At 36.1% G+C, this 57,671-nt stretch carries 62 protein-coding genes (1 of these 62 running past the window's edge); 58 read left to right on the forward strand and 4 right to left on the reverse strand.

Features of this window, described 5'->3' with window-relative positions:
* Window positions 1–41: 41 nt before the first annotated feature.
* Window positions 42–740, reverse strand: a complete 699-nt coding sequence (locus ACQKNZ_RS06445) for a YetF domain-containing protein (protein WP_229654110.1) — start codon at window positions 738–740, stop codon at window positions 42–44.
* Window positions 741–896: 156 nt separating this feature from the next.
* Entirely contained in the window at window positions 897–1,166 is a 270-nt protein-coding gene (locus ACQKNZ_RS06450; protein WP_154311136.1) for a translation initiation factor 2, read from the reverse strand.
* 535 nt (window positions 1,167–1,701) lie between these two features.
* Here ACQKNZ_RS06450 and ACQKNZ_RS06455 point away from each other — a divergent pair.
* Both ACQKNZ_RS06455 and ACQKNZ_RS06460 read left to right on the forward strand, forming a co-directional pair.
* Window positions 1,702–3,144 carry a spore germination protein gene (locus ACQKNZ_RS06455; protein WP_427658925.1) on the forward strand — a complete coding sequence of 481 codons (1,443 nt, stop codon included), beginning with the start codon at window positions 1,702–1,704 and terminating at the stop codon, window positions 3,142–3,144.
* 128 nt (window positions 3,145–3,272) lie between these two features.
* Window positions 3,273–4,007 (forward strand): polysaccharide deacetylase family protein, encoded by a 735-nt coding sequence (locus ACQKNZ_RS06460; protein ID WP_154311135.1) that lies wholly within the window; start codon window positions 3,273–3,275, stop codon window positions 4,005–4,007.
* Window positions 4,008–4,181: 174 nt separating this feature from the next.
* Here ACQKNZ_RS06460 and ACQKNZ_RS06465 read toward each other — a convergent pair whose 3' ends face one another.
* The gene (locus ACQKNZ_RS06465) at window positions 4,182–4,325 is read right to left on the reverse strand and encodes a YjcZ family sporulation protein (protein WP_154311134.1); all 144 of its coding nucleotides are present in this window, start codon (window positions 4,323–4,325) and stop codon (window positions 4,182–4,184) included.
* 650 nt (window positions 4,326–4,975) lie between these two features.
* Between ACQKNZ_RS06465 and ACQKNZ_RS06470 the strand changes: the two genes are divergently transcribed.
* Together ACQKNZ_RS06470 and ACQKNZ_RS06475 are read left to right on the forward strand one after the other, a co-directional pair.
* Complete coding sequence (locus ACQKNZ_RS06470; protein WP_340862884.1) at window positions 4,976–5,176, forward strand: hypothetical protein; 201 nt, start codon at window positions 4,976–4,978, stop codon at window positions 5,174–5,176.
* A gap of 91 nt (window positions 5,177–5,267) precedes the next feature.
* On the forward strand, window positions 5,268–6,392 hold the full coding sequence (locus ACQKNZ_RS06475; protein ID WP_427658654.1) for a CamS family sex pheromone protein: 1,125 nt from the start codon (window positions 5,268–5,270) through the stop codon (window positions 6,390–6,392).
* Between the two features lie 735 nt (window positions 6,393–7,127).
* Here ACQKNZ_RS06475 and ACQKNZ_RS06480 read toward each other — a convergent pair.
* Window positions 7,128–7,526, reverse strand: coding sequence for a VOC family protein (locus ACQKNZ_RS06480; RefSeq protein ID WP_340862886.1), 399 nt, complete (start codon window positions 7,524–7,526; stop codon window positions 7,128–7,130).
* A gap of 653 nt (window positions 7,527–8,179) precedes the next feature.
* Between ACQKNZ_RS06480 and topA the strand changes: the two genes are divergently transcribed.
* From topA to ACQKNZ_RS06750, 54 genes are all read left to right on the forward strand, one after another.
* Window positions 8,180–10,255, forward strand: coding sequence for a type I DNA topoisomerase (topA, locus tag ACQKNZ_RS06485; RefSeq protein WP_154311130.1), 2,076 nt, complete (start codon window positions 8,180–8,182; stop codon window positions 10,253–10,255).
* Window positions 10,256–10,270: 15 nt separating this feature from the next.
* The gene (gene trmFO / locus ACQKNZ_RS06490) at window positions 10,271–11,581 is read left to right on the forward strand and encodes an FADH(2)-oxidizing methylenetetrahydrofolate--tRNA-(uracil(54)-C(5))-methyltransferase TrmFO (RefSeq protein ID WP_154311129.1); all 1,311 of its coding nucleotides are present in this window, start codon (window positions 10,271–10,273) and stop codon (window positions 11,579–11,581) included.
* A 46-nt stretch (window positions 11,582–11,627) separates the two neighbouring features.
* The gene (gene xerC, locus ACQKNZ_RS06495; RefSeq protein WP_427658657.1) at window positions 11,628–12,545 is read left to right on the forward strand and encodes a tyrosine recombinase XerC; all 918 of its coding nucleotides are present in this window, start codon (window positions 11,628–11,630) and stop codon (window positions 12,543–12,545) included.
* An 18-nt stretch (window positions 12,546–12,563) separates the two neighbouring features.
* Complete coding sequence (gene hslV / locus ACQKNZ_RS06500) at window positions 12,564–13,124, forward strand: ATP-dependent protease subunit HslV (RefSeq protein WP_144538044.1); 561 nt, start codon at window positions 12,564–12,566, stop codon at window positions 13,122–13,124.
* Window positions 13,111–14,505 carry an ATP-dependent protease ATPase subunit HslU gene (gene hslU / locus ACQKNZ_RS06505; protein WP_154312326.1) on the forward strand — a complete coding sequence of 465 codons (1,395 nt, stop codon included), beginning with the start codon at window positions 13,111–13,113 and terminating at the stop codon, window positions 14,503–14,505. Before hslV ends, hslU begins: the two co-directional genes overlap by 14 nt.
* Before the next feature lie 86 nt (window positions 14,506–14,591).
* A complete protein-coding gene (gene codY / locus ACQKNZ_RS06510) occupies window positions 14,592–15,371 on the forward strand; it encodes a GTP-sensing pleiotropic transcriptional regulator CodY (protein ID WP_144538045.1) in 780 nt (259 codons plus the stop codon).
* A 279-nt stretch (window positions 15,372–15,650) separates the two neighbouring features.
* Window positions 15,651–16,043 carry a flagellar basal body rod protein FlgB gene (gene flgB, locus ACQKNZ_RS06515; protein WP_154311127.1) on the forward strand — a complete coding sequence of 131 codons (393 nt, stop codon included), beginning with the start codon at window positions 15,651–15,653 and terminating at the stop codon, window positions 16,041–16,043.
* 2 nt (window positions 16,044–16,045) lie between these two features.
* Window positions 16,046–16,507, forward strand: a complete 462-nt coding sequence (flgC, locus tag ACQKNZ_RS06520; protein WP_340862887.1) for a flagellar basal body rod protein FlgC — start codon at window positions 16,046–16,048, stop codon at window positions 16,505–16,507.
* 20 nt (window positions 16,508–16,527) lie between these two features.
* Window positions 16,528–16,833, forward strand: coding sequence for a flagellar hook-basal body complex protein FliE (gene fliE, locus ACQKNZ_RS06525; protein ID WP_154311125.1), 306 nt, complete (start codon window positions 16,528–16,530; stop codon window positions 16,831–16,833).
* Window positions 16,834–16,890: 57 nt separating this feature from the next.
* Complete coding sequence (gene fliF, locus ACQKNZ_RS06530; RefSeq protein ID WP_340862888.1) at window positions 16,891–18,477, forward strand: flagellar basal-body MS-ring/collar protein FliF; 1,587 nt, start codon at window positions 16,891–16,893, stop codon at window positions 18,475–18,477.
* Between the two features lie 12 nt (window positions 18,478–18,489).
* Window positions 18,490–19,503, forward strand: coding sequence for a flagellar motor switch protein FliG (gene fliG / locus ACQKNZ_RS06535; protein ID WP_151110556.1), 1,014 nt, complete (start codon window positions 18,490–18,492; stop codon window positions 19,501–19,503).
* A complete protein-coding gene (gene fliH, locus ACQKNZ_RS06540) occupies window positions 19,487–20,263 on the forward strand; it encodes a flagellar assembly protein FliH (RefSeq protein ID WP_154311123.1) in 777 nt (258 codons plus the stop codon). The genes fliG and fliH overlap by 17 nt, the downstream gene beginning before the upstream one ends.
* Before the next feature lie 6 nt (window positions 20,264–20,269).
* Entirely contained in the window at window positions 20,270–21,592 is a 1,323-nt protein-coding gene (fliI, locus tag ACQKNZ_RS06545; protein WP_154311122.1) for a flagellar protein export ATPase FliI, read from the forward strand.
* A gap of 1 nt (window position 21,593) precedes the next feature.
* Window positions 21,594–22,043 (forward strand): flagellar export protein FliJ, encoded by a 450-nt coding sequence (fliJ, locus tag ACQKNZ_RS06550; protein WP_154311121.1) that lies wholly within the window; start codon window positions 21,594–21,596, stop codon window positions 22,041–22,043.
* Window positions 22,044–22,051: 8 nt separating this feature from the next.
* Window positions 22,052–22,651 (forward strand): MotE family protein, encoded by a 600-nt coding sequence (locus ACQKNZ_RS06555; RefSeq protein ID WP_154311120.1) that lies wholly within the window; start codon window positions 22,052–22,054, stop codon window positions 22,649–22,651.
* Window positions 22,652–22,685: 34 nt separating this feature from the next.
* Entirely contained in the window at window positions 22,686–23,912 is a 1,227-nt protein-coding gene (locus ACQKNZ_RS06560) for a flagellar hook-length control protein FliK (RefSeq protein ID WP_154311119.1), read from the forward strand.
* 2 nt (window positions 23,913–23,914) lie between these two features.
* Window positions 23,915–24,553, forward strand: a complete 639-nt coding sequence (gene flgD, locus ACQKNZ_RS06565) for a flagellar hook assembly protein FlgD (protein WP_154311118.1) — start codon at window positions 23,915–23,917, stop codon at window positions 24,551–24,553.
* Between the two features lie 21 nt (window positions 24,554–24,574).
* Entirely contained in the window at window positions 24,575–24,955 is a 381-nt protein-coding gene (locus ACQKNZ_RS06570; RefSeq protein WP_154311117.1) for a TIGR02530 family flagellar biosynthesis protein, read from the forward strand.
* Window positions 24,956–25,029: 74 nt separating this feature from the next.
* Window positions 25,030–25,956, forward strand: a complete 927-nt coding sequence (gene flgG, locus ACQKNZ_RS06575; protein ID WP_154311116.1) for a flagellar basal body rod protein FlgG — start codon at window positions 25,030–25,032, stop codon at window positions 25,954–25,956.
* 61 nt (window positions 25,957–26,017) lie between these two features.
* On the forward strand, window positions 26,018–26,239 hold the full coding sequence (locus ACQKNZ_RS06580) for a flagellar FlbD family protein (protein WP_154311115.1): 222 nt from the start codon (window positions 26,018–26,020) through the stop codon (window positions 26,237–26,239).
* A complete protein-coding gene (gene fliL / locus ACQKNZ_RS06585; protein ID WP_154311114.1) occupies window positions 26,229–26,660 on the forward strand; it encodes a flagellar basal body-associated protein FliL in 432 nt (143 codons plus the stop codon). The genes ACQKNZ_RS06580 and fliL overlap by 11 nt, the downstream gene beginning before the upstream one ends.
* A gap of 28 nt (window positions 26,661–26,688) precedes the next feature.
* Window positions 26,689–27,687, forward strand: coding sequence for a flagellar motor switch protein FliM (fliM, locus tag ACQKNZ_RS06590; RefSeq protein WP_427658664.1), 999 nt, complete (start codon window positions 26,689–26,691; stop codon window positions 27,685–27,687).
* Complete coding sequence (fliY, locus tag ACQKNZ_RS06595; protein WP_151113725.1) at window positions 27,680–28,846, forward strand: flagellar motor switch phosphatase FliY; 1,167 nt, start codon at window positions 27,680–27,682, stop codon at window positions 28,844–28,846. The genes fliM and fliY overlap by 8 nt, the downstream gene beginning before the upstream one ends.
* 19 nt (window positions 28,847–28,865) lie before the next feature.
* Entirely contained in the window at window positions 28,866–29,228 is a 363-nt protein-coding gene (locus ACQKNZ_RS06600; RefSeq protein WP_144538062.1) for a response regulator, read from the forward strand.
* Window positions 29,229–29,234: 6 nt separating this feature from the next.
* Window positions 29,235–29,939, forward strand: coding sequence for a flagellar biosynthetic protein FliO (locus ACQKNZ_RS06605; RefSeq protein WP_191963874.1), 705 nt, complete (start codon window positions 29,235–29,237; stop codon window positions 29,937–29,939).
* A complete protein-coding gene (fliP, locus tag ACQKNZ_RS06610) occupies window positions 29,932–30,597 on the forward strand; it encodes a flagellar type III secretion system pore protein FliP (RefSeq protein ID WP_144538064.1) in 666 nt (221 codons plus the stop codon). The genes ACQKNZ_RS06605 and fliP overlap by 8 nt, the downstream gene beginning before the upstream one ends.
* 12 nt (window positions 30,598–30,609) lie before the next feature.
* Window positions 30,610–30,879 (forward strand): flagellar biosynthesis protein FliQ, encoded by a 270-nt coding sequence (fliQ, locus tag ACQKNZ_RS06615; RefSeq protein WP_144538065.1) that lies wholly within the window; start codon window positions 30,610–30,612, stop codon window positions 30,877–30,879.
* A gap of 4 nt (window positions 30,880–30,883) precedes the next feature.
* A complete protein-coding gene (gene fliR / locus ACQKNZ_RS06620; protein ID WP_154312325.1) occupies window positions 30,884–31,660 on the forward strand; it encodes a flagellar biosynthetic protein FliR in 777 nt (258 codons plus the stop codon).
* A 1-nt stretch (window position 31,661) separates the two neighbouring features.
* Window positions 31,662–32,747 (forward strand): flagellar biosynthesis protein FlhB, encoded by a 1,086-nt coding sequence (flhB, locus tag ACQKNZ_RS06625; RefSeq protein WP_144538067.1) that lies wholly within the window; start codon window positions 31,662–31,664, stop codon window positions 32,745–32,747.
* 18 nt (window positions 32,748–32,765) lie between these two features.
* Window positions 32,766–34,799 carry a flagellar biosynthesis protein FlhA gene (gene flhA, locus ACQKNZ_RS06630; protein WP_144538068.1) on the forward strand — a complete coding sequence of 678 codons (2,034 nt, stop codon included), beginning with the start codon at window positions 32,766–32,768 and terminating at the stop codon, window positions 34,797–34,799.
* Window positions 34,796–35,908, forward strand: a complete 1,113-nt coding sequence (gene flhF, locus ACQKNZ_RS06635) for a flagellar biosynthesis protein FlhF (RefSeq protein WP_154311111.1) — start codon at window positions 34,796–34,798, stop codon at window positions 35,906–35,908. The genes flhA and flhF overlap by 4 nt, the downstream gene beginning before the upstream one ends.
* Entirely contained in the window at window positions 35,892–36,755 is an 864-nt protein-coding gene (locus ACQKNZ_RS06640; protein ID WP_154311110.1) for a MinD/ParA family protein, read from the forward strand. Before flhF ends, ACQKNZ_RS06640 begins: the two co-directional genes overlap by 17 nt.
* A 9-nt stretch (window positions 36,756–36,764) precedes the next feature.
* On the forward strand, window positions 36,765–37,835 hold the full coding sequence (locus ACQKNZ_RS06645; RefSeq protein WP_151110523.1) for a protein-glutamate methylesterase/protein-glutamine glutaminase: 1,071 nt from the start codon (window positions 36,765–36,767) through the stop codon (window positions 37,833–37,835).
* Window positions 37,836–37,850: 15 nt separating this feature from the next.
* Entirely contained in the window at window positions 37,851–39,893 is a 2,043-nt protein-coding gene (locus ACQKNZ_RS06650) for a chemotaxis protein CheA (RefSeq protein WP_151110521.1), read from the forward strand.
* A gap of 12 nt (window positions 39,894–39,905) precedes the next feature.
* Window positions 39,906–40,361, forward strand: coding sequence for a chemotaxis protein CheW (locus ACQKNZ_RS06655; RefSeq protein WP_144538073.1), 456 nt, complete (start codon window positions 39,906–39,908; stop codon window positions 40,359–40,361).
* Between the two features lie 3 nt (window positions 40,362–40,364).
* Window positions 40,365–40,994 carry a chemotaxis protein CheC gene (locus tag ACQKNZ_RS06660; RefSeq protein ID WP_144538074.1) on the forward strand — a complete coding sequence of 210 codons (630 nt, stop codon included), beginning with the start codon at window positions 40,365–40,367 and terminating at the stop codon, window positions 40,992–40,994.
* A 1-nt stretch (window position 40,995) separates the two neighbouring features.
* On the forward strand, window positions 40,996–41,502 hold the full coding sequence (locus ACQKNZ_RS06665; protein WP_154311109.1) for a chemotaxis protein CheD: 507 nt from the start codon (window positions 40,996–40,998) through the stop codon (window positions 41,500–41,502).
* A complete protein-coding gene (locus tag ACQKNZ_RS06670) occupies window positions 41,502–41,798 on the forward strand; it encodes a hypothetical protein (RefSeq protein WP_144538076.1) in 297 nt (98 codons plus the stop codon). Before ACQKNZ_RS06665 ends, ACQKNZ_RS06670 begins: the two co-directional genes overlap by 1 nt.
* Before the next feature lie 66 nt (window positions 41,799–41,864).
* Entirely contained in the window at window positions 41,865–42,665 is an 801-nt protein-coding gene (locus ACQKNZ_RS06675; protein ID WP_144538077.1) for a FliA/WhiG family RNA polymerase sigma factor, read from the forward strand.
* An 18-nt stretch (window positions 42,666–42,683) separates the two neighbouring features.
* Window positions 42,684–42,983 (forward strand): RNA polymerase subunit sigma, encoded by a 300-nt coding sequence (locus ACQKNZ_RS06680; RefSeq protein WP_144538078.1) that lies wholly within the window; start codon window positions 42,684–42,686, stop codon window positions 42,981–42,983.
* Between the two features lie 8 nt (window positions 42,984–42,991).
* Window positions 42,992–43,489, forward strand: a complete 498-nt coding sequence (locus ACQKNZ_RS06685; protein ID WP_151110517.1) for a hypothetical protein — start codon at window positions 42,992–42,994, stop codon at window positions 43,487–43,489.
* Window positions 43,490–43,639: 150 nt separating this feature from the next.
* Entirely contained in the window at window positions 43,640–44,362 is a 723-nt protein-coding gene (rpsB, locus tag ACQKNZ_RS06690; RefSeq protein WP_144538080.1) for a 30S ribosomal protein S2, read from the forward strand.
* Between the two features lie 91 nt (window positions 44,363–44,453).
* Entirely contained in the window at window positions 44,454–45,338 is an 885-nt protein-coding gene (gene tsf / locus ACQKNZ_RS06695) for a translation elongation factor Ts (RefSeq protein WP_144538081.1), read from the forward strand.
* A gap of 107 nt (window positions 45,339–45,445) precedes the next feature.
* Window positions 45,446–46,171, forward strand: coding sequence for a UMP kinase (gene pyrH, locus ACQKNZ_RS06700; RefSeq protein WP_144538082.1), 726 nt, complete (start codon window positions 45,446–45,448; stop codon window positions 46,169–46,171).
* Window positions 46,171–46,728: a ribosome recycling factor gene (gene frr / locus ACQKNZ_RS06705; RefSeq protein WP_427658672.1), complete on the forward strand. Its 558-nt coding sequence runs from the start codon at window positions 46,171–46,173 to the stop codon at window positions 46,726–46,728. Before pyrH ends, frr begins: the two co-directional genes overlap by 1 nt.
* Window positions 46,729–46,866: 138 nt before the next feature.
* Window positions 46,867–47,661, forward strand: a complete 795-nt coding sequence (locus tag ACQKNZ_RS06710; RefSeq protein WP_151110515.1) for an isoprenyl transferase — start codon at window positions 46,867–46,869, stop codon at window positions 47,659–47,661.
* The gene (locus tag ACQKNZ_RS06715; protein WP_151110513.1) at window positions 47,658–48,449 is read left to right on the forward strand and encodes a phosphatidate cytidylyltransferase; all 792 of its coding nucleotides are present in this window, start codon (window positions 47,658–47,660) and stop codon (window positions 48,447–48,449) included. The genes ACQKNZ_RS06710 and ACQKNZ_RS06715 overlap by 4 nt, the downstream gene beginning before the upstream one ends.
* Before the next feature lie 18 nt (window positions 48,450–48,467).
* Window positions 48,468–49,616: a 1-deoxy-D-xylulose-5-phosphate reductoisomerase gene (gene dxr, locus ACQKNZ_RS06720; protein ID WP_427658675.1), complete on the forward strand. Its 1,149-nt coding sequence runs from the start codon at window positions 48,468–48,470 to the stop codon at window positions 49,614–49,616.
* Window positions 49,617–49,657: 41 nt separating this feature from the next.
* A complete protein-coding gene (gene rseP / locus ACQKNZ_RS06725; protein ID WP_427658677.1) occupies window positions 49,658–50,917 on the forward strand; it encodes an RIP metalloprotease RseP in 1,260 nt (419 codons plus the stop codon).
* Window positions 50,918–51,273: 356 nt separating this feature from the next.
* Window positions 51,274–55,587 carry a PolC-type DNA polymerase III gene (locus ACQKNZ_RS06730; protein ID WP_427658679.1) on the forward strand — a complete coding sequence of 1,438 codons (4,314 nt, stop codon included), beginning with the start codon at window positions 51,274–51,276 and terminating at the stop codon, window positions 55,585–55,587.
* Between the two features lie 135 nt (window positions 55,588–55,722).
* The gene (gene rimP, locus ACQKNZ_RS06735; protein WP_144538089.1) at window positions 55,723–56,202 is read left to right on the forward strand and encodes a ribosome maturation factor RimP; all 480 of its coding nucleotides are present in this window, start codon (window positions 55,723–55,725) and stop codon (window positions 56,200–56,202) included.
* A 22-nt stretch (window positions 56,203–56,224) separates the two neighbouring features.
* Window positions 56,225–57,355, forward strand: a complete 1,131-nt coding sequence (gene nusA / locus ACQKNZ_RS06740) for a transcription termination factor NusA (RefSeq protein ID WP_144538090.1) — start codon at window positions 56,225–56,227, stop codon at window positions 57,353–57,355.
* 20 nt (window positions 57,356–57,375) lie between these two features.
* Window positions 57,376–57,654 (forward strand): RNase P modulator RnpM, encoded by a 279-nt coding sequence (gene rnpM, locus ACQKNZ_RS06745; protein ID WP_144538091.1) that lies wholly within the window; start codon window positions 57,376–57,378, stop codon window positions 57,652–57,654.
* Window positions 57,651–57,671, forward strand: the 5' portion of a protein-coding gene (locus tag ACQKNZ_RS06750; RefSeq protein ID WP_144538092.1) for a YlxQ family RNA-binding protein. Its footprint extends 300 nt past the window's final position; 21 of the gene's 321 nt are visible here — the first part of the coding sequence; the start codon lies at window positions 57,651–57,653; its stop codon lies beyond the right edge, outside the window. Before rnpM ends, ACQKNZ_RS06750 begins: the two co-directional genes overlap by 4 nt.

Below are 57,671 nucleotides of genomic sequence, written 5' to 3' on the forward strand. Positions count from 1 at the left end.
TTTTTTTCAATTTGCAAGCATAGTGCTGTCATAACGAATAGTTATAAACCGTTATCTTTCAGGTTAACCGAAAGCGATCCATTAGTTTGTAATTGTGCAAAGTACACCTCTTCAATCAATTGAACCCCTTGTTTACGTAGCTTTTTCATTACCCATTCTTCGTCTAAATTTAATTCTTTTAAATTTTTAACTAGAAGTTTGCCATCTGATATGATTTCTGTTGGCATAAAGGTAGGTAAAGAAACATCTGCCTTCACATCTTGTTTTGTTGCGTTTTGTTCCGAAGGCTTTTTGAATACACTAAGCTCTCCATTTGTTTCTAATACCGCAAACAGAACGTCATCTATAGAGAAGATGGATTGTTCTCTTAATAACATCATAACTTCGTCCATGTTCATGCGTAAAGATTTCAAGGATTTTAAAGATATTTTTCCATCTTTAATAATAATAGTCGGTTCATCATCTAAAAGTAGACGTATTTTAGGAGAAAGCTGAGAAAGATAAGTCATAAGGATCGTGAGTACAGCCCACCATATTAATGAAATTATTCCGTCAAAATAGGGAGTCTCTTTTTGTGAAGCTATTTCTGAAGCAATTGACCCGATAGTTATACCAGTGATGTAATGAAAGAAAGTGAGCTGACTTATCTGCTTCTTACCTAATATGCGTGCTAAAAATAGCAAAATTAAAAATGAAGAGGTAGTTCTCCATATCATTTCCCAAAAATTTATATCATTCATTATGAACAGTGCTCCTTTAAAAATTACTTCTACATATTGTGACCGATTAGTATAGAACTATTCTCAATAATGGTATTTTAAAGGTTTAATTAAGTTATTTTATGTATACTACTTTATCCAGGATATTAAAAAAATAAAAAAGTAAGAGATAAATTTTTATCCCTTACTGCGCTCAATATTATTTAACTTTCTTGTTAATTCGTTAATTTGTTTTTGCATTTGCTCTAATTGAGCTGTTTGATTTGATTGCTCGGAAGAATTTTGAGCATTTGACTTTTCCAATTCTTGAAGAGCGATTCCTGCAGCTAAGGCTGTTATCCCATCACCTAATGTAGCAAGTGTGCCTCCAAAAAAAGCTAGTTTAGCCACTAAAATATCCGTAGATTCTTCACCTTGACCATTTTTAAAGTTATTATTATTTTTCATTAGCATACTTCCTTGTTTATATTATAAGCAACAACGCCTTAAAACATATTATTCACATAAATTGAATAAGTATGGGCGTTTTTCAAAAGAAACTTAATAAAAATAGGACCCATCAAAAAAAGGTCCTAAAAACAGCTGAGAATTACCCAGAAGGAGGGCAGAATTAAACACACAACTTAGTAGTACTTACAGTCTAAGTTAAGGGAAAATTATTGTATAGGGGGATATTAATTAAAATAGTATTCTTAAACAAATTTTATGAATAGTGACAAAATATTTTAGGACTGTATAAATCCTTTTATAAAGTTAAAAGTAAAAAAGATTATTGATTTGTATTAATAAGTCGATTGTGATGATTAATGAATAAAATGTTCACTTTTTTGGAGTATGCCATACCTCAATGTAATTAGTTCTCAGAATGACTTTCAAACTTTTATATTATCCGTTTTTTGTTTATAGCTTTCTTAAATAAGTAAAGAATATAAAGAAAAAATATACGGAAGGAGGGGATATAGTGAATCCAATAGAGGAACCGATGGATCTTCAAACATATAAAAATCTATTTAAGAAGAATGCAGATGTAATCTTTCAATTGTATACCTATGGAGAATTTAAAGTTCATTTTATAACTTGTGACTCTATAGTAAACATTCAGCTTTTGAATGAAGTGATTGTCCCCCGAGTTCAAGAGACATGCACTCAGATAGAGCAAACATCGGTTGAGGAAACTATACTAGAGAAACTTCATATCCCAGAACTAAAAATACTAAACACAAAAGAAGAAGTTATCACAAAGCTATTTAATGGTTATTTAATTTTATATTTTGAGGATGGAAATCATACTTTTTCAAGCAATATATCAAAGAAGCCCAATAGAAGTCCAGAAGAGTCCAAAATGGAAGTACTTATTAAGGGACCAAGAGATAACTTTATTGAGGATATATCGGTTAATATCGCCATAATAAGAAAAAGATTGCCTACCAATTCTTTAAGTGTTGAAAAAATGGAGATAGGGAAAAGGTCAAAGACAACGGTAGCCATCCTTTATATGGAGGACATTGCCAGTAAGGATATACTCCAGGATATTTTAAATCAAATAAAAAAAGTTGATATAGATATCGTATTTAGTGGAGAGTTGTTTATGGAAAGGGTGAACAAGCGATCACTTATTTTTCCGAAAAATGATTATACAGGAAGACCAGATTTTGCAGTACAAGCGTTGGTACGAGGAAGATTTCTTATACTAGTAGATGGGGTTTCGTATGTTGTGATTACCCCAGTGAATTTATTTTTGCTTTTAAAGGCCGGTGAGGATATAGAATATCCTGTTATATATAGCTCTGCAGAAAGGCTATTAAGAATAATTGGCCTTATGATAGGTGTGGCATTACCAGCTTTTTGGTTAGCGTTAACAACCTTTCATCAGGATCAGCTGCCCTTTCAATTATTGGCCACAGTTGTCCAAAATAATACTGGTCTCCCACTGCCTTCTGTGTTGGAGATGCTCATTATGTTAATCATGTTTGAACTTTTTAGAGAAGCAAGCCTTCGATTACCGAGTGTTATTGGAGGAACTATCAGCGTAATAGGAGGAATAATAGTCGGGGACGCGGCAATTCGGGCAGGGTTGACTAGTCCTGCAATGATTGTAATTATTGCTATATCAACTATTGCTACTTTTACTCTAGTCAATCAATCCCTTGTTACTTCTGTGAGTATTGTTCGAATCATTATGATTCTCATAACATCAATATTTGGCTTATTTGGGTTTTTTATCACCATATATCTATTACTTCTTTATTTATCAAATATGAGAATATTTGGGGTGTCTTACATGAACATTGCAACGGACCTTAGTTGGTCCACTATTAAAAAATCTTTGTTTAGGCCATCTGCTACCGAATATAAGGAACGTCCTCATTCACTTGATCCCCATGATTCCACACGAACTGGAGGAATAGAACCTGAAAAGAAATAACCAATTAGGCATAATCTGTGGAATATTATGCCTGAAGACCAAAAGTTTTATGATTGTATACAACATTTTATTAAGTAAAAAGTAAACAAAGGTTGGTGATTTTTTAAGAGATTGGATTGTGATGATTAATGAAAAAGGTATTCACTTTATTTATATGCTTGCTGTTTTTCGGGTTAATACTTGCACTTGAATCCGATATATGGGCTTCAGCTGAGAAGGACAGATTTTATTATGAGAAAACAGGGGAAATAATGTGGGAAATTGATACGGAAGAAAAAGTAGTGGCTCTTACGTTTGACGATGGACCTCATCCAAAATACACAGCGGAGATATTAGATATTTTAGCAAAACATAACGCGAAAGCAACCTTTTTTGTTATTGGTGAAAATGCTGAAAAAAACCCAGAGTTAATTTTACGACAATACAGCGAGGGACATGAAATAGCAAATCATACCTTTACTCATCCGCTAAAAACAACACTATCCAAATTAGAGATTGAGTTAAAACAAACAGATGATTTAATTTTTAGTATCACTGGGTATCATCCAGAACTTTTCCGACCCGTTGAAGGACAATATACCGACCAAATGATTCAAAGTGTTGTAAAAAAGGGTTATAGAGTGGTGATGTGGTCTTGGCATCAAGATACAGAGGATTGGAAAAGTCCGGGAGTTCATCGTATAGAAAAAACAGTATTAAAGGGAGTAGAGCCTGGAAACATAATTTTATTTCATGATGGTGGAGGCAATCGAAGTCAAACTGTTAAAGCTTTGGATAATATTGTTGAGAAACTTCAAGAACGAGGTTATGAATTTGTAACAGTGTCAGATTTGATTAAGATGAAAAATGTAGTTGAAAAATAGGTTATAAGAAGCAATATCTTAAACTTGTTAACTAGATAAATACTAGAGCCTAGATTTTATTGATCTCCTAGTTTCCGATAACTTCAGAAAAATTATAAATCTGGTATAAGATGTTGGGAAATAAATAAGACAGGTCAAAAATCCTGTCTTATTCTATCGACTATATTGCTGATTTTAGCAATAGTTACCGTGATGTCCGCGGTGATTTATAAAAGTCGCACCAATAATTATTAACAATATAAACAATACAATAAGTAATGCAAATCCTGCACCAGATGGTCTAACATATTCAGGACCACATCCAGTTGAATAACTCATTTTCTACACCTCCGCTAACTAAGATAGTTCATATTATGTACTTTAGTTATGGTTGATTGGTTCATTTGCTTATTTAGTTATTATTTTATTAATAACGCCTGAGTGATGAAGCAAAGGGAGGTGCAAGCATCTCTCAGGGAATTTGTAATGTCTACAGTTACAACATATTCAAGTAAATAATACCGAGATTGGGCTAAGCGATATAATTAGGGACCAATTATGAATTAGGTATAGACTATCTTTATAAATACTGTATTAAAATGAATGAAAATCCGTTTGAGGTATCAGTTGATGATCTGTCATTAGATATTAAGGAGTGAAAGTATGGAAATAATAAAAAATTACGTTGATCTGTGAAGAAATTAATTTACTTAAGTAGTTAATTTAAATGGAACTGTATTTAAATTATTTATAATGATTGTATTCAAATGAAGCATAAAAATCTTTAGTTAAATTCTAAACTAATGAAAATAATGTGACAAAGTCATGACAACAGATGCTAAATAGAATTATAATTGAAACAAAGAGACCACGTGTACGCTTGTGGTGATGTGATAGTAATACTAACTTAATATATTTATATAAGGCGCTCGCAGGTTGTGGGTGCTTTTTTCATGCCTAAAAATAAAGGAGTTTGTAGGTGATGTGACATGGTCAACTGGAATGAGATAAAACAAGAGTGGGAATCCACAAAAGTAACATTAGCTACATTAGCTGAAAAACATGATATCAAACTGGGTACATTAAAGAGCCGAAAGAAAATACGATTTAAAGTAGGTAATCATACGCCTTTAAAAAAGTCTCTTTCCAAGTGTTTTTTAACGTATCTTAAGTTAGACTTATATAACTAATTTGGTTCTCTGTTTTACTTTTTAGTCTAAGTTACCTAAAATGGAAATGTAAGTAATAATTATATGTAAATTGGTAAGGAGGTTCCGGTAAATGGAATTATGGAAGAGGATATTGTTTTTTATAACACCACTATTTTTTTTAGTTTCTTGTAGTAATGATGATCAAATTGTTGTTGAAAATAAAATATCACTTTTTCAAGAAAAGAACATATATGAAATTATGCAACCTGCAAAGTCTAACGTTTCAAGAGGATTGATACTGATTAATATAAACAATATATTAAATGTAACTGAAATTGAGCAAGGACTAATGGAATTATCAGTAAATCACTTTTCTACAAACAAGTTTTATATGCAGGAAGGTCAATATTTAGAAGAAAATATTATTAGTCAATGGTTAGATAGAAAATCAAAAGAAGGTTTTGGTTTAAACCCATCTATAAAAGATAGTACGGGAGATGTTGTAAAAGATCAAAAAAATAATCCTAGGATCTTATCTCATGTATTAGAACAAAATTTTATTAATAAAGAAAATGGAAAATTAGAGGGAATATCTTTAGCAATATCTTTAAATGAATTTTACGACTTTAGAGTAACTGATGATAATGGTTTAGTTCATACAGGTCAAGTTAAGGTCGATAGTAACGATGATAATGTAAATGATGTGGAAAATTATGCTAAGGAAATAGCCGAAGTTATAATTAAAGATATTAGAAACAATAATAAAATACCTAATGTCCCTATTTATTTAACTTTATACCAAGAATCAAATATAAATGGTATACTTCCAGGAATATTTTTAGCTGAAACATTTATTCCAGAAGGAGATAGAATAGATAAATGGACTGATATAGATATAAAAAATTATACTTTCCCTTCAGATTCATTATATAGTTTAGACAAAGGAACGTATGATAAATTATTAATTTTCAAAGAAGATATTCAGAAACTTTTTGGACATTTAAATCCTAAAATAAGTGGCAAACTTCGATATCAAAACGGCGAATTAATTGATTTAAAAATAGATGTTAGTGTGCCTTTAATAAATGATCCTGAATTAATTGGTCTTTTACAACTCACTGGTGATAAAATAAATACTGTTTTAGTTGATTATCTTCCAATACCTATTACTATTACTTTTACAGATCTAAAACAAAATGTTGGAATTATCATTTGGGATCCAATAAAAAAACAGCTTTATGCGAGACCAATATAATTTTAAAGAGGCAACTTAACTAGCTGATATTCAAGAAAAAGAGTGTTTTTTATAAACTATCCTATATGAGCAATGATCATAGCAATTTATATAATCACTTTAAATTTGTTTAAAATTATTCGATTCATCAAATGTTCAAAATGAACGATCGCCTGAGAATCCCATGTTAATTGGTGAAGCAGTATTACCAATAAATAATTTGATTGATCAATGGATAGAGTACTTACAAGATAAAGGGAAATTTTGTTAAAGAATATCCACACAATGAACCTTTGGAACATAATGCGCAAGTTCCTAGTCAAACTAATGGAAATTATAGTTAATATAATATTAATTATTCATAGTTTAAGGGGGTCTTATTTATAAGATTGTTAGTACTTTTATTTGGTTGTAATTCAAAAGAAGATGATAAATATGTTTATAGGACAGAAAAAACAGACAACCAAATTCAACGTTTAGATCAGGCAAATATTCTAACCCATATTTCCCCTTCTTTAATTTCGTGAAGTTTCACAGAACATACAACATGGAACACACTAGGAGACCTATTTGTACAAGCTTATGGTAATCCTATCCTATTAGTTGCTATGCTTTATGCAAGTTATAATTTATTGATTCAACAACTAAAGGTCATTCTGACTCTACACAGGCAATGAATTAAAGCAAACCAAAGGAGGGGGGTAAATGGTATATTTTTATTTTTGAAATCAGCACGACAATACTAAGTTCTTCATATTATTTAGGAAGATTTAGTTGCCACGAAACTCCAAAGCGGTCATTTAGCCAACCGAACTTTTTACTGAAACCATAATCACCTAAAGGCATGAGTGCTTGTCCACCTTCAATGAGTTTATCATAAATATTGTCAAGTTCCTCTTCAGTATCACAAGTCACAAAGATCGAGAATGAAGGAGTGAAAGAAAATTGATGCTTCACATTACTGTCAATACACATAAATTCTTGCCCTTTTAAAGTAAAAGTAGCTTGTATTACAGTTCCTTCTTTCCCAGATTCATTAGGTCCGTATCGAACAATGCTTGTAATTTGAGAATCCTCGATGAGGGATGTGTAATAATTCATTGCCTCTTCTGCATTGTCATCTTGAAACATTAAGAATGATGTTACCTTCTCCATTATAAATCTACTCCTTTCCATACCTATCACTTAAAGTATAAATCAATTCTTATAAAAAAATTCTTTCTTCAACTAAACTAATCATATTCTAACATATCCAATTGTAATTCTTTGTAGAATATTACATTTCAGTTATTCAAAATAAATTAATTCATTTTGCGATGCTTTGGGTAGTAGCATGTATATATTACAAGCATAGATATGAGCTTAATTAAAAGAAGGATTCTTATTGTCGATTAGAAGAGAATAAGATTGTTTGTATGGAGAATTGTTTCGGTGGCAGGAGTATAATATTTCAAGTTTCGACATATTTAATAGAAGAAAGACCACTTTTTTAAAAGTGGCCTAGTATGTCGATAAATATTTTCTAATACAGATTGTAACAGATTGAGAATTAATTTATAATACAGGTTAATTAGTAGTCACTTAGTGACCAAAATAGTGACCAACTAAAAAATAATAAAAAATTTTAAAGGTGTTCAAAAAAGTATTATTTACGTATGTTGAAATATACAGCTAGATATACCTAGTTAAACAAGAATAAAAAAATATTGAAGTTTAGACTTGCAAAACTCAGAAAACTGTTATACATTTTGCAACAGGTATTTGTTTTGCAGATTGAAGCGAGTTACCTTCTATAAGGAGGCACATCTATGTCGGATTATTTAGTAATAGTAGAATCGCCAGCGAAAGCAAAAACGATTGAGCGATATCTAGGGAAAAAATATAAAGTAAAAGCATCGATTGGACATGTAAGAGATTTACCTAGAAGTCAAATGGGTGTCGATGTGGAAAATAATTATGAGCCCAAATATATTACAATACGCGGTAAAGGTCCTGTCCTTCAGGATTTAAAAAATGCTGCCAAAAAAGCGAAGAAAGTTTATCTCGCTGCTGACCCCGACAGAGAAGGGGAAGCTATTGCTTGGCATTTAGCTAACTCTCTAAATGTGGATATAGATTCAGACTGTCGAGTTGTATTTAATGAAATAACAAAAGATGCTATACTAGAATCTTTCAAACATCCAAGACCACTTGATTTGGATTTGGTAGATGCACAGCAAGCAAGACGTGTTTTAGACCGTTTAGTTGGATACAATATAAGCCCTATTCTATGGAAGAAAGTAAAAAAGGGTCTTTCGGCGGGAAGAGTTCAATCAGTAGCTTTACGTCTAATAATTGATCGTGAACAAGAAATAGAACGATTTGTTCCTGAGGAATACTGGTCTATCGAAGCTGAATTTGAAAAGGGTAAAAAAACCTTTGAAGCGCTTTATTTCGGAAAAGAAAAAGAGAAAGCTAAGCTTACTAACGAAGATGAGGTTAAGGCAGTATTAAAACTCATGAAGGGCAAAAAGTTTGAAGTCACTAATGTGACGAAAAAAGAAAGAAAACGTAATCCAGCTCCATCATTTACAACTTCTTCCTTACAGCAGGAGGCAGCAAGAAAGTTAAACTTTAGAGCTAGAAAAACAATGATGCTTGCGCAACAACTATATGAAGGAATAGATCTTGGTAAAAAAGAAGGTACCGTCGGTCTAATAACTTATATGAGAACGGATTCTACTAGAATCTCAGATACAGCTAAGACAGACGCTGCTGAATTTATTAAAAATGAATATGGCTCAGAGTTTCTTTCGATTAAGAAAGCTGAAAAACAAGATAAGAAAGCACAGGATGCACATGAGGCTGTTCGACCTACAAGTGTATTAAGAACACCTGAGTCCTTAAAGGCTATATTATCACGCGATCTTTTCCGCTTATACAAACTGATTTGGGAAAGATTTATAGCAAGCCAAATGGCTCCAGCAACATTAGATACCGTTGCTGTGGACCTTAAAAATGGAGAAGTTATTTTTAGAGCAAATGGTTCCCAAGTGAAGTTTCCTGGTTTTATGAAGGTATATGTAGAAGGTTCGGATGACCAGACGGATGACAAAGATAAATTGTTACCTGTTATGGATGTTGGAGATAAAGTTAACGCTATAGAAATTGAGCCTAAGCAGCATTTTACTCAGCCTCCACCACGTTATTCCGAGGCAAGACTTGTTAAAACACTTGAAGAACTGGGCATAGGTAGACCATCTACATATGCTCCAACATTAGATACAATTCAAAAAAGAGGTTATGTGACTCTAGAAACAAAGAGATTTGTTCCTACTGAACTAGGAACAATCATCCATCAACTTGTATTAGAATTCTTCCCAAATATCGTAGATATAAAATTTACTGCCCAAATGGAAAAAGATTTGGATAGTATAGAAGAAGGGCAAGTGGAATGGAAAAAAATAATAGACGAATTCTATGTAGAATTTGAAAAACATTTGAAGCATGCTGAAGCTGAAATGGAAAAAATAGTGATTAAAGATGAGCCTACTGGTGAGGATTGTGAAGAATGCGGTTCTCCTATGGTTTACAAGCTTGGTCGTTATGGTAAATTCATGGCATGTAGTAATTTTCCAGATTGTAGAAATACAAAAGCTATCGTTAAAGAAATTGGAGTTAAGTGCCCAGCGTGTGAAGAAGGACAGATCGTTGAGCGAAAAAGTAAAACGAAACGCTTATTCTATGGCTGCGATCAATATCCTACGTGTGATTTCTTATCATGGGATAAGCCAATAAGTAGACAATGTCCAAAATGTAATGAGATGCTGGTAGAGAAGAAGTTGAAAAAAGGAATACAAATACAATGTGTTGCGTGTGATTATAAAGAAGATCCGCAAAGTTAGAAAGAAGGATACGACATGACTGAAATAGTAAACGTTATTGGTGCTGGCTTAGCAGGAAGCGAGGCGGCATGGCAAATAGCTAGTAGAGGTGTGAAGGTACGCCTCTATGAAATGCGACCTGTTAAACAGACACCGGCTCATCATACGGATAAATTTGCTGAATTGGTTTGTTCCAATTCATTAAGAGCAAATAATTTAACTAATGCTGTAGGCGTTATTAAAGAAGAAATGCGTATGCTCAACTCCCTCATCATATCATCGGCAGATAACAGCAGTGTGCCGGCTGGTGGCGCACTTGCGGTAGACAGACATGACTTTGCGGGAAGAGTAACTGATTCAATTAGAAACCATCCGTTAATAGAAATAATAAATGAAGAGGTAACTGAAATACCTGAAGGAATAACAGTTATAGCTACTGGTCCTTTGACATCTCCTGCACTAGCAGAAAAAGTGAGAGAAGTTACAGGACAAGATTATCTTTACTTTTATGATGCTGCTGCGCCAATCGTAGAAAAAGACAGTATTGACATGGATAAGGTATACTTAAAGTCTAGATACGACAAAGGAGAAGCAGCTTACCTAAACTGTCCGATGACTGAGGAGGAGTTTAACCGCTTCTACGACGCATTAATCGAGGCAGAGGTTGTTCCTTTAAAAGAATTTGAAAAAGAAATTTATTTTGAAGGTTGTATGCCAGTAGAGGTAATGGCGGCAAGAGGAAGAAAGACGCTGTTATTTGGGCCAATGAAGCCAGTTGGTCTGGAAGACCCTAAAACCGGTAAACGACCATATGCGGTAGTCCAGCTTAGACAGGACGATGCTGCAGGGACTCTATATAATATTGTAGGGTTTCAAACACATTTAAAATGGGGACCTCAAAAGGAAGTATTAAAGTTAATTCCTGGTCTTGAAAATGTAGAAATCGTTCGTTATGGCGTGATGCATCGAAATACGTTCATTAATTCGCCATATGTTTTAAAGCCGACATACCAACTAAAAGCCAAACAAAATGTGTTCTTTGCTGGACAAATGACTGGTGTTGAAGGCTATGTAGAGTCTGCAGGAAGTGGTTTATTAGCAGGCATAAACGCTGCGAAATTGGCAAAAGGTGAAGAATTAATTGTGTTCCCAGCCGAGACGGCTCTAGGCAGCATGGCGCGTTACATCACTGAGGCAAACCCGAAGAATTTCCAGCCGATGAATGTTAACTTTGGTTTGTTTCCTGAACTACAACCGAAAGTTAGAGACAAAAAAGTTAGAACTGAACAGCTTGCAAATAGAGCGTTGACAACAATTCAAAATTTTATGAAAAATACAGCGATATAATTGCTAAAAGCCTCTAAAAAGTTGTATACTTTTAGAGGCTTTTACAATGTATAAATTGGAGTGGTTAGTTGTGATTGGGAAAGATGAACTTCATTCTTTTATTGCACACATACAACTGGAAAAAAATTATTCTAATCTTACAGTCCGAGAGTATGAAAAAGATATTATTCAATTTTTAAAGTTTTTAGAAGCTGAGGGTGTTAAGGAATTAAATGACGTGGAATATATTCATGCACGATTGTATATTACTAAGCTATATGAAGAAAAATTAGCAAGGACGTCTATTTCTAGGAAAATTTCATCCATAAGATCATATTATAAATTTTTAAACAAGGAATATAGTATTCGAGACGACGCTTTCCAGTCATTGTATCATCCCAAAAAAGAAACAAGATTGCCACAGTTTTTCTATGAAGAAGAAATGGAAAAGTTATTTGAAGAAAATAAAGGGACGGATTTATTGTCTGTTCGAAATATTGCCATACTTGAATTATTATATGCAACTGGAATGCGTGTGAGCGAACTTATTTCGATTGAAAACAGTCATATAGATAGTAGCTATGGAGTAGTCCGAGTAATGGGTAAGGGAAGGAAAGAAAGATACATGCCTGTTGGAGATTATGCACTTGCTGCGGTAGAAGAATATATGCAAAATAGTCGACCAAAATTGATGAAAAAAACTACTCATCCATACTTATTTGTAAATAGTCGAGGTGAGCATCTTACCACAGATGGTGTACGTTACATTCTTAATAGCATGATTAAAAAAGCTTCTCTGCATACGAAAATATATCCTCATATGCTACGCCATACATTTGCTACTCATCTGCTTAATAATGGAGCAGATTTAAGGAGTGTCCAAGAATTGTTGGGACACACTCATCTTTCCTCGACTCAAGTTTATACACACGTTACGAAAGAGCATCTAAGAAAAACATATATGAATGCCCATCCAAGGGCGTAATTATAGGAGGTCATACAAATGAGTTCAATTCATGCAACTACTATATTTGCGGTAAGTCATAATGGAAGTTGTGCAATGGCAGGCGATGGTCAAGTTACTTTAGGAAATCAAGTGGTAATGAAGCATACTGCTAAAAAAGTTAGAAGACTGTTTAACGGTCAAGTCATAGCAGGTTTTGCGGGATCTGTCGCAGATGCATTTACGCTTTTTGAAATGTTTGAAGGTAAACTGCTAGAGTATAACGGCAATCTTCAAAGAGCAGCGGTTGAGCTAGCTAAACAGTGGCGTGGTGATAAAATGCTCCGTCAGTTAGAAGCAATGCTATTAGTGATGGACAAAAACAATTTATTACTTGTATCAGGTACAGGAGAGGTTATTGAACCTGATGACGGAATATTAGCCATTGGTTCCGGTGGTAATTATGCACTGGCAGCAGGTAGAGCGTTGAAGCAATTTGCGGGTGATAAATTAACTGCAAAGGAAATAGCAAAGGCCTCTTTAACAACGGCGGCAGACATTTGTGTTTTTACAAACCATCAAATAGTTGTGGAGGTATTAGGTGAACATGAAGGAAACTAACTTAACCCCTAAACAAATAACTGAGCACTTAAATAAGTATATTGTAGGCCAGGAAACGGCTAAAAAAGCAGTGGCAGTTGCTTTACGAAATCGTTATAGAAGACAACTGCTAGACGAGGAATTAAGAGCAGAAGTAATTCCTAAAAATATTTTAATGATTGGTCCTACAGGAGTAGGGAAAACAGAAATAGCTAGAAGAATTGCAAAGCTGACTAAAGCTCCTTTTGTGAAGGTTGAAGCGACCAAATTCACGGAAGTAGGGTATGTAGGTAGAGATGTAGAGTCTATGGTTAGAGATCTAGTAGAGGCTGCTATACGTATCGTTAGGGAAGAAAAAATGGAAGAGGTAAAGGATCAGGCAGTTCGATTGGCCAATGATGCCATTGTAAAGCTTCTTGTACCTTCCTTAAAGAAGAAGAATGCTACGCAAAATCCATTTGAGGCTCTGTTCGGTGGAAAGCCTGAAGATGATTCATCTGACAATGATGATACAGAAGTACGTATAAAACGATCCCAAATTGCCGAAGACTTAAGAGATGGCAAGCTGGAAGATGAAATGGTAACAGTTGAAGTGACAGAACAAGCTCCTTCCATATTTGATGCATTGCAAGGCGGCGGTATGGAAAGTATGGGAATGAATATGCAAGATGCTTTTTCTAACTTAATGCCAAAGAAAAAGAAAAAAAGAAAAATGAAAGTAAAAGATGCGAGAAAAGTATTAATTCAAGAAGAAGCGGGTAAATTAATAGATAACGATGAGTTGTCACAAATTGCCATTGAAAAGACTGAACAAACGGGTATTATTTTTATAGACGAGATGGATAAAATCGCTAGCAAAAGTGGTGGAAGCTCTTCTGTTGACGTCTCTCGCGAAGGTGTCCAAAGAGATATTTTACCAATTGTAGAAGGTTCGACGGTGACGACAAAATATGGAGCAGTTAGAACGGACTATATATTATTTATAGCTGCAGGAGCTTTCCATATGTCTAAGCCTTCTGATTTAATTCCAGAGCTTCAAGGACGCTTTCCTATTCGTGTAGAGCTTGAAAAGCTTTCGAAGGAAGACTTTGTCCGAATTCTAAAGGAACCTCATCAATCGCTTATAAAGCAATATGAAGCACTGCTACAAACGGAGGAAGTGAGTATTACTTTTTCTGATGAAGCGATTGAAAGAATCGGAGATATAGCATATCAGGTAAACCAAGAAACAGATAACATTGGGGCAAGACGTCTTCATACGATTCTAGAGAAAATATTAGAAGACCTTTCTTACGAGGCTTCGGAGATTTCTCCGGCACAAATTCAAATTACTCCTGCTTATATTGACTCTAAACTTGACAATATTGTGAAAAACAAAGATTTATCACAATTTATATTATAAAATCCGATTCTTATTACTTTCAAAAACAATTAAAAACCTTTAGAATATTAAAATAAATATGAAAACTACAATGGAGGATTTATTCAATGAACTTATTAGACAAAACACGCAAAATTAACTCGATGTTACAAGCATCTGCTGGGAAACCAGTTAACTTTAAAGAGATGGCTGCAACATTAAGTGAAGTTATAGAATGTAATGCATTTATCGTTAGTAGAAAAGGAAAATTACTAGGGCATGAAGTACATCAACAAATCGAAAATGACCGTATTATTAAAATGATGGAAGAGCGTCAATTCCCAGAGGATTACACAAAAAACCTTTTCCATGTTAATGAAACATCTTCTAACCTAGATGTGTACAGCGAACATTCTGTATTCCCAGTTGAAAATAGAGAATTATTTAAAGATGGCTTAACTACTATTGTTCCGATTATCGGTGGTGGTGAGCGTCTTGGTACTTTAATACTTGGACGTTTGAAAAACGAATTCCAAAATGATGATTTAATCCTTGGTGAATACGGTGCTACTGTTGTTGGTATGGAAATCTTACGTGAAAAATCAGAAGAAATTGAAGAGGAAGCAAGAAGCAAGGCTGTCGTTCAAATGGCTATCAACTCATTGTCTTACAGTGAATTAGAAGCTATTGAGCATATCTTTGAAGAGCTAGACGGTAACGAAGGCTTATTAGTAGCTTCTAAAATCGCTGACCGTGTAGGAATCACTCGTTCAGTAATCGTAAATGCACTACGCAAATTAGAAAGTGCAGGAGTTATTGAGTCAAGATCATTAGGTATGAAAGGAACTTATATTAAAGTTCTAAATGATAAATTCTTAGCTGAACTTGCTCAGCTTAAAATGCGATAATTTACTAAAAAATGGAGCCAATTCTAGATAATTCTAGAATTGGCTCTTTTTATTTATTGAAAAGTAGAGTAGAATTTGTAATTGCATGCTAAAATTCGTCAAGGTTCCCCAAATGTGACAAATATTTTGACGAACAATAAGAAAAAAAGGAAAAAAGACCTACAAAAATGCAAAAAATAGAATAGACACTGTGCATCTAATTCTTTACAATTAAATTATTGTGATTTTAACAGATTATTACTAAAATTAGGACGTTAGAAAAATAGGGGTGAGTAATTTATGGGTATTTTTAGTGGTACAATTGAGAATTTAGAACGAGGTTTAAATTTCTCAGCTATGAAACAAAAGACTATTGCGCAAAATATAGCGAATGTTGACACGCCGAATTACAAGGCAAAAAGCGTAAGTTTCAATGATTATTTAGATAATGCTAAGAAAACATCAATTTCTGCTTATCGAACAGAAGAGAAACATATTAACTTTCAAGCTAGTTCTAGTTCTTCCGCAGTATTCGATTATTCCAATCTAAGATATAGCAACAATGGCAATGGAGTAGATATGGATAAGGAGCAGGCTAACCTAGCGACCAATCAACTCTATTACAATGCTTTAGTTGATCGTATGAGCGGAAAGCTGAACACCTTACAAACGGTGATTAAAGGAGGCAGTTGATAATGTCAATATTTCACGGGATGAATACTACAGCATCAGCTCTTACTGCTCAGCGTTTACGTATGGATGTTATCTCATCTAATATGGCTAATGCAGAAACAACTCGAGCGAAAATGGTTGATGGTGAGTGGCAAGCATATAGACGGAAAACAGTAACATTGCAACCAAATGAAGGTTCATTTTCAAGTTTTTTAAATGTAGCAAGAGGCACATCAAATAAAAATGGTGTTGGTAATGGAGTAAAGGTATCTCAAGTAAAAGAGGATACTGAAACACCATTTAAGCTCGTATATGATCCAAGTCATATGGACGCAAACGAAGAAGGTTATGTTGAAATGCCTAATGTAGATCCTTTAAGAGAAATGGTTGACCTAATTTCAGCTACTCGTTCTTATGAGGCAAACGTCACTGTGTTTAACGCGAATAAAGCAATGCTTTCAAAGGCTCTTGAAATCGGAAAATAGGAAAGAAGGTTTAACTCTTTATGGCTATTGAATCAGTATCAATGTTTAATGTTGCTCAGGTAAATGCACCCATGGCGACTAATAAGGTAAGTCCGTCGCAGGCACAAGAAAACTTTGGAGATTTTCTGCAAAGTGCTATTAACTCGGTGAATGAGACTCAAAAAGCTTCAGATGTAGCAACAAATAAGCTTATCAATGGTGGAGATATAGAGCTTCATGAAGTGATGATTGCCTCTCAAAAATCAAGTATTGCTTTAAATGCTACATTAGAAATTCGAAACAAAGTCGTGGAGGCTTATCAAGAAATCATGCGTATGCAAGTTTAGTCCTCGGTTAAAGTTAATATATCGAGCTAAAATATTCACCATAACCGGAGGATAAAAATGAATGAACGTATAAAGAAAATAAAAAATGATATAACAACCTTTTGGAAAAGTCGTTCTAAAGGCCAAAAAGGAACTATGATAGGTGGTCTTTTAGGAGTAATCGCTCTTGCGGCTATACTAACTTTTTTCCTGACAAAAACTGAAATGGTTCCTCTATATTCAGAAGTAACCCCTTCGGAAGTAGGGCGCATTAAAGAAAATTTAGATTCAAAAGGCATACCAAATGAAATTGCAACTGGAGGGACTTCTATATTAGTTCCTAAGGAACAGAAGGATACACTGCTAGTGCAAATGGCGGCCGAAGGATTTCCTCAATCGGGAATGATAGATTATAGCTTTTTCTCTCAAAATGCAGGTTTTGGGATGACAGATAACGAGTTTAATGTACTTAAGCTTGCCACTACGCAAACAGAGCTAGCGAATTTGATTGGAAGTGTAGAAGGGGTTAAAGAAGCTAAGGTAATGATTACATTGCCTGAAGAAGGGGTATTTTTATCTCAAAGCAATGAATCCGCTAGTGCATCTATAGTACTTAACACAGAACCAGGTTATCAATTTTCAGAAACTCAAATAGCGTCCTTATATAATTTAGTATCTAAATCTATACCTAATTTATCTACTGAAGATATCGTTATTAGAAATCAATTCCTAGAATACTTTGATTTGGAGAAAGCAAACGGTTCTGGCGGGACAAATGTTACAGATCAAATGACATTAAAGAAAACCATTGAGCGCGACCTACAACGCCAAGTACAAACAATGCTAGGTACTTTGATGGGGCACAATAAAGTTGTTGTATCTGTAACTACAGATATAGACTTTAAACAAGAAAACCGAGAAGAAAATCTAGTGGAACCTGTTGATGTCGAAAATATGGCGGGTATCGAAATTAGTGCTCAACGAATCTCTGAAACTTTTACTGGTAATAGTCCATTAACGGGCGGTACTCCTCAATCAGAAGACGCTACTGATAATTTTACTAATTACGTAGAAGGTTCTACAGCAGATGGTGACTATGAGAGAACAGAAGATACGATTAACAATGAAGTAAATCGTATTAGAAAAGAAATTGTCGAAAGCCCATATAAAATAAGAGATATAGGCATTCAAGTGATGGTGGAACCTCCTCAAGCTGACGATGTTACTTCTTTACCAGCTGATGTCCAAGGAGATATAGAACAGATTCTTGCAACGATTGTTCGCACATCTATTGATAAAGATGCTGGCGAACTAACAGAGGAACAGATTGAAGAAAAAGTTGTTGTCTCTGTTCAAGAGCTTAAAGGTAAAAATGAACTTGCTGATGTCGCTTCCTCAACAATTCCTTGGTGGATTTATGTGATAGGTGGGGTTTTATTAGTAGCAATTATTCTCCTTGTTGTATCCTTGTTACGATCTAGAAGAAGTGAGGAAGAGGAAGAACTAATTATTCTTGAAGAAACAAGAGAAATACCAGAAGTTGATGATATTAATAATGAAAAAGAAACAGAATCTACTTTAAGACGTAAGCAACTAGAAAAAATGGCAAAAGATAAGCCTGAAGACTTTGCTAAATTGTTACGTACTTGGATAGCAGAGGATTAAGGGGGGACGGCTATGAACAAAAAAGAAAAAGGACTAACTGGTAAGCAAAAAGCCGCGCTCTTATTAATTTCTCTAGGACCGGAAGTGTCTGCTTCTATTTATAAGCATTTAAATGAAGAAGAAATCGAGCGGTTAACTCTAGAAATCTCTGGAGTGAAAAGAGTAGAGCCAGAAATAAAAGAAGACATTATAGAAGAGTTTCACAATATTGCCCTAGCACAGGATTATATTTCACAGGGCGGTATTGGTTACGCTAGAACTGTTCTTGAAAAGGCGTTAGGTAGTGAACATGCACAAGCAATCATTAACCGATTGACATCTTCGCTACAGGTTCGCCCTTTCGATTTTGCTAGAAGAGCAGAGCCAACCCAATTGTTTAATTTCATTCAAAATGAGCACCCACAAACTATTGCTCTTATTTTATCGTATCTTGAACCGCAGCAAGCAGGGATTATATTATCTTCACTGCCTCAGGAGGTACAAGCGGATATAGCAAGAAGGATAGCTACTATGGACTCCACTTCGCCTGAAGTGATTAGTGAAATTGAAGCAGTTTTAGAACGAAAGCTCTCATCCACAGTGACACAGGATTATACAGAAACCGGTGGAGTAGATGCAGTAGTAGAAGTTCTAAATGGAGTAGATCGTACTACAGAAAAAACGATTTTGGATGCTCTAGAAATTCAAGATCCAGAGCTTGCTGAAGAGATTAAGAAGAGAATGTTCGTATTCGAAGATATTGTTACTTTGGACAATCGTTCTATACAACGAGTTATTCGTGATTGTGAAAACGAGGATCTTATTCTGTCCATGAAGGTGTCGAGTGAGGAAGTAAAAGATATAATCTTCCGTAATATGTCTACACGCATGGCGGAGACATTCAAAGAAGAGATGGAAATCATGGGACCTGTTCGACTACGCGACGTAGAGGAAGCACAGAGCAGAATTGTGTCAGTAATCAGACGCTTAGAAGACGCTGGTGAAATCATTATTGCCCGTGGTGGAGGAGATGACATTATTGTCTAGAATTTTCCGAAACGTACAAATGAATGAGAACTCTGAAAAAATTCGTCCCATTCACATAAAAAATCTTTATGTGGAAGAGGATACAACAGAAGAGTCAGTTGTACATGAAAATTTTTCTGCTGATCGAAACAGAATGTTAGAGGAAGTAAATCAGGAAATAGCTAAAAAACAACAAGAACTTCAACAAGAACTAGAACATAGTAGGAACATTATTCAAAACGAGTTAAATGAGTGGAACGAGCAAAAGCTTAGTTATCAAAAAAGTGCTTATGATGAGGGTTTTGCGCAGGGACTAGAAGAGGGAAGACTAAAGGCTATGGCTGACATGCAAAATAAGCTAGCCGTAGCCAATGAAGCAATGCAAACAGCGTATACGAATGCCGCTGCTTACTTACAGCAACAAGAACAGGTGATTCTTGAGTTAAGTATTCGAAATGCGGAACGTATTTTAGGTGTTAAGTTAGAAGATGAACACGAGTTGTTTTTATCTATTGTTAGAAGGGGATTAAAGGAAGCTAGAGAAATGAAAGAAATCAAAATATATGTTTCTCCAGTATACTTTTCATTAGTCTCTGAGAATCGAGAAGAGCTTGCATCTATTTTTCCGGTAGACGTACCTTTTATGATTTTTGTTGATGAGGAAATGAATGATACCGATTGCTATATTGAGACAAACCATGGTCGGATTGTTGTAAGTATTGATGAACAAGTAAAAGAATTGAGACGTAAGCTAGTCGATATTCTTGAAAGTATGGAGTGAAAGTAAATGAAAGCAATCGATTTAATTCAACAAATACCAAACGTATCCACCTTTAAAAAGTATGGTCGCGTAAATCGTGTTGTTGGATTAATGATTGAATCCCAAGGCCCCGAGAGCTCCATTGGTGATGTATGTAAAATTCATATTAATTCCGTTAAAAATGGACCGTCAGTAATACTTGCAGAGGTAGTCGGTTTTAAAGAGGAAATAGTTATTTTAATGCCTTATACAAACATTCGCGAAATTTCAACAGGTTGCTTAGTGGAAGGAACTAATAGTCCTTTAGAGATAAAAGTAGGGCCAGAGCTGATAGGTAAAGTATTAGATTCTATGGGAAACCCGATAGATGGAACAGTATTACCTAAAGGGTTAAGCGCGGTTGGTACCGAACAAGATCCGCCAAATCCATTAACGAGACCACCTATCCATGAGCAAATTGAGGTGGGTGTGAAGGCGATTGATGGTATGCTTACAGTCGGAAAGGGACAAAGGGTTGGTATATTTGCTGGTTCGGGTGTAGGTAAAAGTACCTTATTGGGAATGATAGCAAGGAATACTAACGCTGATTTAAACGTTATAGCTCTAATTGGAGAACGTGGAAGAGAGGTTCGAGAGTTTATCGAACGTGATCTCGGCAAAGAGGGGCTGGAAAAATCTATAGTTGTTGCAGCTACATCTGATCAACCAGCACTCATGCGTATAAAAGGAGCTTTTACTGCGACTGCTATTGCAGAATATTTCCGTGATAAGGGCTTAAATGTCATGCTGATGATGGATTCTGTTACCCGTGTGGCAATGGCTCAACGTGAAATTGGACTAGCGGTAGGTGAGCCACCAGCAACAAGGGGCTATACACCTTCTGTTTTCTCTATTCTTCCGAAGTTGTTGGAGAGAACAGGTACAAATGAACGAGGAACTATTACTGCTTTCTATACAGTTTTAGTAGATGGTGACGATATGAATGAGCCAATAGCAGATACTGTACGAGGGATATTAGACGGGCATATTGTTCTGGATAGATCTCTTGCTAACAAAGGACAATTTCCTGCCATCAATGTGTTGAAAAGTATTAGTCGACTAATGAACCATATTTCAGATGAAGACCATGTAAAAGCAGCAGAAAGACTTAGAGAACTCTACTTTACTTACAATAAATCAGAGGATTTGATCAATATCGGTGCATATAAACGTGGAACCTCTCGGGAAATCGATGAGGCAATCCAATTTGAACCTTTAATAACCTCCTTTTTAAAGCAAGGATATCTCGATAAGGTTTCTTTGGAAAATAGCGTAAATGAATTAGTGACATTATCGGGTGGTGGAGCTTAAGATGGTTGCTTATCAATATAAATTTGCTAAGGTACTTACGGTTCGAGAACAAGAAAAGTCAGAGACAGAAATAGCATATAAGGAATCGGTGAATTCTTTTGAAGAGGTTGCTACTGAGCTATATAATCTTTTGAAAAAAAGAGAAAATACATTAGATGCACAAAATAATCTTTTAGTAAATGGTTTAAGTATAGATGGAATACATCATTACTCCAACTTTTTGGAAGGCTTACAAAAAAGAATTGAAGTAGTGCAGAAGGAAGTAGTTCAAGCTAGAGCAAAGATGAATTGGTATGAAGAAAAGTTATTAGAAAAAAGCTTAGAAGTTCGTAAGTTTGAAAAAATGAAAGAAAAAGATTTTGAAAACTTTCAACAAGAACAGTTTCGATTAGAGTCAATTGTATTAGATGAGATATCTTCCTTAAAGTTTCAAAACAAAGAGATTAGGTGAGTAAAGGCATGGCTAAACCGAATAACAAAAAGAAAAGCATACAAACGATGGACAAAGAGCCGAAGAAAGTGGGCTTAGGCAAGAAAATACTATATTTGTTTATCATACCGCTTCTCTTTGCTTTGGCTCTCCTTTTAACTTTTGCACAGATAACAAATATTAATGTTTTTGAAAAGGCTAAAGAACTAACCTCTCTAGGCCAAGAAGAGCCCATAGATGAAAACAAGAAAACATCTCGCTTAGAGGAGAGAGTTGTTTCTCTTCAAGCAGAGATCCAGCAAAAAGAAGTCCAAATCGATAAGCTCCAAGCCGAAGTAGATGGTTCAGAGAAATCTCAAGAATCATTGTTATTGGAACAGGAGAGTCTATTACAGCAAATTGAGGAATTAAAGAGACAAAACGAACAATCTAAAAGAGATTATGCAGAAGTAGTTTCTACTTTTGAAAAAATGTCAGCGAAGACTGCAGCACCTGTTATTACAAATATGAGTGATGCTGAGGCGCTAAGAATCTTAGCAAGTTTAAAACCAGATACAGTTGCAAAAATTTACGAAAAAATGTCCCCTCAGGATGCAGCAAAATATACCGAGCTAATGACTAAACAATAGAGCATGCTTCTTGTATTTGAAGGGAGGTGAAAAAATGAACATAGCGGCAATGGTTAATATGGGAAATTCAGTAGCAGTACAATCCAAACCACAGTTACAAGCAGGTAACGGACAGGCTTTTGGTAATGTATTTGGACAAATTCTTTCTAGTCAATCTATGCAACCTTCAGATGTATCGAATGGGGCAGATAAAGAGCTAAATTTTATTCAGGATTTACTTTCCCTTTTAGATGTTCAATCTATTGAAGAAGCACAGGAGTTGCTACAAGCTAATGATTTAACGGTAGATTCTAGTTCACTAAAACAATTGTTAAATAAGCTTCTAGGCGAAACTGATGATTTGTCCGAGCTGGAAGATCAAAAACAGGACATATGGGATATTCTCGCTGTCGTTTCGGAACAACCTAATAAGCTTGTTGAATCTATCCTTTTATCCTTGAATGGACAAGCGATGGCAAACCCAGTTGAGTCGATGCAAATAGTAATAAGCCCTGTTGAAGCAAAACAAGCGGTGGAGCTTTTAAAAATTGCTCAACTTATCGGTAACAAAAGTGATTTAACTTTTAAACAAGAATCTACGCTGTTTGATTTAAAGCAAACGTTAGAAACATTAAAGGAAAACTTAATGAATGTCTCTCTTAATCAAGGAAAGAGTACAATTCCTATTCCTAAAGCCTTTTTACAGCAAATGATGATGAATCAAACTGTTGTAAAAGGAGCGAATACAGAAGTAGTGACGGAAAGTAAAGAGATAAGTTCTTTGGTTCAAGGTCAAACGGCCACTGTACAAACAAAGGTAGAAACAGTAACAATGACTCTTCCTACTGAAAAACCTGCTCAGTCAGAGGAGTTTTTGAAAGAGCTTCAAAAGGTCATGAGCCGAGTACAATTTGGACAAGCTGGTGGAGCTAATAGGTTAGTTATTAAACTATATCCAGAACAGCTTGGGACGATTCGTATCGAGTTGATACAAAAGGATGGAATCCTTACTGCAAAAATGTTAGCCTCAACTGCTTTAGGGAAAGAAATGTTAGATACACATTCTGGTCAATTAAGACAAGGATTGGCAAATCAGAACATACAGGTTGAAAAACTAGAGATTACTCAAGCATTGCAGGACACTGCTAAGCAGGAGAGAAATCAAGGCTTCCAAGATTCGTCCTTTAAGCAGCAACAAGAGCAGGAGCAACAAGATTCTAATACAGAAAATCAGGATACTCAAACTACTTTCCAAGAATTTTTAAATGAAATAGAGGTATAACTATGGCCGACTTATCACCAATTACGAGTAATATGTATTTATCGTCTAAGAAGACTACTAAAACTACGGGTAATAGTACCCTTGGTAAGGATGAATTCTTAAAGATATTAATGGCACAGCTTCAAAATCAAGATCCGACAAATCCGATGAAAGACAATGAATTCATTGCCCAAATGGCTCAATTTTCATCTTTAGAGCAAATGACAAACCTAACAGCTGCATTTGAGAAGTTTGCAGAGGCACAAGAGCAAACTCAAATGATTGAATATAGTAACTTTGTTGGAAAACAAGTGAAATGGCATGAACTGACAGACAAGCTAGATGAAGCAGGTAAGCCAATTACCAATGAAGGTATCGGTTCAATCTCGGGAGTTAAATTTGTCAATGGAAGTGTAGAGTTCACGCTTTCGGATGGAAAGAAAATTACACCGGGTAATATATCTGAAGTACTATCAAGCAATGCAAACTCTAATAGTTTAGTAGAGGCAAGTATGATGATAGGAAAAACTGTTGGCTACACTACTGAAGCTGAGGAAGCGACAGGTGTTGTTGAGTCAGTATCAAAAAAAGACGGAGTAATCGTGTTTAATCTTGTTGGAGGAACAACAATAACATCAGACAAAATTAATTCTATTCAATAATAAATAGAACGGAGACATGCAATGGACCAAGTTACTATTAACCGCGTCACGCTGCAGCCAAGTATCCGTCAACCAATCACTTCTAAACAAGTCACATCGTCAAAGCAAGCGTTTTTACAGCATTTACATGAAGCCACGGTTAAAACGGAACTAAAGGTAAGCAAACATGCTAATCAGCGATTAATAGAAAGAGATATTCATATATCAGATGCGCAGTGGCAGCTTGTAAGTGATAAAGTATCAGAAGCGCGCTCAAAAGGTGTCAATGACTCATTAGTATTGATGGATCAAGCAGCTCTAATCGTAAGTGCAAAAAATGCAACGGTTATTACTGCTATGGATCGCACGGAAGCGAAAAACCAATTGTTTACCAATATTGACGGCACAATCGTGCTAGGATAGCAGGACCTTTATAGGATGCTATGTGCAGTGGACTGATTGAAGCTAGCACACAAATCGAAGGGAGAAATTAATCAATGATTCGTTCAATGTACTCAGGTATCTCAGGACTAAAAAACTTTCAAACAAAATTAGACGTTATAGGTAACAATATCTCAAACGTAAATACTTACGGATTTAAAAAAGGTCGTACTGTTTTTAAAGATTTAATCTCTCAAACAACTTCCGGTGCCTCTGGTGCTTCAGAAAATAGAGGAGGAGTAAATCCAAAGCAAGTAGGTTTAGGATCTCAATTAGCATCAATTGATACTATTCATACTGGGGGATCCCTTCAATCAACAGGTAATACACTAGATCTTGGATTGTCTGGAGACGGGTTCTTTATTGTAGGAGAGACAAATGCCACGCCTGTTCCTGGAGGAGCTGCAGCAGGATTGCAGAATTTTCAGTACACTCGAGCTGGGAATTTTTACATGGATGCAAATGGTTACTTAGTAAATGGAGAAGGAAAGTATGTTTATGGTTTTAGTGAAAATATGGAGGATATTGATACAACTGGAACTCCAGCAGGTCCAGGGACAGACCCTAACTATTCCATCGACCCAGATGGAACACCTACAGGGACAGTAGGACCCATCCGAATTCCTACAAACGCTAAAAGTATGTCAATATCTCAAGATGGTACTGTAACTTTTGTTGATGCATTCAATGAACTTCAGTATGCAGGAAAACTTATTACTGCTAAATTTCCAAACGCGGGTGGTTTAGAGAAATCGGGCAGCAACTATTATACACCATCAAGTAACTCTGGGGATCCTTTGTTCAGCTTTGCCACAAAAAATGGTGTAGGCTCAATCCAATCAGGCTTCCTAGAAATGTCTAACGTTGACTTATCTGAAGAGTTCACAGATATGATTGTGGCACAACGCGGATTCCAAGCAAATACTCGTATTATAACAACTTCAGACCAAATTCTAGAAGAATTAGTTAACTTAAAACGATAATCTGATAGTTTCAATGTAAGGGAGGGTTGGGCCGTTCCTTGAACGGTCCGGCCCTTAATAAATGATTAGTTTGACTCGTTTAAACGGTAAAGAGTTTTCGTTAAATGCATTATACATAGAGACGGTTGAATCTTTTCCGGATACTACGATAACGCTAACGAATGGTCATAAATATGTGGCGTTAGAATCTCGAGAAGATGTGTATTATAAAATCGCTCAGTTTTACAAGGAAGTACATATTTTATCGAATCCTTATTTAAGAGGTGAACAGGATGAAGAGTAACAGCAAGGTATTGACTATTATGTTAATAATTTTAGTTTCACTTACTTTAGTAGGTGTAGTTGCACTTATTGTATTTTTACAATTGAATAACGGGGATGAAAGCAAAGAGCCTACAATAGATGAAATTGTCGAATCCTCTGTAGACATTCAGGAAATCACAACCAATTTAGCTGGCGACAAATTTATCCGAATTTCTATGAAGGTACAAACGGATAGTACTGAGGCAGCTGAGGAGCTTACAAAACGTGATTTTCAAGTGAAAAATATTCTAATCACTGAGCTTTCAGAAATGACGCCAGAGGATTTAGAAGGTAAGCAAGGAAAGATAATATTGGAATCTTCTTTAAAAACTAAAATAAATGAATTAATGGATGATGGGGAAGTACAGCAAGTATATATTACTTCTTATATTATTCAGTAAAGTACTTTTTTGAATGGAGGTGGGCAGATTGGCAGGAGATATATTATCTCAATCAGAAATAGATGCATTGTTAAGTGCCCTTTCAACCGGTGAAATGACAGCAGATGAAATGAAGAGCGAACAAGAATCAAAAAAAATTCGTTCCTACGATTTTAAAAGAGCTTTGCGTTTCTCGAAAGATCAAATACGCAGTCTTACTCGTATACATGAAAATTTTGCTCGTCTTTTAACCACATTTTTTTCTGCCCAGTTAAGAACATATGTCCAAATATCTGTAGTATCGGTTGACCAAATCCCTTTTGAAGAGTTTATACGTTCTGTACCACATATGACTCTTATAAATGTTTTTGAGGTACCACCATTAGAAGGAAATATACTAATGGAGATTAACCCAAACATCGCCTATTCTATGCTAGATTTGTTGATGGGTGGGAAAGGGCAGGCGCATACAAAGGTAGATAATTTAACAGAGATTGAAACGAAAATAATGACTAATTTATTCGAACGTTCCTTTGATAACCTGAGAGAAGCCTGGGTTAATATAGCAGATATCGATCCTATATTGACGGAGTTAGAGGTAAATCCTCAATTTCTTCAAATGATTTCGCCAAATGAAACAGTGGTTGTGATATCCTTTAATACTGTTATTGGTGAAACTAGCGGAATGATAAATATTTGTATCCCTCATGTAGTATTAGAGCCGATTGTGCCAAATCTTTCTGTTCGTTACTGGATGCAGACTAATAAGAAAGAGGTATCCCCAGAGCAATTGGCTGTACTGAAAAAACGAGTTAAATCTGCTGAAATACCAGTCGTAGCTGAGCTTGGTTCCACTGATATATCGATTGAAGATTTATTATATTTACAGCATGGGGATGTTGTACAACTAAACGCTAAAATTGAGGATGCCCTTACAATAAAAGTAGGAGACATACCAAAATTTAAAGCACAACCAGGAAAACTAAAGAAACATATGGCAGTACAAATTATTGAAACTTTGAAAGGAGGAGAGGATGATGATGAGTGATGATATGCTCTCCCAAGAAGAAATTGAAGCCCTCCTACGAGGAACGGTTGACAATATAAGTGGAAATGAAACAGACACAAATACAACAAATGTAGAAGATTATTTAGACTCTTTTGCAATCGATACTTTAGGAGAAATTGGTAATATATCCTTTGGAAGCTCAGCGACTGCATTATCTTCGCTATTGGGTCAGAAAGTTGATATTACAACTCCAAATATAAGCATGATTAATAGAAGTAAATTAGTAGAGGAGTTTCCACATCCGTATGTTGCTGTACAAGTTCAATATACTGCTGGATTAATAGGTATGAACCTATTAGTCATTAAGCAATCAGATGCAGCAATAATTGCAGATTTAATGTTAGGCGGAGACGGAATAGATCCTAGTCCTCAACTAAGTGAAATTCAATTAAGTGCAGTTCAGGAAGCAATGAACCAAATGATGGGTTCGGCTGCTACTTCTATGTCAACTGTATTCAATAAAAAAGTGGACATCTCCCCACCATCCATAGACATTCTAAATTTATTAGAAGGTGAAGGCGAAGAAGCAATTCCTAATGATGACTTACTAATTAAAGTGTCATTTAGATTGCGTGTAGGAAGTTTAATAGACTCCAATATTATGCAGCTAATCCCTCTGGAATTCGGTCTGAATCTTGTTAAATCATTATTGGGAGAGGAAGAAGCAGAACCAGAAGCTGCTGCCACTGTATACGAAGAAAGAGTTAATAACAATCACGTATCTGCACCGGAACCAGATTATTATGAGGCACCACAGATTCAACAGCCCGTTGCTCCACAGCAACCTCAACAATCTAGACAAAGTAATACACGTCCGGTAGAAGTGCAACAAGCGCAATTTGCAAGCTTTGAAGCATCAAACCTTACTCCTAACGAGTCAAGAAATTTAAATTTACTTCTTGATATACCGCTTCAAGTAACAGTAGAATTAGGACGTACTAGAAGAACGGTAAAGGAAATTCTGGAACTTACTAGTGGTTCAATCATAGAACTGGACAAATTGGCAGGAGAGCCTGTAGATATTCTTGTCAATAATCGTCATATTGCAAAAGGCGAGGTAGTAGTAATTGATGAGAACTTTGGTGTTCGTATTACAGATATTCTAAGCCAAGCAGAACGAATTAATAATTTACGATAAGTACTGGAGGAGACATATTATGTCGAAAAGAATTTTAATAGTGGACGATGCTGCATTTATGCGCATGATGATTAAGGATATTTTATCTAAAAATGGTTTTGAAGTAGTAGGTGAGGCGGCTGACGGGGCACAAGCAGTTGAAAAATACGCTGAGCTTAAACCAGATTTAGTGACAATGGATATCACTATGCCTGAAATGGACGGTATTGCTGCATTGAAGAAGATTAAAGAAAAAGATCCTAGCGCAACTATTATTATGTGTTCAGCAATGGGGCAACAAGCAATGGTTATTGATGCCATTCAAGCAGGAGCAAAGGATTTTATCGTTAAACCATTCCAAGCAGATCGAGTAATTGAAGCAATCTCAAAAGCGATAGGGTAATTAATGATGTGGAAGCTTTACCTCAGTATTTGCATCGCATTGTTTTTATTAGTTTTACCTTTTCCAATGGGAGCAGAAGCTTCTGTAGATTCAAATGAAAGCATCAAGGAACATCTGGAACGTGTAAATAACGAATCCGATGCAACTAAAAAGTCAGAACAAAATATTGAGGAAGATAATGCGGTAGTACCTGAAGAAAATACTTCGCAAGATTCGAAGTCAAGTGGAGTATCTATTACAGCTTGGGATTACATCAAAATGATATTCGCTTTGTTATTTGTGATTGCTTTACTTTATGGACTATTACGTTTCCTCAATAAAAGAAATAGAAGCTTCCAGCATAACCAACTCATCCATAATCTTGGAGGAGTTGGAATGGGGCAGGGAAAATCAATTCAATTATTGCAAGTGGGCAACTCACTCTATTTAGTTGGAATTGGAGAAAATATTAACTTATTAAAAGAAATCACTGATCCTCAAGAAATAGAAGAGTTAACTAAGATATATGAAGACAAGCTTGGTAGTGGGCCAACACTACCTCATGTAATGGAATTAATGAACAAAGTGATTAAAAACAAGACTAGTTCTACTAAAAATAATGAAAATCCTTCATTCAATGAAACGTTCCAAAAGAAATTAGAAGATATTAAAAGAGACCGTAGTGAAGTATTAAAGGATTGGAAGACAAAGGAGCGCAAAAACAATGAATGATTTCGTCCAATTTTTCTCGGACAGCGATCCGTCAAATGTCTCCACTTCTATCAAATTAATGCTATTACTTACGGTCTTGTCTTTGGCGCCGAGTATATTAATATTAATGACATCTTTTGCAAGAATCATTATAATTTTGTCTTTTGTTCGTACTGCTCTAGCAACACAGCAAATGCCACCAAACCAAGTATTAGTTGGATTGGCACTTTTCCTTACGTTTTTTATCATGGCGCCAACGCTCCAGGAAGTGAATGAAACAGCCTTAACTCCTCTATTTGACGAAGAGATAACTTTGGAAGAGGCATATGAGAATGCTAGTGGACCTTTTAAAGAGTTTATGAGTGAGCATACAAGGCAAAAGGATTTAGAGTTATTCTTACGATATACCGAGGCAGAACGACCAGAAACGATTGATGATATTCCATTAACGGTGATGGTTCCAGCTTTTGCTTTAAGTGAGATTAAGACAGCCTTTCAAATAGGCTTTATGATTTTTATCCCTTTCCTAGTGATTGACATGATCGTCGCTAGTGTATTGATGTCTATGGGGATGATGATGTTACCTCCGGTAATGATTTCATTACCATTTAAGATTTTACTATTTGTGTTAGTAGATGGATGGTATTTAGTCATGAAATCCATCTTACAAAGTTTTTAGGAGCTGATTGTATTGAGTAATGAAATGGTAATATCAATTGCAGAAAGAGCCATTTGGGTCATTCTTCTTGCATCAGGTCCTCTTTTGTTGGTTGCATTAATAACTGGTCTTGCGGTGTCTATCTTTCAGGCGACCACACAGATTCAGGAACAAACTCTTGCATTTGTTCCTAAAATTATTGCAGTATTAGTGGCTATTGTCTTTTTTGGGCCATGGATGCTGTCACAAGTAACCTCCTATGCAGCAGATATTTTTGAAAATTTAGTGAGATATATTGGTTAGTTCAATGGAAGAAATAATACCAAGCCTAACTATATTATTATTGATCATTGCAAGAGTTTCTGCGTTTTTTGTTACTTTACCTTTATTTTCACATCGTACTATTCCAGCCACGCATCGAATAGGCTTTGCAATTGTTCTTTCATGGATGATGTATTATACGTTGGATGTTACACCATTTGAAATAAATGGAGAGTACATATTACTAATTATAAAGGAAGTTATGGTTGGGTTATTTATAGGGTTACTTGCTTACATAATTCTTTCTGCCATACAAATTGCTGGTGGATTTATCGATTTCCAAATGGGATTTGCGATAGCGAATGTTATAGACCCCCAAACGGGAGCTCAAAGTCCTCTAATCGGTCAATTTCTAAACATTATTGCTCTTCTTCTATTACTAGCATTAAATGGGCATCATTTGCTATTGGATGGAATTTTTTATAGCTATCAATTTATTCCTATGGAAACTTCATCGCTAGCATTTGGGCAAGAAAACTATGTGGAGTTCATCATGAAGACATTTGCAGGAGTGTTTGCAGTTGCCTTTCAGATGTCTATTCCTATAGTAGCAACTTTGTTTTTAGTAGATATTGCATTAGGGATAACTGCTCGTACAGTTCCTCAACTGAATATATTTGTAGTGGGTTTCCCTATTAAAATAGGAGTTACATTTATTGTTTTGTTAGTCATGATGGGAGTTTTACTAGCAGTTATGCAGAAAATGTTTGAAATCATGATTATAAGTATGCGAGATTTAATGATTATTTTAGGTGGTGGCTAATATGTTGATGCTCCGATTGGATCTACAGTATTTCGCAGGAGAAAAAACAGAAAAAGCTACTCCTAAAAAACGGCAGGATTCTAGAAAAAAAGGACAAGTGTTAAAGAGCCAGGATGTTACAAGCGCCATTGTGTTGCTTGCAGTATTCCTCTTCATGTTTTTCTTTGCGGGGTTTTTACGCAATGAAATATTTACATTTTTTAATGTTACTTTTACTAAATATATGCTGATGGATACAGTAACTATAGAAATAGCCTTAGAAATTTATAAAGATATGCTGATGGAAATGGCTTTTATCTTGTTACCTATCATGCTGGTAGCTGTGGTTGCAGCTATTGCAGCTAATTTTTTTCAGTTTGGGTTGCTCTTTACGACTGAGCCCTTAAAGTTTGACTTAAAAAAAATAGACCCTATAAAAGGGTTAAAACGAATCTTCTCGATGAAGGCAATAATTGAACTATTAAAGTCCATTCTTAAAATTTCTTTTATTGGATCGGTTACGACTCTTATTATATGGATGAATCTGGAGCAAGTGCTTTCCCTTTCTTTTAAAACTGCTTGGGATACCTTATCTACCATCGGATGGCTTACAGGAATGATGGGAATAGCAGCTTCCTTTGTATTGTTGTTTATATCGATCTTAGATTTCTTCTATCAACGCTTTGATTATGAGAAAAATTTGAAGATGTCTAAGCAGGATATAAAAGACGAGCATAAGAACACAGAGGGAGATCCTATCATTAAATCCCGAATTCGTCAGCGTCAAAGAGAAATGGCCATGCGGAGAATGATGCAGGAAATTCCAACAGCAGATGTTGTTATTACGAACCCTACCCATTTTGCAATTGCTTTAAAGTATGATGATTCCTCTATGGATGCGCCAGTAGTAATAGCTAAGGGGGCAGACTTTGTTGCTCAGAAGATTAAATTGATTGCTAAAGAAAATAATGTAGTCATGGTTGAAAACCGGCCACTTGCTAGAGCAATGTACGATCAAGTTGAAATTGGTCAAAGAATTCCTGATGAATTTTTTAAGGCTGTTGCAGAGGTTCTAGCTTATGTATATCGCATTAAACAAAAAATTTAAAGATTGAGGTGGAAGTATATGCAAGTTCGCGATATATCCGTATTAGCAGCAGTAATTTCTATTGTGGCTATGCTCGTGATACCTCTTCCTCATTGGTTATTGAGTTTTTTAATAATCGTTAATATTACTATAGCTTTATTAATTTTAATGACCGCAATGAATATGCAGGAGGCGCTACAATTTTCCGTCTTTCCTACACTGTTATTACTAGTAACTTTGTTTAGGCTTGCACTTAATGTCTCAACGACACGTGCGATTTTGTCCGAGGGAGATGCAGGGAAGGTAGTTGAAACCTTTGGTACTTTTGTAACCGGGGGGAATATGTTAGTTGGTCTAGTCGTTTTTGCTATTTTAGTAATTATTCAATTCATTGTAATAACAAAAGGTGCTGAGCGTGTATCAGAGGTTGCAGCGCGCTTTACATTAGATGCTATGCCTGGTAAACAGATGAGTATTGATGCGGATCTTAATGCTGGGATGATTTCTGAAAAAGAAGCAAGAGAACGACGTGAAAAAGTCAGCGGAGAAGCAGATTTTTACGGGGCAATGGACGGTGCTACGAAATTCGTAAAAGGTGATGCTATTGCGGGTATTATTATCGTAATTATCAACCTTCTATTTGGTGTCATCATTGGAGTCGTTCAGTTTGGTTTGCCTTTTGGAGAAGCAGCGGTATTATTCTCTACATTGACTGTAGGGGACGGACTTGTGTCACAAATTCCGGCGCTTTTAATCTCTACCGCGACGGGTATAGTTGTTACAAGAGCTGCGTCAAAAGGAAATTTGGGCGGAGATATTACTGGACAGCTATTGAATCAGCCTAAGCTTCTTTATGTAGCTGCGGGGACAATTGCACTTCTAGGGATAGTAACCCCTATTGGACTTCTTTTAACTTTACCTATTTCTCTTATACTTGTCATTGGCGCTTATATGATGAGTAAGGCAGAAAAAGAAGACCCAGAAGAGCTAGAGGAATTTCAAGAGGAAGCAGCCACAGATAATATGAAAAGTCCAGAGAATGTTATTAATCTATTAAACGTAGATCCAATAGAATTTGAGTTCGGCTATGGATTGATACCACTTGTGGATACTGCACAGGGCGGAGATTTACTTGATCGAGTAGTTATGATAAGAAGACAGCTTGCATTAGAGCTTGGAATAGTTATACCGGTTGTACGGATTCGAGACAATATCCAGCTTCAGCCAAATGAGTACCGTATAAAGATTAAAGGGAACGAGATGGCTAGAGGAGAGCTATTGCTCGATCATTATTTGGCGATGAGCCCTGGTGATGACGATACAATCGATGGAATAGACACAGTAGAACCATCTTTCGGTCTTCCAGCTAAATGGATAACAGAGGCTGTAAAAGAGGAAGCAGAGATAATGGGCTATACAGTGGTTGACCCACCAAGCGTAGTCTCAACGCATATGACGGAAATTATTCGAAATCATGCACATGAATTATTAGGTAGACAGGAAACTAAGCAATTAATCGATCATATTCGCGAGACTTCACCTATATTAGTGGATGAATTAACTCCAACTCCGATGACTATAGGAGAGATTCAAAAGGTTTTAGGCAACCTGCTAAGAGAGCATGTATCGATAAGAAACTTACCTATTATTTTTGAAACACTAGCTGATTATTCAAAAATGACATCTGATGTCGATATATTAACTGAGTATACGAGACAAGCATTAGCGAAGCAAATAACTTCTCAATATGCTGGTAATAGTAATGTGCTAAAAGTTTTAACAGTATCTGGCAGAGTTGAAAAAATTGTCGCTGATAGTATTCAACAAACGGAGCATGGGAATTACCTTTCCATCGATCCGAATGACTCACAGGCTATTTTAGAATCTATGGCTAGAGAAATTGAACGTGCTTCACTGATGGAGCAGTCACCAATTATACTATGCTCTCCAGCAGTAAGAATGTATTTAAGACAAATGACAGAGAGATATTTCCCTCAAATACCGATTCTTTCCTATAACGAGTTAGAATCATCAATTGAGGTACAAAGCGTCGGGGTGGTGAATGTGGAGTGAAGATGAAAAAATATGTAGCAGCTACAATGCCAGAAGCGATGAAGGCTATTCGAAATGAATTGGGTGAGGAAGCGGTAATCTTAAGCTCTAAAGTAGTATATTCAAAGGGTTTCATTGGAATGTTCAAAAAGAAGTCTATTGAAGTATTAGCTGGCATAGACACAGTTGAACCTCCCGTTCATACACCTGATTATCCCGTCTTTAAGCAAGAGCCCGACGTTAACCATGCGTCAGAGATAAAAAAAGAACTAGAAGACTTAAAGAAAATGGTGAAATCTATCCAACGTCCGCAGCTAGAGCAGCAATACCCGGAAGAATTTCAAATACTTATAAATCATCTTAAGCAGCAGGAATTGGCAGAGGAGCTTATCACTAGCATGAGTGATGAGCTTTTTGTGCATGAAATAAATAGAGATTCTATAAATATAGAGGAACAGATTGAGCTTACAAAAGACTATATTTATAACTTGCTTAAGGATCTCCCTTTCGGAGGTATATCCTATGAAAGAAAATTCATCAATGTGTTAGGCCCAACTGGGGTTGGTAAAACAACGACTATAGCAAAAATGGCTGCTCGTGCTGTTTTAGAGAAAAAGAAAAAGGTTGGATTCATCACAACTGATACTTATCGGATTGCTGCTATTGAGCAGTTGAAGACTTACGCCGGTCTTCTTCAGGCACCCATTGAAATAGTTTACAGTCCTAAAGATTTTCAGCAAGCTGTTGAGAAGTTTGAATCATTGGATCTTGTATTTATAGACACCGCTGGTCGGAATTACAAGGAAATGAAATTCGTTGAGGATTTACAAAAACTGATAGATTTTAAGAGTAATACAGAAACGTATCTTGTTCTCTCTTCAACCTCAAAAGAAACAGACATGAGTGTAATTATAGAACAATTTGTAGATTTTCCTATTGAAAAATTAATTTTTACTAAAATAGATGAAACAAATTCTATTGGCTCCATTATTAATTTAATGGTTAAATATAACAAGGGCCTTGCGTACTACACAGATGGTCAAGAAGTACCTGAAGATATCGTTGAAGCTAGTCTAGAAGAATTACTTGATTTATTATTAAAGGGGATTCACTATGAGAGATCAAGCTGAGGAATTAAGAATGAAGATGCTTCGAAGCCACAGTAAATTAGGTCGCTCTATAGCTGTTGTCAGCGGTAAAGGGGGAGTAGGTAAAAGTAATTTTTCAACCAACTTTACAACAATGCTTAGTGCTCAAGGAAAAAAAGTAGTATTAATAGATATGGATATCGGTATGGGTAACATCCATATTTTACTAGGTAAAACTGTTCCTACTAATTTAAAGGATTATTTACTTGGAGAAAAATTATTGGAGAGTGTCATGTATGAAGGGCCATACGGACTTCAATATATCTCAGGAGGATCTGGATTAAATGGTGTTATGGAATGGACCGATACTATGTTTCAACGACTGATTGAAGCCTTTGAATATCTTCAAAAATCCTTCGATTTTATCGTGTTTGATATGGGAGCCGGAGCAACTTCACAGGCATTAGATTTAATTGTTGCAGTGGATGATATTATCGTTATTTCAACTGCTGAGCCTACTTCGATTACAGATGCTTATTCTATGATGAAATATATACATTATAAGGATCCTGAAAAGAACTTTTTTCTTTTGTGTAATCGAGCGTTTTCAGAGGAGGAGGGAAAAGACACTACAGCTAGACTTAAATTGGCAATGTCTAAATTTCTCTCTAAGGAAGTATTAGTCCTTGGTTCCTTGCCAGAAGATCCATATGTTCGCAAAGCTGTCCAACAACAAGAACCATTTTCTGTGTTATATCCACAGGCAGAAATTAGTAAAAAGCTTTACAAGATAGTAAACAAATTTACAGAAGTACAAATAGAGGAGATACCCTCAAAACCTAGTAAATTTATCGATAGATTAAAGAGTATCTTTAAAGGGAGGCCTTAAAGATTTGGCATGATTTCTAAAAAAAAATTACTTATAGTAGATGATTCAGCCTTCATGCGCAAATTGATAGGAGATTTTTTTAAGGAAAGTACCCTAATCGAGGTAGTCGGTATCGCGCGCAATGGTGCCGATGCCATTCGAAAGATTAAATCACTTCGACCAGATGTAGTTACTATGGACGTTGAGATGCCAGAAATGAATGGACTAGAGGCTTTAAAGCAAATCATGTCTGAAAGTCCTGTTGCAGTTATCATGCTGTCTAGCAATACCCAACGGGGAACAGAAAGTACATTGCTTGCTATAGAATATGGAGCAGTAGATTTTGTAGCTAAACCAAGCGGTACCATTTCACTAGACTTACATAAGATTAAAGATGAATTGGTTGAAAAGGTAGAGCATGCAGCAACCATTCCTATTACGAAAATAAAAACACGTGCATTAATACCTTCAAACAAGCAAGAGGTAAGAGAAATACAACCAATTAAGCATTCATGGAACAAAAACAAAAAAAAGATGGTTTTGATTGGTACTTCCACGGGAGGTCCGAGAGCATTACAAGAAGTTCTACCTAACTTACCAAAAGATATGAAGGCACCTGTTCTCATCGTTCAACATATGCCTGCAGGATTTACTAAATCACTAGCGGATAGACTAAATCAACTATCCGAAATTGAGGTGAAAGAGGCCGAGCAAGGGGATATCATTCGAGATGGCCATGCTTATATTGCTCCAGGTGGCTTTCATATGAGAGTTCAAAAAACAGGAAGTGTTTATACGATTAAACTAGACGACATTGAACCACCTAGAGGAGGGCATAGACCATCTGTAGACGTACTCTTAGAAGATAATAGTATGTATAATGATTTTGATAAAATTACAGTCATTATGACAGGAATGGGGTCAGATGGCTCCAATGGCCTCAAGCAATTAAAGAAGATGGGAAATGTAGTTGCTATAGCTGAATCCGCAAGTACGTGCATTGTATATGGAATGCCTAAGGCAGCGGTGGAAACAAAATTAGTAAATGATGTAGTTGATTTAGATAAAATTGCAAACACAATAATACAATACTTGCCTTAAAGGGGTGTTAAGTTCATGGATACAAATCAATATTTAGAGATGTTCATTGAAGAAAGTAAGGAGCATTTACAAGCTTGTAATGATCATTTGCTTGAGCTAGAGAAAAATCCTCAAAATCTTTCAATCGTAAATGAGGTATTTCGTTCTGCCCACACATTAAAAGGTATGTCTGCAACGATGGGATACGAGGATATTGCCAATTTAACGCATAAAATGGAGAATGTTCTCGATGAAATTAGAAACAGTCGTTTAGATGTTACACCGGAATTACTTGATGTAGTTTTTGTTGCAGTCGATCAACTGGAAGAAATGGTTTTTAATATTGCGGATGGTGGAGATGGCAAGCTAGACGTTGAAGAAACCGTTCGAAAACTTCATTTAATCGAAAAAGGTGAAATGGAAGTTGCAGCTACTGTTATGAGTAAAGTAGATAACAATGAAAAACACCAGAATTTTTTATCCTATGACGACTATGAAATGACTGTTCTTCAACAATCGGCGGAGCAAAACTATTTTACATATGAAATCTCGGTAAAGCTACGCGAGGATTGCTTGTTAAAAGCTGCACGTGTTTATATGGTGTTTGAGCTCTTAGAAAAAATGGGTGATGTTATCAAATCCTCACCTACAGTTGAAAGATTAGAGGATGAAGACTTTGATGAACAGTTCTACATTGCAATTGTTACGACTGAAGAGCAAGAAGATGTTCAAAAGAAACTGATGAAAGTATCGGAAGTTACAGAGGTAATAGTAAATCCGGTTAGTATAGAGCAGCTAAAAACTCGTCAAAACGAAGAGTTTGAGAAGCAAGAGAGTAAAAAAGAAGAGATAAAGATTGAGGAAAAACCTTCTTCAGAAGTGAAAAAAGCGGAAGAAAAGCAATCATCACCTAAAAATGGGCAAACCCATGGTAACAAAACAATCAGAGTAAATATCGAGAGATTAGATATTTTGATGAACCTGTTTGAAGAGCTAGTAATCGATAGAGGTAGACTTCAATCTATCTCAGAAAACCTGCATGATAGTGAATTAGAAGAGACTGTAGAACGAATGGCTAGAATTACAGGAGACTTGCAAAACATCATTCTTAACATGCGTATGGTACCTGTAGATACGGTCTTTAACCGATTCCCTAAAATGGTTAGACAATTAGCTAGAGATTTAAACAAAAAAATCAATCTCCAAGTCATTGGAGCAGAAACGGAACTAGATCGTACAGTTATTGATGAAATCGGGGATCCCCTTGTTCATCTCATTAGAAACTCGTTAGATCATGGTATTGAGAGTCCTGAGATTCGTAAGGCAAATGGAAAGCCTGAGGAAGGTACCGTAGTTCTTCGAGCTTATCACAGCGGAAACCATGTGTTTATAGAAATCGAGGATGATGGAGCAGGTATAAGTCGAGAAAAAGTATTGAAAAAAGCTATAGCTAAAAATATTGTTACGCCAGAAGCTGCTGCTTTATTGTCGGATAAACAGGTAGCAGAGCTAATTTTATCTTCTGGTTTTTCAACTGCGGAAGTCATATCCGATGTATCTGGTCGTGGTGTAGGATTAGACGTAGTGAAAACAACCATTGAATCTTTAGGCGGTTCAATTGAGATTTCGTCAACAGAAGGGAAAGGCTCCTTATTCTCTATTCAATTACCTTTAACATTGTCTATTATATCAGTTATGTTAGTAGAGCTAGGTGAAGAGATTTATGCTGTTCCTCTTTCTTCTATCATTGAAACTGCTATCATCCGATCTTCTGACATTTTGAACGCACACAATCAAAAAGTAATTGATTTCCGTGGTAAGGTCGTTCCACTTGTCTTTTTAGAAGAGGTGTTTGAAGTACCTAGAGCACACAAGGAAGAAGAATTCCATTCAGTTGTTTTAGTTCGCAAAGGGGATAAAATGGCTGGTCTTGTTGTAGACTCATTCATTGGTCAACAAGAAATTGTTCTAAAATCTCTAGGAACCTATTTGTCTAGTGTATTTGCTATTTCAGGTGCAACTATTTTAGGAAATGGAAAAGTGGCTCTTATAGTAGATTGTAACGCGTTAATTATGTAAGGAGGAGAAACAATGGCAGAAGCTTTAGATTTACAAAACTTAAAAGTAGTTGTTTTTCAGTTAGCTGACAAAGAATATGTTATTCCTGTTAGTCAAGTCCAAGGAATTGAAAAACTAATCCATATAACTAGAGTTCCAAAAACTCCTTCATTTGTAAAAGGAGTTATTAATCTTCGTGGTGTAGTTACACCTATTATTGACTTAAAGAGCAGATTCAATCTAGGAGAGAGCACGTTAGATGAATCTTCTCGAATTATTATTATCTCTTTAGAGGATATGAATGTTGGAGTAATCGTGGACTCTGCAAATGATGTATTAGATATACCGATGGACTCCATAGAGCCTCAGCCAGAAGTAGTAGGAGGATTAGAACAAGATTTTATTGCAGGAGTTACTAAAATTGATAAACGTTTGTTGATTTTACTACATCTTGACTTAGTATTAAATCCTATTAAGGCTGGAGCTTAGTATATGTTTGAAAATAAGATTACGTCTATGCATCTTGATGTATTAAGGGAAATAGGTAATATTGGTGCAGCGCATGCTGCTACTGCATTATCTACCTTGTTAAATAAGAAAATAGACATGAATGTCCCTAAAGTTGAGATGGTAACTTTTGATGAAATGATGGATCTTGCTGGTGGAGCAGAAAGCGTAGTTGCTGGTATCTATCTTCGCATCGATGGAGATGTCAATGGTAGTATGTTTTTTGTTTTACCCGTTGAGCAGGCAAACCAATTCATCAGAAGATTGATCCAAGATGAAAGTTTAGACTTTGAAAAGGGACAGGTTACAGAGATGGGAGCGTCTGCGCTTCAGGAGCTAGGAAATATCTTGTCCGGTTCATATTTGTCTGCGTTGTCCGATTTCACTAAACTTAGTATTTATCCAACAGTTCCAGCACTTTGCGTTGATATGGTGGGAGCTATCATAAGTTTTGGGCTTGTAGAGCTTTCACAAGTAAGTGATTATGTCATTGTGATCGATACCGCTATTCATGAAGATGAAGATGAGAGTGGTAAAATTGTTCATGGTCATTTCTTTTTATTGCCAGAGCCGGATTCATTTCAAGCTATTTTCCGAGCATTAGGAGTAGAATAATATGATTGAACAAAGTCAAATTGGTCACGTAGTAAAAGTCGGGATAGCTGATATGAATATAGCAAAGGCACCACATACGATAAGGACATCTGGATTGGGTTCATGTGTAGGAGTTGTTCTTTACGATGATAGAAATCAAACAGCCGGCATGGTGCATGTAATGCTTCCGAATTCTAGTTTAGGAAGATCTGAAAAGATTAATATAGCCAAATTTGCTGATACTGGTATACCAGCGCTTATTGAACTATTAAAAATGGAAGGGTTGGCTCCTTCGAGACTCCGCGCTAAAATAGCTGGCGGTGCTCAAATGTTCCAATTCTCTTCCAGTAGAGATACTATGCGAATAGGTCCTAGAAATGTGGAGGCAGTAAAAGAGTATTTACACAAATACTCTATTCCCATTATATCTGAAGATACTGGGGGAAATAGTGGACGTACTATTGAGTTTGATCCATCCACAAAGCTATTGAACGTTAGAACAGTAAATCAGGGAGTGAGAGACATTTAATGGCAGGTTCAATTTTATTTAATTGCTGGGTAGCTCTTCTTGCATTTAGTTGTTACTTTCTTTTTTCATACCCCTTTGTAGAAGGGATTGTAATTTTAATACCATCTCTTATATGTGCACTATTATTTTTTATATTAGCCTTTTTTGGAAGAGCGGCTATATCATATGTTCTAGAAGATAAAACTAAAAAAGTAGAGGAAGAGGTCCTTTTATCTCAAAATACCACTTCCTCACCAATAGATTCATCAAAAGAATACGCTAACATTATAAAAAACATGATAAATAATGAATCATAAATGGGGGGCGATATATTTTCGCCTCCCCTTTTTATACGAAATTTTGGTATAATATCCATATATATAATGGAAAAGGTCGAAAGGGGGATTATTGTGTCAAAACTAAATTCGACAGAGGAGCAGCTCCTTTGGAAGAAATGGACAGAAAGCAAGGATCCTCAAGCAGGAGATTTACTTCTAAGAAAATATACTCCTCTTGTAACCTATCATGTGCAGCGTATTGGAGCTGGCATTCCTCAAAATGTTTCAAGAGATGAACTGAAAAGCCTTGGTATGATGGGACTTTTTGATGCTTTAAATAAATTTGATCATTCCAGAGATTTAAAGTTCGATACGTACGCATCCTTTCGTGTTAGAGGTGCAATAATAGACGGCTTGAGAAAAGAAGACTGGCTACCAAGGTCCTCACGTGAAAAGGCAAAAAAGCTAGACCAGAAGATTGAAGAGCTAGAACAAAAACTAATGCGTCATGCAACACCTGAGGAAATAGCACAATTTGTTGAGGTTTCGGTTGAAGAAGTTTATCAGACAGTGCAGGAGCATTTCTTCTCTAATGTTCTATCGATCGATGAACAGCTACATGACCAAGACGAAATGGATAATAAAGCATTTGTCATTAGAGATGATACGCAGACTACGCCTGAGCAGCAGCTTGTCAAGGGCGAGTTACTTAATGACCTAGTGAACCAAATTCAACACTTAAATGAGAACGAACAATTAGTTTTAAGCTTATTTTATACTGAAGAGTTAACCTTGACGGTTATAGGTGAAATGTTAGGCCTATCAACCTCCAGAATTTCTCAAATACATTCCAAGGCTCTTTTTAAGCTTCGGAAGCTTTTGGCAAGTGAAATGATGAATTCATAATATGCGGAGGGAAATTCTATGAGCTTAAAAGTTGTTGAACTACAGATTGCTATACCGAAAACATTTGATGCGGGTAAAATGTCTGAGCAAATGCAGCAACAAAGTGCTATAAACCAAGCGAATGCTCAAGCTGCAACTGAAAGGCAAATTGAGAGAAATAGAGAAACAGTTATTAAATCCAATAATATAGAAGCAGACGCCGAACAAGGCTCAAAGCAACAAACTGAGCAAGAAAATGAAAAAAGAGAAAAAAAAGAACAAGAAAATAAAGAGACAAAGCACCCCTTTAAAGGTAACTTTGTAGACTTTAGCGGATAGGAGTAAAAATGACGTCTATAATTTTAACAGTTTTATTTCTACTCCAAATAATTAGTTTTTATTTCATCGCATTGTTGAATATGAAAATGTCTAAGTATAAGGGTATGGAAGACAAGCAAGAGCAGATGATTAAAGAAATAGAAAATTCTTTTAGTGCCTACATTGCAGAAATCAAGGACGAAAATGATCGCCTTTTACATGAGCTCAAAGAACAAAATAATTACTCTTCTGAAAAGAAGGAAGTAATCTCTATTGCTAAAAAAGAGATTTCATCTGCTTCAAACGAGGAAAGCCAATCATTAATAATATCAAGACCACTAGTTTCAAAACAAAAGGCAGCTAGTAGTTATGTTCAATCTTCCAATTTACCAGAAAAAGAGATTCCTATTACTTTAAAGGAAAAAGTATTGTATTATTCGGAAGAAGGTAAAAACCCTACAGAAATAGCTAAGTTGCTCCAAATTGGAAAGACAGAAGTCGAGCTCTTCTTGAAATTTCAGGATTAAAATGGTTGAAAGTTAATTATATCTATGGTATATTACAAGACGGTATGAATATACACGCATTTCTGATGGAATTGGCAGGTGCTCTTACAAAAGAGTAGCCGATGAAAAATGAAGAATGCGGAAGACTAAACCAAACCAGGAGGAAATAAAATGTCAGTAATCTCTATGAAACAATTACTTGAGGCTGGTGTACACTTCGGTCACCAAACTCGCCGTTGGAATCCAAAAATGAAAAAATACATTTTTGTTGAGCGTAACGGAATCTACATCATCGATCTTCAAAAAACGGTGAAAAAATTAGAAGAAGCTTATGACTTCATGCGCCAAGTAGGTCAAGATGGCGGGAAAGTTCTTTTCGTTGGAACTAAAAAGCAAGCTCAAGAAGCTATTAAAGAAGAAGCAGAACGTTCAGGAAACTACTATATTAACCAACGTTGGTTAGGTGGTACTTTAACTAACTTCGGTACAATTCAAAAACGTGTAGCACGCTTAAAAGCAATTGAAAAAATGGAAGAAGACGGAACTTTCTCTGTACTTCCTAAAAAAGAAGTAGTTCAACTTAAAAAAGAACACGAACGTCTAGTTAAATTCTTAGGCGGTATCCGTGACATGAAAGCTATCCCGGATGTAATGTTCGTAGTTGACCCACGTAAAGAGCGTATTGCAGTTGCAGAAGCTCGTAAATTGAACATTCCATTAGTAGGAATCGTTGATACAAACTGTGATCCAGATGAAATCGACTATGTAATTCCTGCAAATGACGATGCAATTCGCGCAGTGAAATTATTAACTGCTAAAATGGCGGATGCATTACTAGAAGCAAGACAAGGTGAAGATGCAGAAGTAGCTTCAGCTGAAGTTGCTGCTGAGTAAGACACATGTAAGTAACAGGTGATAAGCGGCCAAACCACTTATCACCTTTTTTTGAGAAAATGACATTTAATTGTACTAGGAGGAATTTATAATGGCAGTTACAGCACAAATGGTAAAAGAATTGCGTGAAAAAACTGGCGCAGGTATGATGGATTGTAAGAAAGCTCTAGTTGAAACAGATGGCAACTTAGAAGCAGCAATTGACTTCTTACGTGAAAAAGGTCTTTCTTCTGCAGCTAAAAAAGCTGATCGTATCGCAGCTGAAGGTACAACTTTCATCGAAATCGATGGCAATAAAGCTGTATTATTAGAAATGAACGCAGAAACTGACTTCGTTGCCAAAAATGAAGGCTTCCAACAATTAGTTAAACAAGTAGCTTCTCATTTATTAACTACTGAACCAGCTTCAGTTGAAGAAGCATTAGCTTCTAACATTGAAGAAGGCGTTACAGTTGAAAATGCTATTTCTAACGCAGTAGCTAAAATTGGAGAAAAAATTACTCTTCGTCGCTTTGTTATTGAAACAAAAACAGATGCGGATGCATTTGGTCCATACCTTCACATGGGAGGTCGTATCGGAGTTCTTACAGTACTTGAAGGTTCTACTGATGAGCAAGCGGCAAAAGACGTTGCAATGCACATTGCTGCTTTAAACCCATCATACATTTCTCGTGATGAAGTATCTGCTGAGGAAGTAGAGCACGAGCGTAAAGTATTAACAGAACAAGCATTAAACGAAGGTAAGCCAGAAAATATTGTAGCTAAAATGGTAGAAGGCCGTCTTGGTAAATATTTTGAAGAAGTGTGCTTATTAGACCAATCTTTCGTTAAAAATCCAGATCAAAAAGTTCGTACATTTGTGGAATCAACTGGTGGTAAACTAGTTTCATTCACACGCTACGCTGTTGGTGAAGGAATTGAGAAACGTGAAGATAACTTTGCTGAAGAAGTAATGAGCCAAGTTAAAGGTAAATAATAAAAAATAAATAGTAAGAACGTATGTTGTTCTTATTTTATAGAAAAACTCTAGGGAGCACGTAATTTGTGTTCCCTATTTTTCAAGAAAAGAGATGGAGGATATCTATGAGCACACCACAATATAAAAGAATTGTTTTAAAACTAAGTGGCGAAGCATTGGCTGGAGAAAAAGGTTTTGGATTGTCTCCTGAGATTATTAAATCAGTAGCGGAACAAGTGAAGGAAGTTGTTGATCTTGGAGTTGAAGTTGCTGTTGTAGTTGGAGGAGGCAATATTTGGAGAGGTAAAATAGGCAGCGAAATGGGAATGGACCGTGCTAATGCCGATTATATGGGCATGTTGGCTACGGTTATGAATTCATTGGCACTGCAAGATTCTCTAGAACAATGTGGAGTTGAGACGCGTGTACAGTCTTCCATTGAAATGCGTCAAGTGGCAGAACCGTACATAAGAAGAAGAGCGATTCGTCATTTAGAAAAAAAACGTGTAGTAATATTTGCAGCGGGAACGGGTAATCCATACTTCTCGACTGATACTACAGCAGCTTTAAGAGCAGCTGAAATAGAAGCTGATGTTATCTTAATGGCTAAAAACAATGTAGATGGTGTGTATTCAGCTGATCCAAAAATGGATAAAACAGCAGTGAAATATGATGAATTGTCTTTCTTGGAGGTAATTCAGCAAGGCCTACAGGTGATGGATTCAACGGCTTCCACTTTATGTATGGACAATGATATTGCACTTATTGTATTCTCAATTATGGAAAATGGAAATATTAAACGGGCTGTCCTAGGTGACTCTATTGGAACAGTCGTTAGGAGGAATTCATAATGCCGAAACAAGTAATAGAGCAAACAAAAGACAAAATGGCTAAAACAATTCAAGTGTATACAAGAGAGCTAGCTTCTATTCGTGCTGGTCGTGCAAGCGCATCTTTACTTGATAAAATTACTGTGGACTACTATGGTGCGCCAACACCGATTAACCAAATGGCTGGTATATCGATACCAGAAGCGCGCTTACTAACAATTCAACCTTATGATAAATCCATTCTGGGAGATATCGAAAAAGCAATTATGAAATCAGACTTAGGAATCACTCCTACAAACGATGGTAATCTTATTCGTATTGCTATTCCTGCACTGACAGAAGAGCGCCGTAAAGAATTAGTAAAACAAGTTAAAAAAGAAGCTGAAGAAGCTAAAGTGAATATCCGTAATGTACGTCGTGATGGGAACGACGAACTTAAAAAAATGGAGAAAGCTGGAGAAATCACAGAAGATGATTTAAGAAGCTACACAGAAGAAATCCAAAAAATTACGGATGCAAATATTGATAAAATCGATGCAATCACTAAAGATAAAGAAAAAGAAATTCTAGAGGTTTAAGATACTCTTCTAGCAAGTAGTACAGTTGAACCTTTATCCGAAGAAGGCGTCCTTTTAGAAGGACGTCTTTTTATATTCGTTTTTATTTGTTATGATAAGACTATATGCTTCGATAAGGTTTAAAGTGGAGGTTAATGCATGCTAAAAAAACTTATTCGTAAAAATGATAAAGCGATAAGTATCTATTTAAATGAACGAGTGGAAAATGCACAAAAAGAACAGTTGCCAGACCATATCGCCATTATTATGGATGGTAATGGCAGATGGGCTAAAAAGAGAGCCTTGCCAAGAGTAGCTGGACATCATGAAGGAATGCAAACTGTAAGGAAAATAACTAGATTTGCCAATGAAGTGGGTATAAAAACGCTCACATTATATGCATTCTCAACAGAGAACTGGAAAAGGCCTAAAATTGAAGTTGAATTTTTAATGCGTTTACCTGAAGAATTTTTAAACTCCTATCTACCTGAGTTAATGGAACAAAATATTCAGGTAAGAATGATGGGTAATATTGAACTTTTGCCAGAGCATACTAAGAAGGCTGTTACAAAAGCAATGGAGCAAACTGCCGAAAATAACGGTCTCATATTAAACTTTGCTCTAAACTATGGAAGCAGAGATGAAATTGTTCAAGCGGTAAAAAAAATTGCTCTAGATATTCAAGAAGGTAATATGGAGATAAATGATATTACAGAAAATAATATTAATAGTTATTTAATGACGAAAGATTTAAGTGAACCAGATTTACTGATTAGAACTAGTGGGGAAGTACGTTTAAGTAACTTCATGCTTTGGCAACTCGCATATACAGAATTCTGGTTTACAGACACATTGTGGCCAGATTTCGATCAGGAATGTTTGATAGAAGCTATTGAAACCTTTCAAAAGCGAAATAGAAGATATGGTGGAATTAAGGAGGAAGAAACAAATTGAAAACAAGAATTATCACGGGTGCCGTCGCTTTAGCACTCTTTCTTCCAATAGTTCTGCTAGGAGGACCTGTATTTACTGTTCTTATATACGCAATTGCTACAGTAGGATTATATGAAATACTAAAAATGAAGGGTTTAAGTCTCTTTTCTTTTTCAGGTATCATATCGCTACTTCTTTTGTTTTTACTATTATTCCCTTCAGCTTATACAGAAAATATAGTTAACCTTACAGGTCATACAAAGCTCGAATGGGTATTCGTAGCTGTTTTTCTCTTGCTTATTTTCACTGTGCTAACGAAAAACAGTTTTACATTTGAGGATGCCTCCTTCGTGCTTGTGAGTACTTTATATGTAGGGATAGGTTTTTATTATTTTATTGAAACTCGAGAAAGTGGATTGGCATATCTCATATTTGCGTTACTGATTGTATGGACTACTGATTCAGGTGCTTATTTTACAGGTAGAAAAATTGGGAAACGAAAACTATGGCCAGAGATTTCTCCAAACAAAACAGTAGAAGGATTTGTAGGAGGGATACTATGGGCAATAATCACTGCTCTAATTATCCAATGGATTAATCCACTTACTTCCTCATACATTGTCCTAATCGGGATTACTATTATAGCCTCCATTTTTGGACAACTGGGGGATTTGGTTGAATCGGGTATTAAAAGACACTTTAATGTAAAAGATTCAGGTAAACTACTACCTGGACACGGTGGAATATTAGATCGCTTTGACAGTCTTCTTTTTGTCTTGCCATTATTGCACTTTTTACATTTTATATAAGGGAGACGACATTATTTCATGGGTAAAAGAATAAGTTTATTAGGTGCAACTGGTTCTATTGGGCTCCAAACTTTGGATATAATAAGAGAGCACCCAAATAAGTTTCAATTAGTTGCATTTTCGGTAGGTAAAAATATAGAAGAAACAAGAAAGATACTAAATGAGTTTCATGTAGAAGTTGTATCTGTACAAAAAGAAGAAGATGCACTTTTACTGCAACAAGAATATCCAAAAATAGAAGTAGTTTTTGGAGATGCCGGTTTGATACAAGTTGCAGCTCATACGAACGCGGATGTTCTAGTAAATGCGGTTTTAGGGAGTGTAGGTTTAAGACCAACATTAGAAGCTATTAAAAAGGGAATTACCATTGCTATTGCAAACAAAGAGACATTGGTTACGGCTGGTCATTTAGTTATGCAAGCTGCCCAACAATATAATGTGCCAATCCTGCCTGTTGACAGTGAACATTCTGCGCTATTCCAAGCGATGAATGGAGAAAAGAAAAGCGAGGTTTCCAAGCTTATTATTACTGCATCTGGAGGTAGCTTCAGAGATCGAACACGTGAAGAATTAAAAAGTGTCACTGTAAAAGAAGCGTTAAACCATCCTAACTGGTCAATGGGTTCAAAAATTACGATTGACTCAGCTACGATGATGAACAAAGGGTTGGAAGTAATTGAAGCTCATGTCCTCTTTGATATTTCCTATGATGACATTGAAGTGTTATTACATCGTGAAAGTATTATCCACTCCATGATTGAATTTAAAGATACTAGTGTTATAGCCCAATTAGGGACGCCGGATATGAGGGTGCCTATTCAATATGCGTTGTCCTATCCAGATCGTCTAGAACGATCAAATGCACACCGATTAAACTTAGCGGAAATTGGCAAGCTTCATTTTCAAGAGATGGACTACAAGAGATATCATGCATTAAAGCTGGCGATTGACGCAGGACGAGCAGGCGGAACAATGACAACTGTATTAAATGCGGCTAATGAAGCAGCAGTTAGTCTATTTTTAAAAGAAAAGATTACATTCTTAGAAATTGATGAATTAATTGAGCTAGCAATGGACGAGCATTCGAATGTTTCTTCACCAGATTTAGATACTATATTATTTGTTGATAGCCAAACGAGAAAAAGTGTACAAAACATGGTAAAATGATGTATTGAGGAAAGACAAGCAGGAGAAAAAGGTGGGGTATAATGGAAACAGCCATTGCGTTTATAATCATATTTGGAAGTATTGTTTTTTTTCATGAACTAGGGCATTTTATTTTTGCAAAAAAAGCTGGAATAATGGTTAGAGAATTTGCCATTGGTTTTGGACCTAAAATTTTTGGTATGACAAAAGGGGAAACACTGTATACAATCCGTTTATTACCTTTGGGTGGTTATGTACGGATGGCTGGAGAAGATTTAGATTCTATTGAATTACAGCCTGGATATCGTCTAGGTGTTCGCTTAAATGAGAACAATGAAATAGATCAAATTGTACTCAACCAGAACAAACATTTCCCTGATATGCTCTTTCTAGAAGTAGAAAGATCTGATTTGATGAAAGAAATGTATATCGAAGGCTACGATGAAGAAGAGCGTTTAGTTCGTTATCAAGTTGCAAGAAAAGCTGTTATTATTGAAAATAATACCGAAACCTTTATCGCCCCTTATGATCGACAATTCGGTTCCAAAACAGTTGGACAACGTTCTATGGCGATTTTCGCAGGACCTTTGTTTAACTTTATATTAGCATTCTTTATATTCTTAGCTTTAGGATTACTTCAGGGAATTCCAACTAACGAGCCTATTATTACAACAGTTGTAGATAATAGTCCAGCAGCTTTAGCAGGAATGAAAGATGGCGATTTAGTTAAAGAGATTGACGGAATGCCAATTACCGAATGGGAAGAACTATCGCTAGCCGTTAGAGATAGCGCTAACGAACCGATGACCTTCGTGATAGATAGAGATGGTACTACGGAAGAATTGATAGTAACTCCAAAGGAAGTAACGACAGAAGCAGGTAAGGTTGCCCAAATTGGTGTTCAATATATGAGTCCTTTAGAAAAAAATCCAATTGGGGCAATTTTCTTTGGGGCTGAACAAACCTATGAATGGACTAAAAGAATATTTACTATCTTAGGTACATTAGTTACTGGCTCCTTTTCTATTGATGACTTGTCTGGTCCAGTGGGAATATATAAAGCGACGGAAACAGTCGCGCAATCAGGCGTATATAACCTAATGCACTGGGCAGCTATTTTAAGTATAAATCTAGGGATTATGAATTTGTTACCATTACCAGCCCTCGATGGAGGAAGATTGTTGTTCTTCCTTTTTGAAGCAATTAGAGGAAAACCAGTCGACAAACAAAAAGAAGGAATGGTTCATTTTGTAGGAATCATGCTTCTTATGGTATTGATGGTTGTAGTCACTTGGAATGATATTCAAAGATTCTTCTTTTAAAATAATTTTGTGAGAAAATGGAAGAACTATTTATTTGTGGTTTTGATAAAATTACGTTAGGGAGGAAGTTCGAGTAGCTGAACTTCCTTTCTTTTTCTGTAAATTGTTCTTTCATATTATAAAGGAATCAATTTTTTGAAATCTATATGCATTTCAAATAAAGTAGAATTAAATTTCGCTTTCGGAGGACGCTTTCCGTGGGGTGAGCGATAAGCTATTACCCGTCGCTTATGTGCGCAGTTTTTATGTCTTATTTGTTACTCATCCCACAGAAGTCGCCGCCTAACCCTACAATCATACAGAAAAGAAATAAAATAAATAGAAAATAACTTTTAAAAGAAGGGGGAATAGCTAAGATGCAAGATGGCAAAATGAGAATGCATTTATTGCTGCAACAACTAGAGCTGACTGAAGATGCTTTTGTACAGCATTTTGAGAATGCTTCTATTACCAGATTTACGGTCCATAAAAAGCAAAGACAATGGCATTTTCAAATCAATTTAGCAAACATTCTTCCGATTGAGGTTTATACTAAATTCCAAACAAGACTACAAGAAAAATTTCAGGGTATAGCAACTGTTTATTTAAATATAAAAAGCGAAAATCCAGAAGTCTCTGAACCGCTAGTAAAAGCGTACTGGACAAGTGTCTTAAAAGAAATGAGCGATATGGCTCCTCCATTAAAAGATTGCTTGCTAGGTCAGGAGCCAGAGTGGAATGGACAGATGATACAGCTTACTTGTGGGCAGGATTTACAGCTCCGTACATTCAAAAAAAAATATATCGAACACATTTCAAATGTGTATGAAAGCTTTGGATTTCCTAAACTCGCAATAGATTTTAAATTGGTTGAGGATACCGAAGCACTAGCAGAAGCCCAAGTTGCCTTCTTAGAACAAAGAAGAATGGAAGAAGAAGAGCTAGGGAAAAAAGCTTTAGTTGATTTACAAAAGAGAGAATCTCAACGTCAGGATAGTGGAGATGCGGGAGAAGATGGACCATTCCAGCTAGGTACCCCTTTGAAAAAAGAAGAGGCGAGCGTGGAAATACGTTCTATTCAGGACGAGGAGCGTAGAGTTACGATTGAAGGCTTTGTTTTTGACGTGGAGGTTAAAGAGCTTAGAAGTGGAAGATCTCTATTAACTGCAAAAGTGACGGATTACACAGATTCAATCCTAGTTAAAATGTTCTCAAGAGACAAAGAAGACGCTGGAATGATGGCACGTCTTAAAAAGGGAATGTGGATAAAAGTAAGAGGCTCCGTGCAAAATGATACATTTGTGCGCGATTTAATCGTAATGGCTCAAGATATGTGTGAGATTAATCCAGTACTAAGATATGATACTTCAAAAGAAAAACGAGTGGAGTTACATATGCATACCCCGATGAGTCAAATGGATGCTGTTTCTTCTGTTTCAGCTCTAGTTTCTCAAGCAGCCAAATGGGGGCACAAAGCAGTAGCGATTACTGATCATGCCAATGTACAATCATTCCCAGAGGCGTATGCAGCTGGTAAGAAGAATGGTATAAAAATTTTATACGGCTTAGAGGCAAATCTAATTCACGATGGAGTGCCAATAGCTTATGACGAACAACATATTGCACTGGAAGATGCTACGTATATTGTCTTTGACGTAGAAACGACAGGGTTATCTGCTACTTATGATAAGATCATTGAGCTTGCAGCAGTAAAAATGCACAACGGTACTATTATTGACAAATTTGAAAGATTTGTTAATCCGCATCATGCTTTGTCCGCAACAACAATTGAGCTAACTGGTATCACGGATGATATGGTTCGTAATGCTCCAGAGATAGAGGATGTTATTAGAGATTTTCATGAATTTATCGGTGACGGGATTATTGTTGCGCATAATGCGTCGTTTGATATGGGCTTCTTGTATGAGGGTTATCGAAAATGCGATATTAACCATTTTGACCATCCAGTTATCGATACATTAGAACTAGCTCGTTTTTTACATCCGGAAATGAAAACACATAAACTAGGTACACTAACGAAAAAATTTAATATCGAATTAACCCAAGCCCATAGAGCGATCTTTGACTGTGAGGCAACAGGTTATCTTTTATTGCATTTATTAAAAGAAGCTGAAGCACAAGACATTCATTATCTTGATGACTTCAATAAGCATATTGGGCAAGGTGATTCCTACAAACGAGCAAGACCATCACACTGTACTATTTTAGCGGTTAACGATGAGGGTCTAAAGAATCTATTTAAATTAGTTTCCCTTTCCCATACAACTACCTTCTATCGCGTGCCACGTATTAAACGTTCGGTGCTTCAAAAGCATAGAGCAGGGTTAATAATTGGCTCTGGTTGTGATCGTGGAGAGGTTTTCGAAGGGCTTATGCAAAAGCCTTTGGAGCAAGTTGAAGAAATTGCCAAGTTCTATGATTATTTAGAGGTACATCCTAAAGAAGTGTACGCTCATTTAATTGAAATGGAACTAGTAAGAGATGAATGGAACTTAGAAGACATTATTCGCAAGCTGATTAAAGTAGGGAAAAAGTTAGGGAAACCAGTTGTTGCTACTGGAAATGTACATTATTTACATGAGACGGATGCAATGTTCCGCAAAATTTTGGTGAATTCTCAAGGGGGAGCAAATCCTTTAAATCGTCATGAGCTACCAAAGGTTCACTTTAGAACTACCAATGAAATGCTAGATTCCTTCTCGTTTTTAGGAGAAGAGCTGGCAAAAGAAATAGTCATTACGAATCCTAACAATATTGCAGATTCGATCGAAGACATTAAGCCAATCAAAGACGATCTTTATACTCCAAAAATTGAAGGAGCAGATGACGAAGTTAGAGAGTTAACCTATACGAAAGCTAAGGAAATTTATGGTGAGGAATTGCCAGAGATAGTTGAGGCACGTATTGAAAAAGAGCTTACGTCTATTATTGGACATGGATTTGCTGTTATTTATTTAATCTCTCACAAACTAGTGAAGAAATCTTTAGATGATGGTTATTTGGTTGGATCCCGTGGATCTGTAGGCTCATCACTTGTCGCAACCTTGATGGAGATAACTGAAGTAAATCCTATGCCTCCTCATTATATTTGTCCTAGCTGTAAACATTCTGTATTTTTCCAAGATGGTTCTGTAGGATCTGGATTTGACCTTCCCAATGCCAACTGTGAAAAATGTGATACTCCTTACGTTAAGGAAGGACAAGATATTCCTTTCGAAACATTCTTAGGGTTTAAAGGAGATAAGGTTCCTGATATTGACTTAAACTTTAGTGGAGAATATCAACCAACAGCACATAACTATACAAAAGAGCTGTTTGGGGAAGAGTATGTATTCCGAGCAGGTACTATAGGAACAGTAGCGGAAAAGACAGCGTATGGATATGTTCGAGGTTATATGAATGATAATAATATATCATTACGTGGAGCAGAAATAGATCGCTTAGTACAAGGATGTACAGGTGTAAAACGTACAACTGGACAGCATCCAGGAGGTATTATTGTTGTACCTGACTATATGGATATATTTGATTTTTCACCAATTCAGTTTCCGGCAGATGCACAGGATTCAGAGTGGAAAACGACGCATTTTGACTTCCATTCCATCCATGATAATCTACTGAAATTAGATATTCTTGGACACGATGATCCGACCGTTATACGGATGCTGCAAGACCTTTCTGGAATTGATCCGAAAACGATACCGACGGATGATCCGGAAGTTATGAAGATCTTTAGTGGACCAGAAACTCTTGGAGTAACAGAAGAACAAATTGATTGTAAAACGGGAACGCTAGGTATTCCGGAGTTCGGTACTCGATTCGTAAGACAAATGCTCGAGGAAACAAAACCATCAACCTTCTCAGAACTTGTTCAAATATCAGGTCTTTCTCATGGGACGGATGTTTGGTTGGGCAATGCACAAGAACTTATACAAGCAGGAACATGTCAGCTTTCAGATGTAATTGGCTGTCGTGATGATATTATGGTTTATCTAATCTATCAAGGCTTAGATCCTTCACTTGCATTTAAAATAATGGAGTCTGTGCGGAAAGGGAAAGGACTAACACCAGAATTTGAAGCAGAAATGAAATCAAAAGGTGTAGCTAACTGGTATATTGAATCATGTAAAAAGATAAAATATATGTTCCCTAAAGCTCATGCTGCTGCCTACGTTTTAATGGCCGTTCGTATTGCATATTTTAAAGTTCACTTCCCAATACTATACTATGCAGCATATTTTACAGTACGAGCATCCGATTTTGATTTAATCTCTATTGTAAATGGCTCACATACAATTCGAGCTAAGTTAGATGAAATTAATGCAAAGGGATTAGAAGCATCTAACAAAGAAAAAAGCTTGGCGACTGTATTAGAGCTTTCTCTGGAAATGTCTGAGCGAGGAATTAGAATGCAAAAGATTGATCTTTATAAATCTAAGGCACATGAATTTACTATTGAAGGGAATACTTTAATACCTCCATTTGATGCCGTTCCAGGCTTAGGTACGAACGTTGCTGTTCAAATAGTAAATGCTCGACAAAATGGAGAGTTCTTATCTAAAGAGGATTTGCAGCAAAGAGGTAAAGTTTCCAAAACGATTATTGAGTATCTGGACTCGATGGGTTGCCTAGAAGGGCTACCTGACGCGAATCAGCTATCTCTGTTTTAGTCACTAATTTGCAAACAAACCTATGGTATGGTAAGATAAAACTACCAATGTTTCATAGTTCTGTGACGAAAGAGTGGGATTTCCCGCTCTTTTCTGTTGTTATATAGAAAATCATGGTTGTGTAGGGAGGCCTTTATGAGTAATATAACTAGTAAAATTGAAGAGCTTGTTTTACCTATTTTGCAAGAGATGACCTTAGAGCTCGTTGATGTTGAATATGTTAAAGAAGGTCGCGATTGGTTTTTACGTGTATATATTGATACACCTTCTGGTGGCATTGATATTGAGCAATGTGCCCAAGTAAGTAATAAGCTAAGTGAAAAATTGGATGAAGAAGATCCTATTAAGGAAAATTATTTTTTAGAAGTTTCCTCGCCTGGGGCAGAGCGTCCTTTAAAGAAAGAAGCTGATTTTATCTCAGCTATAGGGAAATATGTTTTCATTAAAACTTATGAGCAAATTAACGGGGCTAAAGAGTTTGAAGGAACATTACTTTCTTATTCTGCTGAAGAAGGCGCTTTAATAGAAGTTCGCATCAAAACAAGAAGAGTTAAAATTCAAATTGAAAAAGAGAAAATTGCGCTTGCTCGTTTAGCAATCGATTTCTCTGCATAATGTATATTGAGGAGTGACAGCTGTGAGTAGTGAGTTATTAGATGCGTTAACTGCGCTAGAGAAGCAAAAAGGAATTTCAAGAGATGTCTTAATGGAGGCGATTGAGGCTGCATTAGTTACGGCATACAAAAGAAACTTCAATCAAGCTCAAAATGTTCGAGTGGATATCAATTTAGCTAACGGTTCTATGTTAGTTTATTCTAGAAAAGATGTAGTAGAGGAAGTTAGTGATAGCAGACTGGAGATTTCTCTTGAGGATGCACAAGCTATTAACCCACATTATGCTCTTGGAGATGTAGTAGAGGAAGAAGTTACTCCACGTAACTTTGGACGTATTGCAGCACAAACAGCAAAACAAGTGGTGACTCAGCGAGTACGTGAGGCAGAGCGTGGGTTAATATATGAAGAGTATGTTGATCGTGAAGATGATATAGTAAACGGTATTGTTGAACGACTTGATGCTCGCAATATTTATGTAGGATTAGGGAAAGTGGAAGCTGTTTTACCAGTAAACGAACAAATTCCGACTGAAACTTATCGTCCTCATGACCGTATCAAAGTTTATATTACAAAGGTTGAACGTACAACTCGTGGACCACAAGTGTTTGTTTCTAGAACACATCCAGGATTACTTCGTCGCTTATTTGAGATGGAAGTGCCTGAAATTTTCGAAGGTATTGTAGAGATTAAATCTATCGCTCGTGAAGCTGGAGATCGTTCGAAAATATCTGTATTCGCTCATAACGATGAAATTGATCCAGTTGGTTCATGTGTAGGTGCGAAAGGTGCTCGTGTTCAAACGATTGTCAACGAACTAAGCGGAGAAAAAATTGACATTGTGGAATGGTCAGAAGATCCGGTAGTTTTCGTGGCAAATGCACTTAGTCCTTCGAAAGTTTTAGACGTTCAAGTAAATGAAGAGGAAAAATCCACTACAGTAGTAGTCCCGGATTATCAGCTATCTCTCGCTATTGGTAAAAGAGGTCAAAATGCAAGACTTGCAGCTAAGCTAACAGGTTGGAAAATTGACATTAAAAGTGAGACGGATGCTAGAGAACTAGGAATTTATCCTAACGAGAATTCTCCGCAACTAATTGTAGAAGAATTAGAAAACGATATGGATGATTTTGATTTTTACAAAGACGAAGAGTAAGAATAGGAGGCTGATTTAGTATGGCCACTCAAAAAAAAATCCCATTACGAAAATGTGTTGCTACTGGAGACATGTTTCCTAAAAAAGAAATGATTCGAGTAGTTCGTTCGAAAGAAGGCGAGGTTAGCGTGGATCCGACTGGAAAGAAATCTGGTCGCGGCGCGTATGTCTCTAAAACTGTAGAAGCAGTTAACCAAGCAAAGAAGAAGAATTCTTTAGGAAATCATTTAGAAGCAAGCATACCAAATGAAATCTATGACGAGTTAATAGTCATGATCGAAAGAGAAAAATTGAAATGAATTTAGAACAACAAATT

It is taken from the genome of Psychrobacillus sp. NPDC093200 (genome assembly GCF_050280345.1).
Lineage (GTDB): Bacteria > Bacillota > Bacilli > Bacillales_A > Planococcaceae > Psychrobacillus > Psychrobacillus faecigallinarum.

Bases quoted from the DNA above. Each gene is read 5' to 3' on its own strand.
- ACQKNZ_RS06445 (WP_229654110.1), bottom strand. From the start codon at position 740: ATGAATGATATAAATTTTTGGGAAATGATATGGAGAACTACCTCTTCA.
- ACQKNZ_RS06450 (WP_154311136.1), bottom strand. From the start codon at position 1,166: ATGAAAAATAATAATAACTTTAAAAATGGTCAAGGTGAAGAATCTACG.
- ACQKNZ_RS06455 (WP_427658925.1), top strand. From the start codon at position 1,702: ATGGATCTTCAAACATATAAAAATCTATTTAAGAAGAATGCAGATGTA.
- ACQKNZ_RS06460 (WP_154311135.1), top strand. From the start codon at position 3,273: ATGAAAAAGGTATTCACTTTATTTATATGCTTGCTGTTTTTCGGGTTA.
- ACQKNZ_RS06465 (WP_154311134.1), bottom strand. From the start codon at position 4,325: ATGAGTTATTCAACTGGATGTGGTCCTGAATATGTTAGACCATCTGGT.
- ACQKNZ_RS06470 (WP_340862884.1), top strand. From the start codon at position 4,976: ATGGTCAACTGGAATGAGATAAAACAAGAGTGGGAATCCACAAAAGTA.
- ACQKNZ_RS06475 (WP_427658654.1), top strand. From the start codon at position 5,268: ATGGAATTATGGAAGAGGATATTGTTTTTTATAACACCACTATTTTTT.
- ACQKNZ_RS06480 (WP_340862886.1), bottom strand. From the start codon at position 7,526: ATGGAGAAGGTAACATCATTCTTAATGTTTCAAGATGACAATGCAGAA.
- topA (WP_154311130.1), top strand. From the start codon at position 8,180: ATGTCGGATTATTTAGTAATAGTAGAATCGCCAGCGAAAGCAAAAACG.
- trmFO (WP_154311129.1), top strand. From the start codon at position 10,271: ATGACTGAAATAGTAAACGTTATTGGTGCTGGCTTAGCAGGAAGCGAG.
- xerC (WP_427658657.1), top strand. From the start codon at position 11,628: ATGTATAAATTGGAGTGGTTAGTTGTGATTGGGAAAGATGAACTTCAT.
- hslV (WP_144538044.1), top strand. From the start codon at position 12,564: ATGAGTTCAATTCATGCAACTACTATATTTGCGGTAAGTCATAATGGA.
- hslU (WP_154312326.1), top strand. From the start codon at position 13,111: ATGAAGGAAACTAACTTAACCCCTAAACAAATAACTGAGCACTTAAAT.
- codY (WP_144538045.1), top strand. From the start codon at position 14,592: ATGAACTTATTAGACAAAACACGCAAAATTAACTCGATGTTACAAGCA.
- flgB (WP_154311127.1), top strand. From the start codon at position 15,651: ATGGGTATTTTTAGTGGTACAATTGAGAATTTAGAACGAGGTTTAAAT.
- flgC (WP_340862887.1), top strand. From the start codon at position 16,046: ATGTCAATATTTCACGGGATGAATACTACAGCATCAGCTCTTACTGCT.
- fliE (WP_154311125.1), top strand. From the start codon at position 16,528: ATGGCTATTGAATCAGTATCAATGTTTAATGTTGCTCAGGTAAATGCA.
- fliF (WP_340862888.1), top strand. From the start codon at position 16,891: ATGAATGAACGTATAAAGAAAATAAAAAATGATATAACAACCTTTTGG.
- fliG (WP_151110556.1), top strand. From the start codon at position 18,490: ATGAACAAAAAAGAAAAAGGACTAACTGGTAAGCAAAAAGCCGCGCTC.
- fliH (WP_154311123.1), top strand. From the start codon at position 19,487: ATGACATTATTGTCTAGAATTTTCCGAAACGTACAAATGAATGAGAAC.
- fliI (WP_154311122.1), top strand. From the start codon at position 20,270: ATGAAAGCAATCGATTTAATTCAACAAATACCAAACGTATCCACCTTT.
- fliJ (WP_154311121.1), top strand. From the start codon at position 21,594: ATGGTTGCTTATCAATATAAATTTGCTAAGGTACTTACGGTTCGAGAA.
- ACQKNZ_RS06555 (WP_154311120.1), top strand. From the start codon at position 22,052: ATGGCTAAACCGAATAACAAAAAGAAAAGCATACAAACGATGGACAAA.
- ACQKNZ_RS06560 (WP_154311119.1), top strand. From the start codon at position 22,686: ATGAACATAGCGGCAATGGTTAATATGGGAAATTCAGTAGCAGTACAA.
- flgD (WP_154311118.1), top strand. From the start codon at position 23,915: ATGGCCGACTTATCACCAATTACGAGTAATATGTATTTATCGTCTAAG.
- ACQKNZ_RS06570 (WP_154311117.1), top strand. From the start codon at position 24,575: ATGGACCAAGTTACTATTAACCGCGTCACGCTGCAGCCAAGTATCCGT.
- flgG (WP_154311116.1), top strand. From the start codon at position 25,030: ATGATTCGTTCAATGTACTCAGGTATCTCAGGACTAAAAAACTTTCAA.
- ACQKNZ_RS06580 (WP_154311115.1), top strand. From the start codon at position 26,018: ATGATTAGTTTGACTCGTTTAAACGGTAAAGAGTTTTCGTTAAATGCA.
- fliL (WP_154311114.1), top strand. From the start codon at position 26,229: ATGAAGAGTAACAGCAAGGTATTGACTATTATGTTAATAATTTTAGTT.
- fliY (WP_151113725.1), top strand. From the start codon at position 27,680: ATGAGTGATGATATGCTCTCCCAAGAAGAAATTGAAGCCCTCCTACGA.
- ACQKNZ_RS06600 (WP_144538062.1), top strand. From the start codon at position 28,866: ATGTCGAAAAGAATTTTAATAGTGGACGATGCTGCATTTATGCGCATG.
- ACQKNZ_RS06605 (WP_191963874.1), top strand. From the start codon at position 29,235: ATGTGGAAGCTTTACCTCAGTATTTGCATCGCATTGTTTTTATTAGTT.
- fliP (WP_144538064.1), top strand. From the start codon at position 29,932: ATGAATGATTTCGTCCAATTTTTCTCGGACAGCGATCCGTCAAATGTC.
- fliR (WP_154312325.1), top strand. From the start codon at position 30,884: ATGGAAGAAATAATACCAAGCCTAACTATATTATTATTGATCATTGCA.
- flhB (WP_144538067.1), top strand. From the start codon at position 31,662: ATGTTGATGCTCCGATTGGATCTACAGTATTTCGCAGGAGAAAAAACA.
- flhA (WP_144538068.1), top strand. From the start codon at position 32,766: ATGCAAGTTCGCGATATATCCGTATTAGCAGCAGTAATTTCTATTGTG.
- ACQKNZ_RS06640 (WP_154311110.1), top strand. From the start codon at position 35,892: ATGAGAGATCAAGCTGAGGAATTAAGAATGAAGATGCTTCGAAGCCAC.
- ACQKNZ_RS06645 (WP_151110523.1), top strand. From the start codon at position 36,765: ATGATTTCTAAAAAAAAATTACTTATAGTAGATGATTCAGCCTTCATG.
- ACQKNZ_RS06650 (WP_151110521.1), top strand. From the start codon at position 37,851: ATGGATACAAATCAATATTTAGAGATGTTCATTGAAGAAAGTAAGGAG.
- ACQKNZ_RS06655 (WP_144538073.1), top strand. From the start codon at position 39,906: ATGGCAGAAGCTTTAGATTTACAAAACTTAAAAGTAGTTGTTTTTCAG.
- ACQKNZ_RS06660 (WP_144538074.1), top strand. From the start codon at position 40,365: ATGTTTGAAAATAAGATTACGTCTATGCATCTTGATGTATTAAGGGAA.
- ACQKNZ_RS06665 (WP_154311109.1), top strand. From the start codon at position 40,996: ATGATTGAACAAAGTCAAATTGGTCACGTAGTAAAAGTCGGGATAGCT.
- ACQKNZ_RS06670 (WP_144538076.1), top strand. From the start codon at position 41,502: ATGGCAGGTTCAATTTTATTTAATTGCTGGGTAGCTCTTCTTGCATTT.
- ACQKNZ_RS06675 (WP_144538077.1), top strand. From the start codon at position 41,865: ATGGAAAAGGTCGAAAGGGGGATTATTGTGTCAAAACTAAATTCGACA.
- ACQKNZ_RS06680 (WP_144538078.1), top strand. From the start codon at position 42,684: ATGAGCTTAAAAGTTGTTGAACTACAGATTGCTATACCGAAAACATTT.
- ACQKNZ_RS06685 (WP_151110517.1), top strand. From the start codon at position 42,992: ATGACGTCTATAATTTTAACAGTTTTATTTCTACTCCAAATAATTAGT.
- rpsB (WP_144538080.1), top strand. From the start codon at position 43,640: ATGTCAGTAATCTCTATGAAACAATTACTTGAGGCTGGTGTACACTTC.
- tsf (WP_144538081.1), top strand. From the start codon at position 44,454: ATGGCAGTTACAGCACAAATGGTAAAAGAATTGCGTGAAAAAACTGGC.
- pyrH (WP_144538082.1), top strand. From the start codon at position 45,446: ATGAGCACACCACAATATAAAAGAATTGTTTTAAAACTAAGTGGCGAA.
- frr (WP_427658672.1), top strand. From the start codon at position 46,171: ATGCCGAAACAAGTAATAGAGCAAACAAAAGACAAAATGGCTAAAACA.
- ACQKNZ_RS06710 (WP_151110515.1), top strand. From the start codon at position 46,867: ATGCTAAAAAAACTTATTCGTAAAAATGATAAAGCGATAAGTATCTAT.
- dxr (WP_427658675.1), top strand. From the start codon at position 48,468: ATGGGTAAAAGAATAAGTTTATTAGGTGCAACTGGTTCTATTGGGCTC.
- rseP (WP_427658677.1), top strand. From the start codon at position 49,658: ATGGAAACAGCCATTGCGTTTATAATCATATTTGGAAGTATTGTTTTT.
- ACQKNZ_RS06730 (WP_427658679.1), top strand. From the start codon at position 51,274: ATGCAAGATGGCAAAATGAGAATGCATTTATTGCTGCAACAACTAGAG.
- rimP (WP_144538089.1), top strand. From the start codon at position 55,723: ATGAGTAATATAACTAGTAAAATTGAAGAGCTTGTTTTACCTATTTTG.
- rnpM (WP_144538091.1), top strand. From the start codon at position 57,376: ATGGCCACTCAAAAAAAAATCCCATTACGAAAATGTGTTGCTACTGGA.